Below are 56,090 nucleotides of genomic sequence, written 5' to 3'. Positions count from 1 at the left end.
ACGACAACGCGCGCCCGAGCCCGTCCAGGTCGTGACGGTGGCGTCGGCGTGCACCGACGCCGCGTAGCGCAGCAGTTGGGCGAGTGACAGGGGTCCGTCCTGCATCGTGCTCAGCATTCCTTGCTCCTTGACTGGGAGATCGCCGTGTCGGCGTGAGGGTGCACAGCAGCTGGGCCCGCCCGGCCGCGGAGGAAGAGGAAGAAGAGATCGACGCGGCTGGGGTTGACGCTGGCCCGAATCTGAGCGAATGATTTAGACAACAGATCTAGTCATGTGACTCTACTCAACTTTGCGAGGCCGTCAACGCCCTGTCGCAGGGCGGTCGGGACCCCAGGACATGTGGCGCAGTACCCGCTCGACGTGCTGAAACGCATCGTGTGATCAAGGTGGGAAGTGACGTATGGACCGAACCATCGAACGTGTCGACGTGGTGATCGTCGGTGCCGGCCTCTCGGGCATCGCGGCGGCGGTCGAGCTGAAGACGAAGCATCCCGAGCGGTCCTTCGTGATGCTGGAGGCGCGCGCGGACATCGGAGGCACGTGGGACCTGTTCCGGTACCCCGGGATCCGGTCGGACAGTGACATGTTCACGCTGGGGTACGGCTTCAAGCCGTGGACCGCCGAGAAGTCGATCGCCTCCGGCGAGGCCATCCTCGACTATCTGAACGAGGCCGTCGACGACTATGAACTGAGGCCGCACATCCGCGTCGAGCACCGCGTCATCGGCGCCGACTGGTCGCAGGGCGACCGTTGTTGGAACCTGGAGGTCGAAGGCCTCGGCGGCCGTACGTCCCTCGCCTGTTCGTATCTCTACATGGCCTCGGGCTACTACGATCACGACCAGGGGCACTTGCCGGAGTTCCCCGGCCAGGAGGCGTTCGGCGGGCGGATCGTCCATCCGCAGGAGTGGCCGGACGACCTCGACTGCGCCGGAAAGCGCGTCAGTGTCATCGGATCCGGCGCCACCGCGGTCACCCTCGTCCCGGCCCTCGCGCAGGTGGCGTCGAAGGTCACGATGGTGCAGCGGTCGCCTTCCTATGTGGCCATGGACTCCGATGTGGACGAGGAGGCCAACCGGCTGCGCGCAGAGGTGGGGAGCCGGGAGGCGTTCGAACGGGTCCGGCTGCGCAACCTCCAGGACCAGCAGGCGAGGTACCAGTTCGCGCGCGCGGACCCCGAGACCTTCAAGAAGCCCCTCTTCGACGAGATCGAGAAGATCGTCGGCCGCGACTGCCGGGAGAAGCACTTCACCCCGGCGTACGAGCCCTGGGACCAGCGTCTGTGTCTGGTGCCCAACGGGGACCTCTTCCACGCGATCCGGGACGGCAAGGCCGACATGGTGACCGGACACATCGAGACCTTCACCGAGGACGGCCTGCGCATGACCTCTGGCGAGGAGGTGCCGGCGGACATCGTCGTGACCGCGACAGGCCTGCAACTCGTCACGCTGGGGAAGATCCGGTTCAGCATCGGCGGTGCGCCGATCGACTTCTCGAAGACCTTCACGTACAAGGGGGTCGCGTTCAGCGGGGTCCCGAACCTCCTGATGGCCTTCGGCTACCTCAACTCCTCCTGGACGCTCCGCCTTGAGCTGGTCAACCGGTTCTGGAGCGCGCTGCTCGCGACGATGGACGAGCTCGGCGCCGCGGTCGTGACACCTGTTCTGCGTGACGAGGATCAGGGCATGGAGCGGGGGCCCTGGCTGAGGGACGTCTCCTCGGGCTACCTCGTGCGCCACATGGACGAGATGCCGGCCCAGGGCGACCGCGAGCCGTGGGTGAATCCCCAGGTCCATGAGCAGTTGAAGAACCTTCTGAGCGCCCCTTTCGACGACGGTGTTCTGCGCTTCTCGTAGCCCCTCGAAGAGGCCCGCATTCTGTGCGGCCATGTGGTTGACACCCACTCTTAACCAGGACTACCTTCAGGTCAAATGACTCAGTCAGTTGAGCCACAGTCATTTGGGCGTAATTCCGTGAACGGCGCCGGCCCCTCGTGCCCGGCCGTGAATGATTGAGGTGAGTGCCCATGAGTGGCGCTGTGAGTATCGAGGTCGAGGCGGACCCGACTCCGCTCGTACTCTCGCTGGCGCGGGTTTTGCGCGAGAGCGCAGAGATTCCCGAGCTTCGTGAACTGCTTTCCGGTCTGAATGGTGCCGTGGCCCTGAAGTCGGGGCTCGACTCCCAGGCCGCGACCCTGGGCTTCGCGGACGGTGACGCGCACGTGCACCACGGGGCGGACGAGGGCCTCGAAGTGATCCCCTTCGTGCCCTTCTCCGAGTACGCGCTCGCCGCGAAACCCGACCCGCTGGCCGACGCCGTCGAGCGGCTCCTGAACCCGCCGCTCCCTGAGTGGCGTGACGCCGCGTCGTCCTTCTGGGCGGTGAACGAGGGCTCTGAGGGGTTCCCCGAGGGGCTCCGCGTCGTCTGCTCGACGGAGGAGCAGGAGGTCACCTTCGGAGCGGACTCGGGCGGGGTCTACGAGGTGCACGGGCCCGCGGAGGCGCTGGCCGCGGCGTTCAGCGGCCGCGGTGATTCCTTCCTTTTCGCCATCGCGACCGGCGTCACGGTCGTCGGCGGCGTGGGGCAACTGTCGGCGATGTGTGGCGCGCACTGGAAGGTGAAATTCGGTGGCTGAAATGACCAAGGACGAGCTGGGTCGCTGGCTGGACGAGCGCGGCATCACTTCGGTCGAGATTCAGGCGACCAACCTCGACGGAATTTTCGTCGGAAAGACGCTTTCGCGCGACAAGTTCCTGAGCGGTCTGGAGCAGGGATTCGCTTTCGCGGATGTCGTGTTCGGAAACGACATGGGCAGTTTTCCGATGCTCGGAATGGCCTTTCCTTCCTGGCGCGGCGAAATGGAGGACATTTTCCTTCGCCCCGATCTCGGCACGCTCTGCGTGTGGAAGCCCGGCAAGGCGGCCGTCATCGGCGACTTCTGGACCCAGGAGGGCACCCCGGTCTCCGTGTGTCCCCGCAACCTGCTGCGCCGCGTCGACGCCGACGCCCGACAGCTCGGTTTCACGGTCAACACCGCCGTCGAGATCGAAGCGACCGTTTTCGAGGAGTCGATCCGCGAGGCCCGTGCCAAGGGCTACGAGAACCTCACCCCGCTCGGTGGCACCAGCGGCAGCGCCTATGTGCTCGCCAAGGATGCCGACTGGCGCGCGTACTTGGAGCGCGTGGAGGAGCGGCTGCGGGACATCGGCATCGAATGGGAGGCCTGGAACGACGAGGCCGCCGCGGGCCAGGTAGAGGTCAACGTCGCGATGGGCGATGTCGTCACGGTCGCGGACCGATGGGCCCGATGTCGCCAGGTGATGCGCGAGGTCGGCCACGAGCTCGGGCGCACCGTGACGTTCATGGCGAAGTGGTCGGACGCCTGGGGCCAGGCCTCGCACCTGAACATCTCCCTTCAGACAGGGGACGGGAATGCCTTCTACAGTCCCGACGGCGCCTCCGCCGTCATGAGCCGGTTCATCGGCGGACTGATGCCGGCGATGGCGGCCACGACGTCGATCGCCCTCCCCTTCATCACCTCCTATCGCCGGCTCGTCCCGGCCGAGGGACCGCCCACGACCGTCACGTGGGGAGTCGGCAACAAGACGACCGCGGTACGGGCCGTGGTCGGCCACCCGAAGCAGTCCCGCATCGAGTACCGCGTGCCCGGCTCGGACGCCAACATCTACCTGGTCAGCGCGGCCGTCCTCGGCGCCGGCCTCTTCGGGGTCCGGGGCGAACTCGAGCCGCCCGCCCCCTTCACCGGCATGGCCTGGTTCCTCCCCGACGGGGAGCAGATTCCGGCGAGCATCAGCCAGGCCACCGCCGCATTGGAGGCCGACAAGGTCCTCCCCGAGGTGCTCGGCCGGGAGTTCGTCAACTACTGGACCGGCACCCGGCGTTGGGAGTGGATGTCGTTCCACACCATGGGCGGCGGCGACCCCGACTGCGGCATCACCCCGTGGGAGCGCGGCCGATACTTCGAGCTGGCATGAGTACCCGGATCACAGCTGCCGTGCTGAACGCGGCGCCGGGCCTCCTCGACATCGAGGAACTCGTGATCGACGACCCCGGACCGGACGAGGTCCTGGTGAAGGTGGCGTACGCCGGTCTGTGCCACTCGGACCTGCACGAGATCGACGGGACCTTCGCGTCGCAACCGCCCATCGTCCTCGGCCACGAAGCGGTCGGTCGCGTCGTGGCCGTCGGACCGGGCGTCTCCGAGGTCGCACCGGGGGACACGGTCGTGACGTGCCTGTCCGTGCACTGCGGCACCTGCGAGTACTGCGTGACCGGGCGACAGACCCTGTGCGTGCATCGCTCACGGCTGCAACAGGAGCGAGCCAGGCCGCGGTTGGCCAAGTCCGACGGCCGGCCGGTGCGGCCGACCGCCGGCATCGGGGCCTTCGCCGAGATGATCCTCGTCCACAAGAACGGCCTGGTCGCCGTCCCGGATGACATCCGTCCGGAGACGGCGAGCGTGCTCGGCTGCGCCGTCACGACAGGTATGGGCGCGGTCCTGCACAGCGCGTCGGTGAAGACCGGGCAGACCGTCGCCGTGATCGGCCTCGGCGGAGTCGGCTTCGCCGCCGTCCAAGCCGCACAACTGGCCGGAGCGGCGCAGATCATCGGCGTCGACGTCGTGCCGGGCAAGTTGGACCGGGCCGTCCGGTTCGGTGCGACCCATGTCGTCGACGCGCGGGAAGAGGATCCGGTCGAAGCGGTGCGGGCGCTCACCGGCACCGGTGTGCACCACGCGTTCGAGGCGGTCGGCTCGGGCGCGACGGCGGGGCAGGCGTTCGCCATGCTCCGGCCGGGCGGCACCGCGACCGTGATGGGCATGATCCCGGACTCGCAGCCGGTGCAGGTGCGAGGGGCGGAACTGTTCCTGGAGGAGAAGCGCATCCAGGGCTCGTTCATGGGCTCCAACCACTTCAAGGTCGACGTGCCGCTGTACGCGCACTTCAACCGCCTGGGCCTGCTCCAGCTCGACGATCTCGTCACGGCCCGGTGCGAGCTGGCCACCATCAACGACGGCTTCAAGGCTCTGGCGTCCGGAGAAGAGATCCGCATCGTCGCCCGAGTCGGGGAGTGGTGACGATGAAGCCGCTGATCGGAATCACGGGCCGGCGCCTGAGCCTCGGCATGGTGAAACGGACGTCGCGCCGCTTCCAGTCACAGTTCATCAACTCGTACTTCAGCGCGTTCGGCGACAGCGTGGCGGCCGCGGGCGGGATACCCGTCAACCTGCCGTTCCACGTCGACGAAGACGGTGTCATCGAGCGGCTCGACGGACTCATCGTCACCGGAGGACAGGACATCCACCCCTCCCGGTGGGGCGGGACCGTCGAGGTCGACCCCACGGTCGACCCGCGAGAGGACTTCGACGCGCCGGACTCCGAACGGGACGAGTTCGAGGCGGCGCTGATCGAGGCAGCACTGCGGGCGAACGTCCCGATCCTTGGCATCTGCCGCGGTCACCACCTGCTCAACATCGTGCTCGGCGGCACCCTCGTCGAGCACATCGAGGAGGGCGGCCCGGTCGTTCACGTGTCCCCGAACGCCGCGCCGGACGACGGCGACGACGCACACACCGTCAGCTTCACGCCGGGAACCCTCGCTCACACGCTCTACGGGCCCCAGCGCGTCGTCAACTCCTGGCATCACCAGGCGGTCGACCGCCTCGGCCGCGGACTCAGTGTCATGGGCACCGCCGCGGACGGCGTCGTCGAAGCCATCAGGCTCGACGACAGCCCGGTGGTCGGCGTCCAGTGGCATCCCGAGTGGATGGCCTCGCCTGACCCCCTCTTCGACTGGCTCGTCGCCGTGTCCGCGACGACCGCCCCCGCTCCCGCCATGACTGCCGTCCCCGCCCTGAAAGGAGGCTCGACGTGACGAACTCCGAACGCACCGGCACCGCACGCACACGTGACGACTGGCTGGACCTCAAGAGCCGGCTGAGCCTGCCGCGCGGCATGTGGATCGACGGCGCATGGACCGCGTCGCGGACCGGCCGGACGAGCACCCTCACGAGTCCGCGTGACCAGCTGCCCCTCGCGGAGCTCCCCAGTGCGGACCACGACGACGTGGACCGCGCCGTCCAAGGCGCCAGGGAAGCGTTCTCCTCCCGAGTCTGGGTGGGCCTCGAGCCACGCGAACGCGGGGCTGTGCTGATCCGCTGGGCCGACCTCCTCGACCAGCACCGCGATGAACTGGCCCTGCTGGTCGCACTGGAGATGGGCAAGCCGGTCACGGTGGCATGGTCCGTCGAACTGCGCACCGCCATCAACACGGTTCGCTGGTACGGCGAACTCGCGGACAAGCTGATGGACGAGTCACCACGGGGCCGTAACGGTTCCGTCGCCCTGGTGACCCGGGAGCCGCTGGGAGTCGTCGGCGCGATCACGCCGTGGAACTTCCCGATGACGCTGTCGATGTTCAAGATCCCCGCCGCCCTGGTGTCGGGTAACAGCGTCGTCGTCAAGCCCGCGACACAAACGCCTCTCTCCCTCCTGCGCGCGGCGGAACTCTCCGCCGAGGCGGGCCTGCCGCCCGGCGTGCTCCAGGTGCTCACCGGCAGCGGCGCCACGGTCGGCTCGGCGTTGACGCTGCACCACGACGTCGACACGGTTACCTTCACCGGCTCGACCGAGGTCGGCAAGCAACTCCTGACCTACGCAGGGCAGTCCAACGCGAAGCCGGTCTGGCTGGAGCTGGGCGGCAAGTCCCCCAACATCGTCTTCCCCGACGCACCGGACCTCGACGAGGCCGCGCGGATGGCGGCCTGGGCGATCTCCTTCAACAGCGGGCAGATGTGCACGGCGGGTTCGCGGCTTCTCGTCCACGAGGACATCCGCGACGAGCTGATCTCCAAGGTCGTCGATCACCTCGGCCGCCACAACATCGGCGATCCGCTGGACCCCGAGACGACGATGGGGCCGATGGCGTACGAGCAGCATCGCGACGACGTGCTGGACGAGGTGCGCAAGGCGATCGCGGACGGCGCCGAGCTCGTCCACGGATCGGACCGCAAGCGCACCGACGGCCTGTACGTGGATCCGGTGGTCTTCGCGGACGTCGACCCGGACAGCCGTCTCGCTCAACACGAGATCTTCGGCCCCGTCCTGTCGGTCACGACGTTCCGCGACGACGCCGAGGCCGTCGCGATCGCCAACAACTCCGACTACGGACTCGGGGCCGCGATCTGGACCGGCGACCTCACGCGGGCCCACCGCCTGTCGCGGGAGCTTCAGGCCGGCCTGGTCTGGGTCAACTGCTTCGAGGAGGGAGACAGCTCGGTGCCGTTCGGTGGCCGCAAGCTCTCCGGACACGGGGCGGACCGGAGCCTGCACGGCCTGGAGAAGTTCACGACCTTGAAGACGACCTGGATCGAACTCACCTGATCCGTCGCGCAGTTGATAGGAGAGGATTCACATGACAGCAAAGCAGAAGGCCCAGGCCCTGACGTCCGTGGCGGCCGGCACATCCGCCGAGGAGATCCTGAAGATCGTGGCCCGCGACGGCGGCGTCATCATCAAGGACTTCTTGACGCGGGACCAGATCGACCGCTTCAACGCCGAAATCGAGCAGCCCCTGGAGGCGCTGCGCCCGGGCTCGACCCACGAGAACGAAATCGTGGCCGAGTTCCACGGCCGCAACACCAAGCGGCTCACCAACCTGGTCTCGCACAGCCCCACGTTCCGCAACGAGATCATCGACCATCCCCTGGTCCATGAGGTCAGCGACCAGGTCTTCCTCGAGGAGTCGGGCACGTACTGGATGACCACCGCACAGGTCATCGAGATCGGCCCGAAGAGCGCGGGACAGATGCTGCACCGGGACCTGGAGAACTGGTTCCCGTTCATCGGCATGGGGCCCAAGGGCCCGGAGATCACCATCAACTTCCTGGTCGCCCTGACCGACTTCACGGAGGAGAACGGCGCCACCCGTGTCATCCCCGGGAGCAACCACTGGAGCGACTTCGAGGACCGGGGGACTCCCGAGCAGACGGTTCCCGCGGTCATGAACGCCGGTGACGCCCTGTTCATCAGCGGCAAGACCGCCCACGGCGGCGGGGCGAACCAGACCAGTGACTTCTACCGCCGGGGCGTGGCCTTCACGTTCAACGCCGGTTACCTCACCGGCGAGGAGGCCTACCCGTTCCTGGTCGACATGGACGTCGCCAGGACGCTCTCGCCGCGCGTCCAGCGCGTGCTCGGCTTCCGTTCCCAGTACCCGACGGGCTCTCCCGGTCTGTGGCAGGTCGACTACGCGGATGTGGCCGACTACCTGAAGCTCTGAGAGCCGGCCGATCGGTTCACGCGACCTAGCCCTTACCCCTGCTCGTTGATCGACGGGCACCGGAGACGGTGCCCGTCGTCCCATGTGTGCCGAAGGAGGCACTCGAACATGACCGAGGCAACCGGTGTTGTCGTCGTCGGACTCGGCGCCACAGGCATCGCCATCGCCGAGTCACTGGTGAGCCGACGCGACTGCGAACTGTCGGGCGCGCTGGACATCGGGGCGGACAAGGCCGGGGTGCCCCTCGCCGACTTCGTCGCCGGTGCGCCGCGCGTCCCCGTGGTCTCGCGCAGAGCATCGGCGCCCTCGCTCGAGGGCTGGAGTAGGAGCTCGATGCGATCGAGGTCGACCCCGTCGAGCGAGATCTGATCGCGGAAACGGAACGCAAGGGGCAGCACACCGTCATCGCCGCGGGAACCGTGGCGAGCGTCCTGCACCGCGCGCGGGGACTGCTGCGGGGCAAGCCCGTCATCGAACTGGCCACCCGCTTCGGCATCTTCGACCCGGACGACGACGTCGAACGCGGCGACGGACTCCTCGTCGTCGCCCGTGAGCAGACGATCGAGGTCTCAGTGCCCGGCGGCTTCGAGAGCTTCCTGTCCACCGTGGCCATGACCTCGAACGCCGTGACCGCGGTCGCCGACGCGATGCCGGGATTCCGCACCGTCGAGGACCTGCCGGTGGGCGCCCTGGCCAGCAAGGGCGCGCGCACCGCGACCTGAGATTTTGTCGACCGAGAAGGGAGAACGTCGGATGGGCCTGGAGTCATCGCGCATCGCCTTCGAGCGAGCCGGGCGCAGCGTAGGGGGAGGGGTGGGCTCCGGCCTTCGCGCCGCGATGCGGCCACACCCGCTCTTCGTGAGCAAGGCGCAGGGCGCCCACGTCTGGGACTTGGACGGCGACCGCTACATCGACTACGTGATGGCGTGGGGCCCCCTCGTCCTCGGACATGGCGACCCCCGCGTGGTGGACGCCGTACGCGACGTGGCCGCGCGCATGCAGATCGTCGGCACCAGCCATGTCCTCGAGTACGCGGCGGCCGAGGCCGTCCTTGAGGCGGTGCCGCACGGCGAACGCCTGCTGTGGAGCAACACCGGCACCGAGGCGGTTCAGATCGCGCTGCGCCTGGCGCGGGCGGCCACGGGGCGCCGACGGATCGTGAAGTTCGCCAAGAGTTACCACGGTTGGCACGACTCGGTGTACGCGGGCCTGAGCGACACCGACGTGAGCGGGCTGGCGGCGCCGGCCAGCAGGGGCCAGAGCCCGAGTGTGCTCGACGACCTGGTGGTGGCTCGGTTCAACGACGTGGAGATGGTCGACCGGATTCTCGCGGAGGCCGTCGAACGGGACATCGCCGCGGTGCTCGTCGACCCGATCATGAGCAACGCCGGTGTCGAATCGCCCGCGCGGGACTTCCTGCAGACGTTGCGCTCCCGCTGTGACCAGCAGGGCGTGGTGCTCATCTACGACGAGGTGATCGCCGGATTCCGGATCGCTCGTGGCGGCGCGGCCGAGTTCTTCGGGGTGCGGCCCGACCTCTCCGTCTTCGGCAAGGCCATGGCGGGCGGCTTCACCCAGAGCGCCGTCGTCGGGCGGGCGGACCTGATCGACCAGGTCACGGACGGTGTGGTGCACGCCGGCACGTTCAACGGCAATCCCATCGCGTTGGCCGCCGTCCAGGCGACCATGGGCGCGCTCGCGGATCCCGCCGTCTACCGCACGCTGGAGAGCGTCTCCGCCCGGTTCGAGCTCGTGATCGGTGACCTGCTGGCTTCCGCCCCGCAAGCCGCCCGCCTCAAGCGGGTCGGTTCCCTGCTTCAGTTCGACCAGGCCGGCGATGCCACCAGCCTGCACGGGGCCGGCGGCCTGTGGCCGCGGATTCTGGAGGGGATGCTCGCAGGCGGCGTGATGTTCATGCCCTCCGGCAAGATCTTCCTCAGCACGGTGCACGGGCAGGCGGACATCGACGCCACCGCCGAAGCCCTCGACAAGGTCCTGCGACAGCTGCCGGATCCGCAGGGCTCTTCGTAGACACTCCGCCCGCGCCACCAACCTGAACGACTCTTCGACATCAGCCCATTGGAGAACGTGTGCCTATCGACCTCACCCCCGAGACACGTGTCTCGGACCTCGCGCACCGCACGGCGCGATTCATATCCGACGTCGTGCTTCCCGTCGAAGAGGAGCACCGCGGCGTCGTCCACACGGACGACGTGCGGGCACAGCTGCAGACCGCGGCCAAGGAAGCAGGTGTCTTCGCCCCGCATGTGGCACCCGAATACGGCGGCCACGGGCTGGACATGTGCGGGCGCGCGGCAGTCTTCGAGGAGGCCGGCTATTCGCTGCTCGGGCCGTTGGCGTTGAACATCGCGGCGCCGGACGAGGGCAACATGCACATGCTGGAGGCCATCGCGACGCCCGAGCAGAAGGAGCGCTACCTGCGCCCGCTCGCCACCGGGGCGGTCCGCTCGTGCTTCGCCATGACCGAGCCGGCGCCCGGGGCCGGTTCCGACCCCAGCGCGCTGTCGACCCGGGCCGAGCGGGTCCCGGGCGGGTGGCGGATCGACGGTCACAAGTGGTTCATCACCGGGGCCGACGGAGCCGGGTTCGCCATCGTCATGGCACGCACCAGCGGCGAGGTGGGGGACCGGGGCGGCGCGACCATGTTCCTGGTCGACTCCGGCAACCCGGGCGTGAAGACCGTCCGGCACATCGAGACCCTCGACGAGAGCCTGTTCGGCGGCCACATCGAGCTGCTCTTCGACGCCTGCTTCGTGCCCGACGACGCGGTGCTCGGCGCCGTCGACGAGGGCTTCGACTACGCCCAGGTCCGACTCGGCCCGGCCCGTATGACGCACTGCATGCGCTGGCTCGGCATCGCTCGCCGCGCGCAGGACATCGCCGTGGAACGAGCCGCGGACCGGCGGCTCTTCGGGTCGCGGCTTGCCGATCTCGGCATGGTCCAGCAGATGATCGCCGACAACGAGATCGACATCGCCGCCTCGCGCGGGCTGATCACGCAGGCCTGCTGGGAGCTCGACCAGGGCCGCTCGGCCGCGCAGTCCACGGCGATCGCCAAGACCTTCTGCGCCGAGGCCATCCACCGCGTGGTGGACCGGTCCCTGCAGATCTGCGGCTCCCTCGGCGTCTCCGGGGACGTGCTGCTCGGCAGGTTCCTGCGAGAGGTCCGCCCGTTCCGGATCTACGACGGCTCGTCGGAGACACACCGCTGGGCCATCGCCCGCCGTACGGTACGGCGCCACGAGCGGGCGGCCGGCCGATGAAGACGCTCGAAGGCCTTGGCCTGGGGGCGCTCACACGGTTCTTCGCCGAGCACGTCCCCGGCTTCCGCGGCGAACTGCACGCGGAGCTCGTGCAGGGCGGCCGCTCCAATCTGACCTACCGGCTGACGGACGGTCAGGGCAGCTGGATACTGCGCCGCCCGCCGCTGGGCGGCCTTACCCCCTCGGCGCACGACATGGTCCGTGAGTACCGGGTGGTCTCCGCGCTCGCCGGCAGCGGCGTTCCGGTGGCGCGCACCGTCGCGCTCGGCGACGCCCAGGTGATGGGTGAGCCGTTCGCTCTGGTCGAGTACGTGGACGGCGTCGTCATCCGCACCGAAGACCAACTGGAGTCGTGGTCCGACGAGTTGGTCACCGGCTGCGCGCACGCGCTGGTGGACGTGCTCGCCCGGCTGCATGCCGTCGAGCCCGCCTCCGTCGGCCTCGACGGCTTCGGACGGCCCGAGGGCTACCTCGCCCGCCAGGTCGCCCGCTGGTACGACCAGTGGCAGCGCGTCCGCACCCGCGATCTGCCCGACGTCGAGGCCCTGCACACGCTCCTCGCACAGGACTGCCCGGCCGAGAGCGGTGTCTCGATCGTGCACGGCGACTTCCGGATCGACAACGCCATCCTCGCCCATGACGACCCGTCACAGGTGCGCGCCCTCGTGGACTGGGAGATGGCCACACTCGGCGATCCGCTCGCCGACCTCGGCCTGCACCTGGTCTACACCGACCCGGCCTTCGCACCGGTCCTCGCGGGCGGCGCCGCATCGACCAGCCCACGCCTGCCCGCCCCCGCCGACCTCGCCGAGCGCTACGCCACCACGAGCGGCCGCGGCCTGGACAACCTCGGCTACTACATCGCCCACGGCTACTTCAAGATCGCGGTGATCGCCGAAGGCATCCACGCCCGCCACCGCCAGGGCCTGACCCTCGGCTCCGGGTTCGAGACCGTGGGCGAAGCGCCCGCACCCCTCGCCGCGGCCGGACTGCACGCACTCAGGAGGAGTCCATGACCACCACCCCCGTCCTCGACCTGTTCCGCCTGGACGGCAAGGTGGCCGTCATCACCGGCGCCAGCTCGGGACTCGGCGCAGGATTCGCCGTCGCGCTGGCCCAGGCCGGCGCCGACCTGGTGCTCGCCGCACGCCGCACCGACAAGTTGGAGGCCGTTGCCGATCAGGTACGGGCCACAGGAAGGCGCGCCGTCACCGTCGCCACCGATGTCACCGACCCCGAGCAGTGCGAGGTGATGGTCGGGGCCGGCCTTGACGAGTTCGGCAGGATCGACGTACTGATCAACAACGCGGGCGTCGGCACGGCCGTCCCCGCCCTGCGTGAGCGTCCCGAGGAGTTCCGCCAGGTCATCGAGCTCAACCTCAACGGCGCCTACTGGTCGGCCCAGGCCTGCGCGAAGGTCATGGAGCCCGGCTCCAGCATCGTCAACGTCGCCAGCACCCTGGGCCTCATCACGTCCTACGCACCCCAGGCCGCCTACTCGGCCAGCAAGGCCGGGCTGATGGGGCTGACGCGCGATCTGTCCGGCCAGTGGGCGGGCCGCCGGGGCATCCGGGTCAACGCCGTGGCGCCCGGCTACTTTGCGAGCGAGATGACAGCGGCCGTGCCCGAGGACGTGCTGACGGAGTTCATCGAGACACGCAGCCCGCTCGGCAGGCTGGGTCACCAGCACGAACTCGACGCTGCCGTGCTCTTCCTGGCATCGCCGGCGTCGTCCTACGTCACCGGCAGCACACTCGCCGTGGACGGAGGCATGTCCGGGCACTGAGCCCCTGACGCGACCGCCCGGCTCGGTGCCTGTGCACATGAGCCGGGCGGCCGGCACGGCATCACGAAGTGACAGCTCCGAGGCCGAAGGCTTCGCGGAGGGCGCCACACACGTCCGTGACGGCTTCGGCCGCCTTGGTGAAGGTGCCGATCTCGGTGAAGAAGCCGTGGAACACGCCCGGACAGCGGCGGAACCGCACGGGGACGCCCTCTGCCTCCAGCCGTCGTGCGTACGCCTCGGCGTCGTCGCGCAGGCAGTCCACCTCCGCGGTGACGACGTGGGCCGAGGCAAGCCCTGCCAGGCGCGGCGCCTGGAGAGGCGTCAGGAGCGGGCTGGGCGCCACACCTTCGTCGCCCACGTACTGACGCAGGAACCACTGCGCGTCGGCGGTGCCCAACAAGGGCGCGTCCACGAACTCGGTCCAGGACGGCCGATCGAAGGTGTTGTCCACCGCCGGGTAGACGAGGACCTGGAGCACGGGCTGCGGCAGCCCGCGCTCGCGAAGGTCCAGGCAGAGCGCCGCCGCCAGACCTCCGCCGGCTGAATCACCGGCGACCGCGATGCGGTCGCTGTCGACGCCCAGGGCAGCCGCGTTCTCGACGAGCCAGCCGTGTGCCGCCCGGGTGTCGTCGACAGCGGCGGGGAACCGGTGCTCGGGCGCCAGCCGATAGTCGACCGAGACCACGACACACCCCGCGCAGACGCTGAAGAGGCGACACACCTCGTCGACGCCGTCGAGGCTGCCGACCGTGAAGCCCCCGCCATGGAAGTAGAGCAGGCAGGGGAGAGCGGCGGACTCCGTGCCGGGTTCGTGCGGCCGATAGACGCGAACGGGCACGGAGTGAGAGACGCCGCCCGGATCGGTCCAGGTGGCGTCCTCCTCCGCCACGGAGGCGACCTGGGTGATGCGGGGCGGGGGCTGAGGGGCCGTGAACTTCCGTACGCCATCGAGTCCGAGGGTGTGCAGAGGCTTCGGGAGCACCTCGGCCAGAAAGTCGGCTGCCTGGAGCGATTCGGGGTCGAGGAGCGTGCGCCAACCGGGCGCCGGTGCTGATCGTTCGACGGGTGCAGTAGTCACGTGCTGCTCCTTGTGCGGGGTCACGATCTGACCTGGGCGATAAGACATGGTCGCAAGACTGGATCAGGTGAGCAACACCCGGGCACGCAATTTCTGGGTCGAACGTCTTGAACGGATGACCAACATGGGTCTAGCGTGCGGGCGGATCGAAGGGTGACTCGACGCCGACCCGGCGTGACCGAGCCCCGCACCAGCGTGGACCGCCGCGACGAGCGCGGACTCGCTCCCCTCCAACGAGCGCAGGACTGGTCCTCGAACTCGTCGGGCCCGCACAGCCGTGACGACTGCACCGCCATCGAAGCCGGGCTTCCCGGCCACCTCTGATCAAGAACCGGAGAATGGCATGACAGAGATCCATCAACCTGCCGGACTCGGCGACCGGGCGGCTTCTCGTCGCGCGCCGCACAAAGGGGCCCTCATCGGCCTGGGCGCGATCCTGGTCGTCCTGACCAACGCGGTCGTCTTCGTCCTGCCGCCGCTCCTGCCGATCATCCAGGCGCAGTACCACCTGGCCACCGTCGCCGAGACGACGTGGCTCTACTCGGCGCTGACCCTCGGCGGGGGAGCGGGTTTCATCCTGCTGCCGCGCCTCGCCGACGTGCACGGCGACCGGAACGCCTCCGTGGCTGCGTCCGCGTTCCTCACGGTGGGCGCGCTCGTTCCGGCCGTCGGCGACTCGTACCCGACCGTGCTGGTCGGCTGCGCCGTGATGGGATTCGGCGGCGCGGCGCAACTGCTCCCGCTCGGCTTCCTGCGCCGCAATCTCGGCGAGAGCGGCATCTCGGTGGGCGTCGCGGTCCTGGTCATCGCCACCGGAGTCGGCATCGTCGTCGGGATGATCGGCGGCGGCTTCATCGTCGAGAACCTGTCGCTGCGCAGCTTCTTCGTCATTCTCACCGCCGCGTGCGCGGTCACGACCTTCGCCACCTACGTCACGATCCCGCACACACCGCCCGCCGAGCGCACCCGCCGCATCGGCGTGCTCGGCACGGTCTGGATGATCGGCTGGGTCGCCGCCATCCTGCTCACCCTCACGCAGGGACTCGTGTGGGGCGGCGCCGCACTCCTTCCGCTGGCCGTCGGTGTCATCGGTGGCATCGCCTGGGTGCGGGTCGAGCGCAGGTCGTCCTCGGCGGTGTTCGACGTCGCCATGATGAAGGCGCCCTTGGTGACCGCCTCGTGCGTGTGCATCGGGCTGTTCGCCGCGGCGAACTCGGCGTTCCTGCTCCTGCTCAGCACCTACGCGCAGATCACTCCCTCGTCTCTTCGCGCCGCGGACGCGTACGGCCTCGGGCTCAGCGAGCTGGACACCGCCCTGCTCATGGCGCCGTTCGCGGCGGCGTTCCTGGTCCGCGGCGCCGTGCTCGACCGGGCACTGCTCAAGGGTCGAGGTGTGTCCGTCTTCGTCACCGGAGCGCTGATCTGCGCGGCGGGTCTGGTCTGGCTCGCGGTGGCGCACGACCAGGTGTGGCACTACCTCGTGGGCGCCGCCGTCATGGGGCTCGGCTGCCGGATCGGCTACTCGGCCGGCTTCACCCTGGTGCAGATGGCGGTGCCCGAGGAGAAGGCCGGCATGGCGGCGGGCGCCGCCGGCACGTTCATGGCCGTCGGCTTCACCCTCGGCGCGGCACTGGTCAGCGGAGACCTCAGTGCTTCCCTCGTTCCGATGCCAGGAACCGGCCTCGAGGTCGCCGCGAAGGGCCTGTACGGCATCGGCTACTGGCTCTCGGCGGTGCTCGCCCTGCTCATCGTGGCGACCGCGCTGATCTCGCGCGCCCGGTCCGTCCGACAGGCCGAAACCACCGCGCCCTGAACCCACCACGCCCTGCCCACCACTCCAAAGGAATCGCGTTCCCATGAAAGAACTGCTCTTCGTGCTGGCCGACCTCTGGCTGATCTTCACCGGCTTCTTCTACGGCTGGAAGTTCATCCGGAGATACGGCAACTACCTACTCGGACTGGAATGGTTCATCCTCGCCACCTCCGCCTCGAACTTCCTCGCCTGGTCTCTCCTCGGCGGCGACGAGGACAGTTTCATGTACTCGGTCGCGTACTTCTTCGACGCCTTCTCGCGATCGGTGGGTGTCTCCCTGATTCTCGTCATGGGCCTGATGGGTGCGACACACCGTTACAAGCCCACACGGGCGGTCGACATCGCGGTGTTCGTGCTGGGCATCGCCGCCGGGCTGTACCTCCGGCAGTTCCACGGCGGCGAGCTGCACGTCGGCCCGGCGGTCTTCTACGTCGTCGTCAACGCGCTCGCCACCGTGTTCCTCGCCTACTTCTCGTGGCGGCTGTGGAAGATCCGGGCCAAGGGTGTGGCCATCGGCGCCGCGCTCGCCACCGCTGCGGGCACGTACATCGCCGTCACGTACGACTTCTTCCCGCTCCCCGGCGACGACGAGTACCACACCATCTTTTACATCCTCGCTCTCTCGACCTGGGGGTTCCAGGGCTTCGCGTACTACTTCGGGTACCGCGCCCTGCACGAACGCGACGTGACGACGGCCGGGGAGCCGGCACCGGGCGGAGAGCGCGTCGCCCGGGCCTGACGTGTCACCGAAAGCCCTACGAGGCCTGCCGCATCAGGGACTTGAACGCGCCGGGGTGGCGGGCGGACGACACGGCCGTCGCGGCGAGAATGCCGACCGGGAAGGCAGCCGCGATCAGGTATCCCATGGTGTAGAGGTGCGGCTGTGGCACACCGGAGACCTCGGGAAGGTACGCGAGGGACAGGACGGACGTGGTGACGGCGGCGCCGAAAGCGGAGCCGATCATCATCGCCGTGGCGGGGATTCCGGCGGCCATCCCTGCCTGGTCCTCGTCCACCACCAGTTGCGGAATCGCGAACGAGCCGCTGTAGCCGGCGCGGCTGCCGAGCCCCACGAGGGCCGAGCCGACGAGGTACTGCCACGTCTGGTCGTGGGCGAACGCCAGCCACACCAGACCGATCCCGCACACGGCCGCGCCCGCGGCCAGCACGGCGCCGGGCCGTCCGTGCTGCACCACGCGCTCCGCCGCCTTGCCGCTGATGAACATGGTCAGCGCGAACGGAAGCATCAGGAGGCTGGTGCCGAGTGCGTCGGTGCCAGAGCCGTACCCGACCTCGGACGGGGTTTGTGTGTAGTAGGTGACCAGCAGGACGAAGGCCGCGTCGACGGCGCCGAACAGGAAGGAGGCCACGCAGGCCGTCGTGGCGTACGGCCGCTTCAGCATCTCCAGGTCGAAGACCGGGGTGGCCGACCGGCGTTGCGCCAGCACCCAGGCGACACCGGCGACGACTCCGACGGCGAACAGCGGGTAGCACACGGCGCCCCAGGCGCTGATCTGCGCCATCGCGAGCAGCAGCAGCGTCACCCACGCGATCATCCACGCCGTGCCCCACACGCCGATCCGCGCGGACGAGGCGGGACGCGAGCGCGGAACGACCGCCAGAAGAGCCGCCGTGGTCGCGGCGAACGCCGCCGCCAGGAGGTAGAAGAACGTCGACAACGACAGGTACTTCACCGTCAGGCCGCCGCCCACCATGCCCACGACGACACCGGTTCCGGTGGCCATGATCAGGACGCTGACCGCGGTGCCCACCGAGCCGCCGGAGAGGTGACGGCGCAGGAATCCGACCGGGAGTATCTGCGCCGCGCTGCCGAAGCCGAGCATGGCCGACCCGGCGAGCAGCGCCGGGTACGTGTCGGCGACGGCGGGTATCAGCGCGCCCGCCGTGAGCAGGACTCCGGACCACAGCAGCATCGTGCGGTCGTCGACGATGTCCTGCAGGCGCGGAATGAGCACGAAGCCGGCCCCGCTGCCCAGGAGCATCGTCGTGAGAACCCAGGCCGCCGCCGAGACACCAATGGCGAAGTGACTCTGCATCAAGGGAAGGAGAGGTCCCAGCATGAAGTTGACCGCGATGGTCACCGTGCACAGCAGCGCGGAGACCGCGATGAGCGGGACTCGTCTGCTCGAAGGTCGGGCCCCGACGTCCGCACCTGCGCCGAACACGGCCTCGTTCGCTCTTGCCATCGTGATGCACTCCCGTACGAGATGGGGGGCCGCCGCCACCGGCAGGACCCGGTGGGGACGGCGTATGAGGGTGGGTCTCAAGGGGTGTGACGTGATGTCACTCAGCGACGCCCTTGGTGTCGGCGAGGACCTTGCACTGCGCGGAGAACGCGAGTTGGGAGAACCCGGCGCGCTCGGCGAGCTCGAGATTCTCGACGACCGCCCCGACCACCCGGGCGCTGTACCCTGCCGTACGCATGGCAGTGAGTGTGGCGCGTGCGCCCTCGGTGAAGGTCTTCACCGTCGCCTGGTCGGTCTCGTGGGAGTCCTGCGCGATCGCCGTCGCCGTCTCCGGCGCCACCGCCTCCAGCAGGGAGATCACCTGCGTCGCCGTCGAGGCCAACGCCCGTGGGGACAGGCCCTGATCGATCGCGTACGTCACCGCCTCGACGTAGGCGCTCAACGCCGCGATGAAGAACGTGCCGACCATGCTCCCCTCCAGCACACCGGCACCGCGCACGCCGTCGGAGAGGTGCTGGGAGGCGCCCCCGAGGCTCATGAAGACATCATGGTGCCGCTCCCAGAGTGCGGCGGGGCCGGACACACCGACCATCCCGTGGGGAGCGCCGATGTCCCTGGGATAGGAGCCGATGAACCCGTCGAGATAGGCGGCGCCCCGCTCGCCCGCCCACCGCGCCATCTCCTCGGCCTCGTCGGCGGACCCGCTGCCGAGGTTGACCAACGTGGTGGTGTCCCAGTCGGCGACCGGCTCGAGCGCCGAGCGCGCGCTGTCGTAATTGTTGGTGCAGGCGATGCACAAGCTTGTCGCCGGCACGGCTTCGGCGGGGGAGTCCACGGGCGTGACGCCCGACTCGGCGAGTGCGAGCGCCCGTTGCGGGGTGCGGTTCCACGCGGCTACGGAGTAGCCCCGCCCGGCGAGAGTGCGCGCCAGTGCGGAGCCCATCAGCCCACACCCGACGACCAGGACGTCGTACTTCTTCGTGCTGCCCATGAACGTTCCTCTCGATGGCTGCCACGTCGCTCGTCACGTCCCGTCGGTGAGGCGGGTGCCTCGGGCCTGGCCGACTACGGACCACAGGCAGACCGACTGGTCGGAATGGCTCCTGCTGTCTCGACCCTGGCCGCTGGGACGGTCCTCCGGCCAGGGCACGTCAGCGCGGGTTCGAGGGGGAGGAGGTGAATTCCGCACCTTGCGGCATCCGGACGCTGCCGGGCACTGTGGCCTGTTCTCCTCCACGTCTACGATCACGGGACATGAAGATGCTGTGGCCCAGCCCGTCCGAGCGGGTGTGCGAGCTGATCCGGCAGATCGCCGAGAGCCGTCTTCCGGTGCCGGACGAGGTCGTCGACCAGGTGTGGCAGGCATCCCAACGCGCGGCACGACAGCGGGAGTACGTCGACGATCCCGTGCTGGCGGAGGCGGATCGGCGCCTGTGCAAGGCCAACATGACGCACTGGCTGGTGTCCAACATGCAGGAACCGGGCCGCCGGGTGACCCCGGCCAAGGACCGCGAGATGCTGATCATCGCCAGGGACCTCGTACTGCGCGGGATGGACCTGGACGAACTCGAGTCCTGGCGTGCCGCGCAGCGGGTCGGTTGGGGGCTGTGGGTCGACCAGTGCTTCGCCGCGACCGACGACCGTGAGGAACTGCGCGAGCTGATGGAGGTGTCCGCCAACTCCCTGACGACCTACATCGACGACTCCATCGCCGCGGTCGGCACCTACGTCGACGAGATCCGCGCGGAGATGGGCTTCGGCGCCCAGGCGCAGCGGCACACGACGGTCCAACTGCTGCTCCAGGGCGCGCGCATCAACCGCGCCCGCGCCGAGGAACAGCTCGGCCATCCGCTGGCGGGACACCATGTCGCGGCGATCCTGTGGGTCGATTCCCCGGCCGACGCACAGGAGCTGGAGCGGGCCGCCGAGCACGTCATGTGGACGTGCGGTGCGACCCGTCGCCTGACGCTGCCGCCGAGCACATCCGCACTCTGGCTGTGGCTGCCCGTGGACGAGGTTCCCCCGACGGCGGACGTGCTGCATGTCCTGGAGAAGACGCCCGGTGTACGCGTGGCACTCGGTCGCACCGGAGCGGGCCTCACGGGATTCCGGCAGAGCCACCTTGACGCCGCGGCGGCACAGCGGCTGCTCGCCCGCGTCGGATCATCGCGCATGGTCGTCCGCTACGAGGATGTGCACCTGGTCGACCTGCTCACCGCGGATCCGAGCCAGGCCTCGGAGTTCGTGTCCCGCACTCTCGGCGACCTGGCCACCGCGGACCCGGTCCTCCAGTGCACGGTGCGCACGTACGTAGCCGAGGGCTACAGCGTCTCCAGAACCGCCGACCGTCTGTTCGCCCACCGCAACACCATCGACCGGCGCCTCGCAAAGGCCAGAACTCTGCTGCCCAGGCCCCTCGACCACGATCCGACGAGCGTTTCGGCCGCCCTCATGCTGGTGGAACTCCAACAGGACCGGAGGATCGGTTGTTGACCGGTCATCGGTGACTGCCGAGGGGCAGCCCGCAGGCTTCGGCTCGTGTCAGACCACCTGTAAACGGTATGCCTTGCGGGCCTTCGCGGCACCTGTAAGAGGCTGCGCCGGCCCGTCCAGGCCGTCGCAGAGACGGTGGGCGATGGCCTGGAGCAACGTCGACTCCACCAGAGGGCTGTGGCGGATGGTGTCCTCGACGGGACGTCATCCGGCAGGCGACGGAGGGCGTAGCGTGGAGGCGCGTCAAGGCTGGTTGAGTGCGGCGGATGCTGCGGTGAGACAGCAGCCGCCGCGTACTCGGGCGACGTGCTCCCCTTCACCGTCGCCTGAGCGGGTGTCCTCTGCCGGGCGGAGTGCGGGAGTTCCCCCTGCCATGCAGGAGGAGGACAGTGGCTGGAGCCGCGGTGACGGAGTTTCGGCTCCAGCGGGCTGTACCTGCAACTTCCGCTTGGTCGTGGACACCTGATCCGGCGGCAGCAGCTGGGCGATCCGAAACGCCTCAGGTCCGGGACGGCGGGACCGTAGCCGCCGTCTCCCGCCGCAGAAGGTGTTCCACCAGGGACCGGGCTCCCCGCGATGCCAGGGCGACCGAGGTCAGGGTCGGGTTGCAGGCGGTGGCTGTCGGGATGACGTTGTTGCCCGCCACCCACAGGCCGACCGTGTTCCATACCCGGCTGAAAGTGTCGCAGACGCTGGTGTCGCCGTCGGTGGGTCCCATGCGGGTGGTGCCCTGGTAGTGGAGTGAGCTGCCGGCCGGGAGGAGGAACGGCGCTGGGTCGAGGGGGGCGCCGAGGGCGGTGCCTGCCTCGGTGACTGCCCTCTTGGCGGCCTCGATGGTGGCGAGATCACGGTCGGTGTAGCGGTAGTGGATCGTGGCCGTCGGCATGCCGAACGCGTCGTTCGTGTCGTCGGCGAACGTGATCCGGTCCTCGGAGGTGACGTCCTTGGCGCAGAACCAGCCCAGGCCGACGATGCTGCCGGGCTGGACGGGTGTGGTGTCCGCGAGCGGGACCGGCGAGGCGTCGAGCTGCATCACCTGTCCGTGGAACGGCTGGTCGTCGGTGTAGGGCACCCAACTGACGCCGCTCTGCGGGACGATGCCGCCGTCTTCGTCGCGGGTGCGGTCGGTCACGGCGTCGTGCGTGGCCACGACGTCGTCGGGAAGACGGACGGCGAAGACGACCTGCGGCTGGTCGTTGAGGTAGCGGCCGAGCGCGGCGGGGCGGATGCCCGAGGCGTGCAGCAGTTGCGGGGTGCGCAGGGCGTCGGCGGCGACGACCACGGCGGACGCGGCGATCTCGGTCTCCTGACCGGCGCCGCCGTCGGAGAGGTCGCGTACGACGACGCCGGTGACCACCCCGCCCTCGTACCGCACCCGCAGGCACAGGCACCGGTCGGCGAGCTCGACACGCGAGTCCCGGGCGGCGGAGCCGAGGACGACATCCGTGCCGCTCCATGTGCGGCTCCCGTCGGGACGCGTGGTGACGGCCAGTGGCATCGGGGCGACGCGGCGGGAGGCGGGGCGGCCGTCGTCGAAGTGGCGGGCCAGGCGGTGGCGCACCTCGTCGGCGAAGGGGGCGTCGTCGAAGGCGTCGGCGCTGACGTGGAGGAGCTGCTCGGCGCGGGCGAGGTGCTGGTCCATCTCGGCGGCGGGGATGAAGGGGATGCGTTCGCCGTCACCGGGCCGGGGGCAGGCCGCGGTCCAGTGCGCACCCATGCCGCCGACGTTGGTGGAGACGGCGGCGGCGGGCATGTCCGGGGCGGCGAGCAGGCGGGTTCCGGGCCGTCCGGGCGAGGCGGGGCTCGGCCCTTCCGAGGCGCGCTGGGCCTGGGCGCGCCGTTCGTCGTCGGCGATGTTCTTCACGTGGCCGCCGGGCGGATCGCTGATCCTCGGACCGGCCTCGACGACCAGGATCCGGGCGCCGGGGTGCTGCTCGAAGACCTCGCGGACGTATGTGCTGCCGGTGGGGCCGCTGCCGACGACGACGAGATCGTAGGCGGGGGAGAGGGGAAGGGACACGGGTGGGACTCCTGGGGTCGGGTCAGCCGGTGACGAGCGGGCGCAAGGTCCGGTGCGCGATGGTCAGGCCCTGGCACACCTTCGCGGGGGTGCCGCCCCACAGGGGGGGCCTCGTGCTCGACGGAGACGGTGCCGGTGAACCCGGCTTCGTAGAGGCGGTCGACGACGCGAAGCCAGTCGACCTGTCGGCGGCCGGCGATGAGGTAGCGCGGTAGAAGAGGTGGACGCACGGCACCGTCGCCACCAGACCCGCCCGGTCGGCCGAAGAGCCGGCGACCAGGCGCACCTGACCCGAGGCGGCTGCGACGGCCCGTGCGTGCACGGTTCCCATGAACCCGGTGCCGACGATGGCTGCGCTGACCGGCTGTGGCATGTGGCGAAGTCCTTGTCTCGGCGAGTGAGTAGAGCGCCACTATTGCACGTGAAATGCAAAAGTAGTCAAGGGTGCGCTGTCCGGCGGCAGAAGTGCGCGATGATGCCTGGCATGACACGCCGACCGCCTACCGCCGTAGATCACTTCGATGCTCTGTCCGCCGTCGTGGACCTGGTCCGCTCGGGCCGTGCCCGCACCAGGCCCGAACTGGGTGCGGTCTCGATGCTGGGGCGCACCGTGATCTCCCAACGGGTCGACCAGGCCATCGACCTGGGGCTCCTGGAGGACGCCGAGACCGGCCCGTCCAGCGGTGGCCGCCCGTCGCGGCAGCTGCGGTTCAACGCCGGGTGCGGCCTCGTCCTCACCGCCGTCCTCGGGGCGGCCGCACTGGATGTGGCGGTGACGGACCTGGACGCCCGTGTCCAGGAGCACCGGCACGTGGAGTGGTCCATCGCCCGCGGGCCCGAGGAGACCCTCGCGGCGCTGGACGGGCACTTCGCCGAGCTGCTCGCCGGGCGGTCGGACGTCCCGCTGTGGGCGGTGACGGTCGGGGTGCCGGGGCCGGTGGAGTTCTCGACGGGGCGGCCCTCCCAGCCGCCGATCATGCCGGGTTGGGACGGCTTCGACATCCGCGGGCGGCTCCAGCAGCGCTACCGGGTGCCGGTGTGGGTCGACAACGACGCCAACTTGCTGGCGTTGGGCGAGGCCCGCGCCGCCGGAGCCGCGGACGAGGACATGATCTTCGTGAAGGTCGGCACCGGCATCGGCGCCGGAATCGTCAACGAGGGTCGCATCCGGCGCGGCAGCAAGGGCGCCGCCGGCGACATCGGCCACGCCCGCGTGCTGGAGGACAACCAGGTGATGTGCCGCTGCGGGCGCACCGGTTGCCTGGAGGCCCTCGCCGGCGGGTGGGCGTTGGCCCGCGACGCGGTGACCGCCGTCCACGAGGGGCGTAGCCGCTACCTCGCCGACGTCCACCGTGAGCACGGCGAGATCACCCCCGCTGACATCGGCCGCGGCGTCACGTTGGGCGACGCGTGGTGCATGACCGCGGTAGCGCGCTCCGCCGAGCGGATCGGCAGCGTGATGGCGACACTGGTCAACTTCTACAACCCCGCCTGCCTCGTCTTCGGTGGTGGCGCCCTGACGGTCGGCGAGCCCTTCCTGCGCGTGATCGAACATGCCGTTCGCAGCCGGTCGTTGCCCCTTGCCGCGTCCGGCCTGGTGATCCGCGGGTCCGGGCTCGGAGAGCTGGGTGGTGTCGTCGGCGGGGCGCACCTGGCCGTCGAGGCGCTGCTGTCCGCCGACGCGATGGCGGCATGGACGCCGCAGGGAAGCCCCGCGGGCGTCGAGCCGGGTCGCCTTCTGGTGGGTGTGTGAGGCGATGTGTGGGGGTGCGTCAGGCGATTCCGGTGCTCCGGTGCTCCGGTGCTCCGGCGCACCGGTATCGCTCGCGGTGCGCCCATCAACCGGTCGAACCCATTGACTTAAGCTCACCGCAAACTTAAGTTCCCTCGGTAAGAGCAGACGAGTGCCGGAAGAGCCTCGCCTGCCGTCAACGGCAGCCGCCACCCCTGCGCCTCATGTCTCAGGCGGCGTGCCCCTCTGCCACCGAAGGGACTCGACGATGAGTGCCGCATCCTCTCCAGTCGCAGGCACGTCCACCGGCATGCGTCCCTCCACGGCCCGGCCCGTCGGCCGCGCCGCTCAACTCGGCTACGGCCTGGGGGACTTGGCGTCCAACCTGACCTGGACCACCCTCACGGCCTTCCTGCTCTTCTTCTACACCGACGTCGCAGGCCTCGCCGCCGCCACCGCGGGCACCATCTTGCTGCTCGGCCGGGTCGCCGACGCCGTCGTGGACCCGGTGGTCGGCCTGGCCGTCGACCACACGCGCAGTAGGTTCGGCCGGGCCCGCCCCTATGTGATCTTCGCGGCGCCGCTCCTGGCCGTCGCCTTCGTCCTGGCCTTCACGCCCGTGGGCACCGGCACCACCGCGGCCCTCTGGGCCGGCTTCACCTTCGTACTCGTCGGCATCAGCCACTCCCTCGTCAACGTGCCCTACGGCGCGATGCTCCCGATGCTGACCTCCGACAACGACACCCGCCTCAAGATGAGCGGCTACCGCTTCGTGGGCGCCTCCCTCGGGCTCATCGCGGTCTCCCTCGCGGTCATGCCCCTGGTCACGACGCTGGGCGGCGGCAACCTCGCCCACGGCTTCCCCGGCATGGCGATCGTCTTCGGCGTCGTGGGCACCCTCCTGTACTGGGTGGTCGCCGCGCTGTGCAAGGAGCAGGTCGCGCCCCTGGAAGCACAGCCAAAGGCCGCCGTCGGCCAGGCCCTGAAGGCGCTGTTCCACAACCGGCATTGGCTCGGCGTCTGCCTCGCCTCGGTGCTGGCCTTCGTCCGCCTCGGCGTCATCACCGCCGGAGCCGTCTACTACGCCCGCGACGTCCTGGACAACTCCTGGGCCACCAGCTACATCCTGCTGTCCTTCTCGCTCTCGGCCCTGGTGGGCTCGCTGCTCACCCCGTGGATCCTGCGCCGCACCGGCAAGCGACGCGGCATCGTCATCGGCCTGATCGCCACCGCCGCCCTCTACCTCGCGCTATTTCCTCTGCACGACGACCCCGTGGCCTTTCTCGCGCTGTTCCTCGTTGCCAACCTCCTCGGCGGGTTCGGTCTGGTCGCCGCGCCCGCCCTGGTCTCCGACGCCATCGACCACCACGAGGGCGTCACCGGACGCCGCGACGAAGGCCTGCTGTACGCGGGCTACAGCTTCGCCACCAAGGTGGGTACCGCCCTGGGCAGCGCCCTGTTCGCCTGGGCGCTGGCCTGGGGCGGCTACCGGGCCCATCACGTCACCGCGCAGGCCTCGCACTCCATCGAGTGGGCCTTCGTCGGCATCCCGCTGGTCCTGTGTCTCGTCCAGGCTGCCGTCATGGGCCTCTACAAGCTCGATTCCTCCACCCCCGCACCGGCCGCCTGAGCGCCGTCGGCGCAGGGCAGTTCACGAGAAAGGACGAGCCGCATCGTGCTCGAACGCACCATCATCCAGCAGCGCGGCTTCCGCAACGTCGTCGGCAACGGCGCCGTCACCGGATTCCAGCTCCGTCTGCGCAACCCCAACTACCGCGGCATCGCCGCAAGCCTGGTCGACGGCGTCGAGATCGTCATCGACGGCGAGAAGCACGCGCCCGAACAGTCCCGCTGGACCCTCCAGGGCCGCACCTTCACCCTCGACGCCCTGCGCGCCTCCACCGACGTCCGCTGGCAACTCGACGAGGACGCCGTCGTCACGGTCGACCACCCCGGCGGCCTGGGCGCGGGCGTGCACCGCATCGAGGTGGCCATCCACCTGCGTCGCCCCTACATCCCCGAGATCGCGGGCCCCTCCGTCTTCCGCGCCACGGCGACCGGCACCATCGTCCCCGCCACCGGAGGTACTCAGGGCCTCAACTACGGTGTCTCGCTCTACAGTTACTCCGGCGACCTCTACACCTCGATGTCCCTCGAGGACTCCATGGCCGACATCGCCGACCTCGGAGCCACCGGCATCGAGATCCTCGGCGAAGGCAACATCCCCGGCTACCCGCGACCCGACGCCGGGTGGATCGACACCTGGCACCGCCTCCTGGACCGGTACGGCCTGACCGCGACCAACTACGGCGCCTGGGTCGACACCGCGATGTGGCGCGAGCGCGACCTCACCGCCGAGGAAGGGCGCGCACAACTGGAGACCGACCTGCGGCTGGCCAAGGCGCTCGGATTCACCTCGATCCGCCCGAAGTTCGGCGTCGTCTCACCGGACCTTGAACCCCACCCGATCTGGCAGCCCGCCGTGGAGAGGGTCCTGGACCTCGCCGCCGACCTCGACATCGTCATCTGCCCCGAGATCCACAGCCCCACCCCGATCAAGCACCCGGTGACGCAGGGATATCTCGACTTCATCGAGCGCACCGGCAGCGACCACTTCAAGCTCCTCATCGACACGGGCATCTTCCAGACCGCTCCTGTCGACGACGGCCACGAGGGATTCGAGGGCAAGAAGCGTCCCGCGTTCCTGGAACCGCTGGCCGTCCCGATGGCAGACCTGGTCGAAGTGCTGCCCCAGGTCCACTTCATCCAGGCGAAGTTCTTCGAGATCGACGACGAACTGCACGACCTGCACATCCCCTGGGCGGACCTCGTCACCACCCTGCACGACGCCGGCTGGAACGGCTGGCTGTCCAGCGAGTACGAAGGCCGCCGCGAACCGTACTGGGGACGCGACCAGGTACGGCGTCAGCACGCGCTGCTGCGCGGGCTGCGGGCCTGAGTGGAGGGACGAGGGCCCGGACGGGGAATCTGCTGGTGCGCGTCCCCGCCGGAACGCGCACCCATTCGTTGTCAGAGCGCGGCGAGCACCTTCTCCACCACCCGGTCGGCCGCGAGGCCGTACCGGTCGTGGAGGGTGGGCAGCGCGCCGGCGTCGATGAACTCGTCCGGCAGGGCGATCGGGAGGACCTGCTTGCCCAGTCCCGTCCGGACGGCGGCCGAGGCCACGGTCTCGAAGAGGCCACCGACGACAGTGTGGTTTTCCAGTGTGACGGCGAGGCGGTCACCGGCGAGCTCGCGGAGCACGGTCTCCTCGTCGAACGGCTTGAGCGTCGGGGTGTGCATGACGGCCACGTCGACGTTGTGCGCGGCGAGCTTCTCCGCGGCCTGCAGCGCCCGCATTGTCATCAGACCGCTGGACACGAACACGACGTCACGGCCGCCCCGTACGACCTTGGCCTTGCCCAGCTCGAAGGTGTAGTCGTACTCGTCGAGCACGAGCGGCACCTTGCCGCGCAGCAGCCGCAGGTACGTCGGTCCCTCGTGGGCGGCGAGTTGGGGGACGGCCTGCTCGATGTCGAGGGCGTCGCAGGGGTCGACGATGGTGAGGTTCGGCATGCCGCGGAAGATCGCGACGTCCTCGGTCGCCTGGTGGCTCGGGCCGTAACCGGTGGTCAGGCCGGGCAGCCCGCCGACGACGTTGACGTTCAGGTTCGGCTCGGCGATGTCCAGGCAGATGAAGTCGTACGCGCGCCGGGCGGCGAACACCGAGTACGTGGACGCGAACGGCACGAGGCCCGTCTCCGCCATGCCGGCCGCGGCGCCGAAGAGGAGCTGCTCGGCCATGCCCATCTGGAAGAACCGGTCCGGGTGCGCCTGGGCGAAGACGTGCATGTCGGTGTACTTGCCGAGGTCGGCGGTGAGGCCGACGATCCGCTGGTCCCCTTCGGCGGCTGCGGCCAGCGCCTTGCCGAAGGGGGCGGGGGAGGTGCGCTGGCCGGGATCGGCGAAGGACGCGATCATCGCGGACGTGGTGAGGCGCTTGGCCGGGGTGGGGGTGGTGGTGCTCATCGTGCCGCTTCCGTTTCCTTGTCGTCGCCCGCCGGGGAGCCGGCCTGGTGTCCCGCCGTCAACTGCTCGCGGCACACCGCCCATTCGTCCTCGTCGATCCGCATGAAGTGCGCCTTCTCGCGCGCCTCCAGGAGCGGGACGCCGCGCCCGATGCGGGTGTCGCAGAGGATCACCGACGGGCGGCCCTCGGTGGCAGAGGCCTCGCTCGCCGCGTCCAGGGCGCGCAGCAGCGCCTCGATGTCGTTGCCGTCGACGCGCTGCGTGAACCAGCCGCAGGCCTGCCACTTCTCCTCGGCCGGCTCGATGGACAGGACGGTGTCGGTGGCGCCGTCCGCCTGCAGCGCGTTCATGTCGACGAGCGCGGTGATGTGTCCCAGGCGGTGGTGGTGGGCGCCCATCGCGGCCTCCCACGTCGAGCCCTCGTCGAGCTCGCCGTCGGAGAGGAAGTTGAAGATCCGGGCGCCGTTGCCCTGGTGGCGAAGGCCGAGCGCCATGCCGACGGCGACGGTCAGGCCGTGGCCGAGCGAGCCGCCGGAGATCTCCATGCCGGGCGTGTAGGAGGCCATGCCGGACATCGGCAGGCGTGAGCCGTCGGTGCCGTACGTGGAGAGTTCCTCGACGGGGACGGTGCCGGCCTCGGCGAGCGCGGCGTACAGGCCGATCGCGTAGTGACCGGTGGAGAGCAGGAAGCGGTCGCGGTCCGCCCACTCGGGGTCTTCGGCGCGCAGCCGCAGCTGGTCGGCGTAGACGGCGGCGAGCATGTCGGCGACGCCGAGGGCCTGGCCGACGTACCCCTGGCCCTGCCCTTCGCCCATCGTCAGGACGTGATGGCGCATGCGGTACGCGGCTTCGCGGACGCGGCTGACACGCTCGGGGAATGCGGCCTGTGCGGGGGCCTCGGTCACGGATATCGCTGTCATGAGACTTTCTCGGTGGTGAGGTGTGTGGAAGAGGAGGCGTCGCGTTCCTGCGCGGCGACCTTGGCCGGGGCCGTCTCCGGAGTGACGAGCGCCGCGGCGACGGAGGCGATGCCCAGCAGGCAGAACAGGACGGCGGGGCCGGTCCAGCCGATCCAGCCGTACAGGGCGGTTGCCGCGAAGGGCAGCAGGCCTGCGACGAGGGACGCCAGGTTGTAGCCGAGCGAGATGCCGGAGGAGCGGACCTCGCGGGGGAACTGCTCGGAGAACCAGGAGGATTCGACGGCGAAGATCGGGTCGTGGCTGAGTACCAGGCCGAGCACGACGGCGATCACGATGAACAGGGTGGTTCCGGTGTTGACCAGCAGGAACATCGGGAAGCCGAAGACGATGGTGAAGACGGCGCCGATGAGGAACACCGGCTTGCGGCCGATCCGGTCGGACAGCGCACCGAAGAACAGGTGACTGCCGAGACCGATCACCGAGCCGACGATCGTGCCCAGGAGTACGTCGTTGCTGGTGCCCAGGTCGGCAAGGCCCACGTATGACAGCACGAAGCTGGTCGTGACGTAGTAGCCGCCGGTCTCGGCGAGCCGCAGCATCGTGATCTTGAGGATGATGCGCCAGTCGCTGCGCAGCACGTCGAGGGCGGGCGCCTTGCGGATCTGGCCCTGCTCCTTCATCTGCGTGAACTCGGGCGACTCCTTGATCCGCAGCCGGATGAACAGGCCGACGGCGACCATCACGATGGAGAACAGGAACGGCGCCCGCCACACCCAACTGCCGCTCAGCGCATGCTCACTTAGGAGGAAGGTGCCGTTGGCCAGGAGCAGTCCTGCGGGGATGCCGATCTGCGGGACGGCCCCGTAGCGGCCGCGCCGGTGCGGCGGGGCGTGCTCGACACTCATGAGGACGGCGCCGCCCCACTCGGCCCCGAACCCGATGCCCTGAAGGATGCGCAACAGGATCAGGAGCAGCGGCGCGATCACGCCGACCTGCTGGAACGTGGGCAGTACGCCGACGAGGACGGTCGCGATGCCCATCAGCATCAGGGAGGCGTTCAGGACGGTCTTGCGCCCGAGGCGGTCCCCGAAGTGCCCGGCGAGGTACCCGCCGAGCGGGCGGAAGAGAAAGCCGACGGCGAGGGTGGCGAAGGATGCGAGGACGCCGACGAGCTGGTTGTCGGTGTGGAAGAACTCAGTTCCGAAGTACGCGGCGGACGCGGTGCCGTAGATGAAGAAGTCGTAGCTCTCCACGGCCGATCCGACCATGGAGGCGAACGAGACCTTGGCGGGGTTGTCGCGGCGGGGCGCGTCGGCGGCTCTGCTGACGGCGCTCATGGGCGGCTCCTTGGTGGGCCGTGCGAAGGAGCGCGATCGGCGCCGTACTCCTCCGCACGAATTCAGGGGGTCTGGTACGTCTCGATGACGCGGGAGTCGTCGCGTGCCGCGAGACCGCTGTCCGCGGCGGCCAGGTAGCGGTCGCGGGCGAGATCGAGCAGGGGAGTGGGGGCGTCGGCGGCGCGCGCCGCGTCGGCGACCAGGCCGCTGTCCTTGACGAAGATGGAGACGGCGCTGGTGACTTCGACGTCGGTGCCGCCCAGCATGCGCGGCCCGCGGTCGGAGAGCATGAACGAACCGGCGGCGCCGCCCTCGACCAGGCCGAGGACCTGGGCGGGGTCGAGATCCAGGGACGCGGCGAGATTCAGCGCCTCGGCGGCGGCCACGATATGGACCGAGCACAGGTGCTGGTTGACCACCTTGATGGCCTGCCCGTCACCGGGCCGCTCACCGACGGGGCGGACCGTGCCGCAGGCGCTCAGGGCGGGGGTGACGGCGGCCACGTCGTCGGCGGCACCGGCCGCGAAAATCGTCAGCTCGCCGGTACGGGCGCGTGCCACGCCACCGGTCACCGGGGCGTCGACCACGCGGGCGCCGGCCGCGGCGAGCCGCCCGCCCTGGGCGCGCACCGCGTCCGGGCCGACCGTGCTCATGATGACCCAGTACCGGCCGCTCTGGTCGGGGCGGGCGTCGAGCGCGTCGGTGACCAGGGCCGCGAGCTGGTCGGGGGTGGCCACCATGACGAGGGTGGTGGGGGTGTCGGGCGCGTCGCGGACCGTGGTCACGGCGCCGGTGAGTCCGGCTTCCTTGGCGCGGATGGCGGCGGCGGGGGCCGGGTCGACACCGGTGACGTCGTGTCCCGCGGCGGCGATCCGGGCGGCCATGGGCAGACCGATGGCGCCGATGCCGACGAAGACGAGGGGTGAAGCGTTCATCTGGGGTTCCTTGGTGCGGAGTTCCTTGGTGCGGGGGCCCGTGGCGCGGAGTTCCTTCGTGCGAGGTTCCTCGGCGCGGGGTCAGCGGCCGGCGGCGCGATCGCCGTCGTCTGGAGCCGAGGTGGCGGGGTGCGCGGCGTGATGGGCCGTGGCGTCGGTGAACGAGGACCAGACCTCGAAGTGGCGGCGCATGGCCGCGCGGGCACCCTCGGCGTCGCGTCCGTCGATGGCCTCGACGATGCCGTAGTGCACGGTGTCGATGACCAGGCTGCGGCCGGGCGGCAGGGGAACCTCGGTGGCGCTCGCGCGCCGGTCGACCATCTCGCTGCGCAGCGTGTGGCTGAGCGCGTCGTGCATGAGGTCGAACACCGGGTTGCCGACGATCTCGCACAGCCGCCGGTGGAAGTCCAGGTCTGCTTCCAGGGCGGCGGCGGCCTCTCCCGCAGCGGTCGCGCGCACCATCTCGTCGACGAGGCCGCGCAATTCGTCGACGTCATCTGCGGTGGCCCGGCGGGCGGCGGCCTCGGCGAGCGCGGTCTCCAGGATCTCGCGGGCGGAGCGGAACTGCGGCTGCGTCAGATGCCCCAGATGCCCGGCCAGATCGAAGTACAGCTGGAGGAAGGTGGCATCGGGCGCGGTGAGGAACGAGCCGCGGCCCTGCGTGCGATCGAGGAACCCCAGGTGTTCAAGGATCGACAACTGTTCACGCAAAGAGCCCCGGCTGATCTCGAGGCGGGACACCAACTCCCGCTCGGTGGGCAGCCGTAGCCGCCCGCCCTCCGCGTCCGGCACGCTCTGCTCCGAGAGCGAGCGGACCAACTGCGCCAGGTCCAGCGCCACGGCAGCCTCCCATCCCAGGTATGAGGTCGTGTCCACCGGCCAAACCGATTTGGTTTGACCAATGTGGTGAGACTAGATCCTGCTGGAATCGGAGGTCAATGCTTTGATTGGACCAATGTCGAGTACCGATGCCGACCGGGCAGGCGTGGGCCACAGTGCCGGTAGGTGAAGCCCACGGCACCGGCCCGCCCGGCGTGCGCCGTGACAAACGGGATGAGCCTGACCGGGAAGCTCCCCTGTGAGGGGCCTCGCGGCTGGCGCGGAAGGGTCTCGCCCTTCCTGGACCGCCGACGCCGCAGACAGGCCGCGCTCGGCCGGCTGACTCCCGTCGAATACGAAACCGTCATGACCACGCTGGCCACTCAGGCCGCTTAACCGAACCTGTCACCCAACCCTGCAGCAGCCCCCTGGCGCTGCTGCTGCGCAACGACCGCCAGATGGTCACCCGGATCGAGGCTGCTCGGCGCATAGGAGTGCCCGTCCTCGTGTCGGCCCTGACGGTGGTCGAGGCCGTCCACGGCAAGACGGATACCGCCAGGCTGCACTGGATGCTCTCCCGCCTCCAGGTCCAGGACGTCACCCAGGCGGACAGCCTCACCGCCGTGCAACTGCTGAGCGATGCCGGTGGCCTGCACGGCCACAAATGCGCCATCGACGCCCTCGTCGCCGCGATGGCGCTCCGCTGCCCAGCGCCCGTCCTCGTACTGACCTCGGACCGCGACGACTGGTCGGGACTGTGCGACAACCGCGTCCAGCTCAAGGGCATCTGAGCTGCCCAGCCAGCGGTTGGCCAACCGGATGATCACGCAGACTCGCGCACGGCCGCATGCCGATGGCGGCCCGGTACTTCCCGATCACGCAGACCTGATGACACGTCAAGCCCCGCAGAGCGTGGCCGTCGTGGCGCCCGTTGCGTTGCGCCGGCAAGGCATCGCTGCCGGCGCAACGGCAGCAGACAACGCCCGCCCGTCGCGCACGGGGCGTGACGGGCGGGCATCCGTCACGGGCGCGACGGGCCGCCGTCGATCACGGCAGGACGGGTTCGGCCTCGGCCCCCTCGGGCCCGACCTGCGCCTGTGGCGGCATGGCGGGGATGAGCAGGGAAGCGAGCAGGCCCAGCACGACGAACCCTGCTGCGATGTAGCCGCCGATGGTGACACCGTCGGACATCGCCGAGCGGGCCGCATCGGCGACCGAGGCGGTCTGCGGGTTTCCGGCCAGCGGGCCGATCGCGGCGCCCGCACTGTCGGTGACGGCGTGGCTGAACTTGTCGGCGGCGGCCCCGGACAGGCCGGAAGAGACCAGGCTGTGGTGCAGCTTGGAACTGAGGGTGGTGAAGAACACGGTGGTGAGCACGGCAATGCCGAGGGCGGAGCCGAGCTGACGGAATGCGCTCTGAATACCGGAGCCCTGACCACTGCTGTCGTCGGGGATGTCGGCGAGGACGACGTTGGTGACCTGGGCGGTGGCGAAGCCGACGCCCATGCCGTACAGGATGAGCATCGCCGAGAGGGCCCACCAAGAGGTGTCGGGAGCGGCTACGAGGGCGACGCCTGCCAGGCCGACGACTTCGAGTGCGAGGCCGATGCGCAGCTGGATCAGAGGCGAGACCTTGGCGGCCATCCCGAAACTGGCACCGCTGGCGACGAAGCTGCCGATAGCCACCGGTACCAGGGCGAGCCCGGCCTGCAGCGCGCTGTAGCCGAGGGTGAACTGCAGCCACAGCGGGAGCACCGCGACGATGCCGAACTCCCCGACACCGATGATCAGGGTCGCGATGTTGCCGCCCCGGAACGAGGCGATGGAGAACAGCCGCACGTCCATCATCGCCCTGGAGGCGTCGCTGCCACGCGTCAACTTCGCCTGGCGGCGCACGAACAGACCCAGCGCGAGGGCGGCGAGGATCAGCGCGACCAGGACGGGCGAGGGCCCGCTGTCCCAGGTGAAGCCAAGAAAGTTGAGCGGGTGGATGGTGGCCACCCATCCGTAGATGCGACCCTCGACGAGCCCGAAGGCGAGCAGACCGAGCCCGATGACGGACAGCACGGCGCCGAGTACGTCGATGCTTCCCCTGGTCCGGGGCGAGCGGGCCATGTAGCGCACCACACCGAACGCGACCAGCACGGACAGCGGCACGTTGATGCCGAACGCCCATCGCCACGAGACGTGCTCGGACAGCCAGCCGCCGAGCAGCGGTCCGAGCGCGGCGGCCGCTCCGATGGTCGAGCCCCAGACCGCGAACGCCTGACCGCGGGCCTTGCCCGTGAAGTTGGCCTTCAGCAAGGCCAGCGAGGTCGGCAGGATCATCGCCGCACCCACGCCCTGCAGGAAGCGGGCCAGGATCAGCAGGCCGCCGTTGGGCGCCAGACCGGCGAGCACGCTGGTGGCGCCGAAGACCACGACACCCCAGGTGAAGACCTGGCGGGCCCCGAGCATGTCGGACAGTCGGCCGGTGAGCAGCAACAGCGCGGCGAAGACGATCGCGTACGACTCCTGGATCCACTGCGCCTGCGAGGAGTTGACGCCCAGGTCCTCGACGACCGATGGCGTGATCACGTTGACGATCGTCGTGTCCACGACGATCAGCGCCACGCCCAGGGCGATGGCGATCAGTCCGAGCCACCGCCTGGTGGCCGTAGAGTCCCGCATTTCAATACCTCCATGGTGAAGTGATTCCACCGCGAAGGTAGATTGGGGTGGGTAGATTGTCAAAGGCGATCTGCGGGTGCAGGTCCGGCGATGCTCATGCAGAGGAAGGACGGCCGCTGGTGATGGAGAAATCGGCGCTCAACGGCGCGACGGCGCGGCGCGAGCTGCTGGTGGAAGCTCTGAGGGTCTACGGCGGGCGCTACGCCGAGCTCAGCCGCAGCTTCGCCGCTCATCTCGGCCTGTACGCCACGGACGCGACCGCTCTGCTGGAGATCATCGCGGCCGAGGAGCGGGGCGCCCCGATCTCCCCGGCCCGCCTCAGCAAGCGCATCCTGCTCTCGTCGGGCGCCACGACCTCGCTGCTCAACCGGCTCGAAGACGCCGGGCACATCGTCCGCAGCCGCGAGCACAGCGACCGACGTGTGGTCACCCTGCGCAGCAGCCCTCACATCCAAGAGCGGGCCGATGAGTTCTTCCGCCCGCTGGCGGCGCCCATGGACACCATCGTCGGCCGTTACCCGCCCGAACTCCTCGACCAGTTCAGGGCCCTGCTGGGAGAGATGTGCGCCGCAATGGACACCCACCTCGCACAGGTGAACCAGGACGCCTAGCGGACACCTGCTCGCGGCCCGGCACGATGGCGGTAATCCGCAGCATCTCCGGATCGAAGTCGCGCACGCGCCGGATCGACGCAACAATCAACGCCTGCGGAAGACTTGAAGCAGCTGCTCTCCATTCGATGCCATTTGATCAGGTGGAGGGCCGCATGAGTGCGGGCCTTGGCCCGGGGCATTCCGCACCGCGTCCGGTCACTCCGGGGTACCGACGGCGAAGACGTGCATGAGCTGTGCGAGGGTCCGGTAGTAGCCGACGAGCGTGGTGAGTTCGAGGAGCTGTTCGGGGCCCAGAACGTCGGCGGCCCGTGCGTACTCCTCGTCGCTCCACGTAGGTCCGGCCGAGGCAAGAAGTCTCCTGCACACATCGTGGGCCGTCTGCTCACGCAGGACGGTGGACGTGAAGCTGCCGTCGCGCAGCGCGGCCAGCTCGGTGTCCGACAATCCAGCGGCGCGGTCGATGCGTTCGTGGGCGTACGTCTCGAATGCACTGGCTGTCTCGGCCGCCACGGTGAGGATCGCAATCTCGCGGGCGCGGGCGTCCAGGGTGGTGCGGTAGCGAAGCGCCGCACCGAGATCCTGGAGGGGAGCGCCGATGCCAGGGGTGTGCAGCATGAGACTGAACGGACCGTTGAGTGCGCCTTTGGCGTCCTGGAGTGGAAAGTGTTGAGGCCCGTTCGAGCGGGGGCCGGACGTGATGTCCTCGAACAGGGCGCGTTGTGCGGTGGTGAGCTCGGGTTCGGCGAGTCGGGGGAGCCGGGGACTCGCGGTGAGATGGGCTTTGAAGAAGTCGGCAATGTCCGCGATGACGCGGTGGCTGTCGAATGCGGGATCTTCGTGGTTGGCTCCGGCCACCAGCCGCACGTGGGCCTCGGCGCCTTCTGCCCGCAGCGCCTCGGCCATCCAGCGACTCTGCTGGGGTGAGGTGATCGCATCCGCAGTGCCGTGCAGGAACAGTGCCGGCGGTGCGGCCGGGTGAGCATGGGTGACGGGGCTCAGCACACGGAGGTGGTGTTCGGCGAGGTCGGCCTCGGTGACGCCTGCGAGGAGCGCCTGGCGCAGCCGCGTGCTGGGCGGTTGGGGCAGGTGCGCGGGCCAGGAGGTCGCCGCGACCTCCGCCGGTATGGGCAGGTCGGGGTCGGGGCGTACGGAGTCCGCGCGCGAGGTGAGGTCGTACGCGCCGAAGCAGCCCACCAACGCCTGCACGGAATCTGCGGGTTGGGCTTCCGAAAGGGCCAGCAGCGCCGCCAGATGTGCCCCCGCTGATGCCCCCCAGACCCCGATGCGGTCTGCGGCGAGTCCGTGCGCGGTCGCTTCGCGGCGTAGCCAGCGGATCGCCGCGCGGGCGTCGTCGAGCTGGGCCGGGTAGGGGGCTACGTGAGCCAGGCGGTAGTCGGCGCTCGCCACGGCGATGCCGTAGGACGCCAAGCGGGTGAGGCGCTCGGTGTGGTCCGTGCGACTGCCCGTCAGCCAGCCGCCGCCGTGCAGGTACAGGACGACGGGGATGCGGGCCGCGTCGGGAGTGACGGGTACATGGAGGTCGAGGCGCAGGCCGTCCGCATACTCGAGCCCCTCGCGGGCGCGGACTTCGTGGGTGGGGCGTGGCATGGGCGGGGGCTCCAAGGAGGTGTGAGCGGGGAGCGGCCGGCGTCGGCGACATCAGGGCGGCTGTCCCGACGGCGCCGACCGCTGTCTGCATCGGGACCATGCTCAGCGGGACCATGCTCAGCGGGACCGTGCGATCGCGGCCAGCACGCGGTCCTGTGAGCGCTGGGCCAGCGCCAGGGCGCGTTGCGGATCGGAGACGAGCAGCTTTCCGTCGCGCTTCACGATGCGGCCGGCGACGAGGACGGTGTCTACGTTGCCGGGGTGCGCGGCGAGCACGAGAGCACCTGCGGGGTCCGACACGGGTGCCAGGTTGAGGTCGTCGGACCGGACCAGGATCACGTCGGCCTGTTTGCCCGGGGTGAGTGAGCCCGTACGGTCGCCGAGCCCGGCGGCCCGCGCCCCGGCCAGCGTGGCGAACTCCAGGACGTCCCGGGTGGTGAGGTTCGCGGGAGCGTTCGGGACCCGGGAGTGTCCGCCACCCGTCCACGACCGGTGATAGGCGAGCAGCGTCCGCATCTGCGTGAACATGTCGCCGGAGCACTTGGTCTCCGTGTCGCCGCTCAGGCTCGGCCGGACCCCTACGGCGAGGAGCCGGTCCAGCGGAATGTCGCCCATGCCGGGCGAGTTGGCCTCGCACTGCACGCCCAGCGATACAGAGGCGCCCGCGTCGGCGATCATCGCGAACTCGTCGTCCGCGCTGCGGCAGCAGTGCACGAAGGTGATGTCCTCGCCCAGCACCCCCGCGTCCCGCAGCTGCGTGACGGCCCGGTGCGGTGCGTTGTGTGCGTACGCGCCCACGTGCACGGTCGTGCGGATCCCCAACTCCCTTGCCAGGCGCAGGTCGTGCAGCCAGACGTCGCGCCGCGCCATTTCCGGGCCGCGCGCCGCCATGGCCAGGGTGAGGAGCTGGTCGTCGGAGGCGAAGTACCGGTCGCGCAGGCGGCGGATGTCCTCCGGGTGGCCGAGCCCGCTGTCGCGGGTCCACTCGGGGGCGAGCGGCCAGCCGTGCGCGAAGACCGCGCGGATGCCCGATTCCTCCAGGGCCTGGATCGCGGCGTCGGAGTGGCTGGGGGTGTTCTGTACGTGCGACCAGTCGACCAGTGTCGTGATGCCCGAGTCGAGCGCGGACAGTGCGCCGAGGAGATTGCCCGCGTACACGTCGTCGGGGCGGTAGGCGGCGCCGACCGGGCCGAGCATCTCCGCGAAGTACTGCAGCGGGTCGGTGTCGGCGTAGTAGTGCCGCACCGCCGTCTGCCAGGTGTGCCGGTGGGTGTCGACGAATCCGGGGGCCACGATGCGGTCGGTGGCGTCGATCACCTCGGCGTCGGGGTGATCGATGCGCGACGCGACCGAACGGACCACGCCGTCCTCGATCAGCACGTCACCGGATGTGAATTCACCGACGGCGGGGTCCATGGTCAGGACGTGGCCGCCACGGATGAGGATCGTCTCGTTCATCGCCGTGCTCCGATCCAGTGCTTGACGTGCTCCGCGGCGGTCTGCGGGTCGGGGGTCTCCTCGCCGACCCAAGCGACATAGGCGTCCGGCCGAATCAACAGACTGCGCACACCTCGCAGTTCGGGACCCGTCACCACGGGCACGCCGGTCACCGTGCGCAACGGCATCGCTTCCGTATCGAGTCCCTCGTACGCACCGTCTCCGGTGCAGTCGATGAGCAAGAAGCGCTGCTCACGCAGGAGTTCACCGACGCGCCGGATTCCGTCGGGAGTGACGAGTTCGAGGTCGGGGGTGCGCTGCCCGGTCAGTGGATGACTGCCGGGGATGCGCGGGTAGGGGCTGGTCAGGCCGTTGAGTTCGAGCGCGATACGGCGATTGACGTCGGGCAGCGGCAGCAGATGTTTCTGGAACATTCGCTTGAACGCGACGCCTTCCGGGGTGAAGTTGAACTGGACGGCGCACTGCGCCTCCACGCTGCGCAGCAACTCCTCGGCCACCGGCCTGCGTTCGGTCTCGTAGGTGTCGAGGAGCGCGTCGTCGGCGTGCCCGTTGAGCACAGCCGCCAGCTTCCAGCCCAGGTTGAAGGCGTCCTGGATGCAGAAGTTCATGCCGACGCCGCTTGCCGGGTAGTGGATGCGGGCCGATTCGCCGACCAGGAAGACGCGGCGGTCCCGGAAGGCGGTGGCGATGCGCAGCGCGTCGGTGAAGCGCGAGGCCCAGCGCAGCCCGTCGAAGCGCACCTCCTGCTCCAGTACGTCGCTGAGGCAGCGTCGCACCTCGTCGGCGGTCACCGGCTCGGACTGCTCGGCGTGCCGCCGCTCGGCGTGCACGATGTTGAAGCGTGTGACCGGCGTGCCGTCCGTGTCCTCGCCGAACGGGAACGAGGTCACCCAGCCGTGCTCGTTGTCCGTCATGGCGCGGCCGTCGTCCGTCAGTGGCCGGGTGCGTACGTCGGCGACGATGCCGGTGAAGGTGGCGCCGTGTCCCTCGAATCCGATCCCGGCCTGCCGGCGCACCACGCTGCGGCCGCCGTCCGCCCCCACCACGTAACGGGACGTCAGCTCAAGGCGGTTGCCGGCGTGCGTCGCGGATACGGTCACCCCGTCGGCGTCCTGCCGCACCTTCTCGACCGTCGCCCCCTGGCGGACGTCGACGCCGACTTCGCGCGCGTGCTCGAGGAGGAGTTCCTCCGTCATGTTCTGCGGCATGATCAGCCGGAACCCGAACCGCGAGTTCAGGTGGTGCCAGTGCACCGGCTTCATCCCCGCCCAGATGTGTACCGGGATGAGGGGGTTGCTCTTGATGGAGCGGGCCCGCTCGAAGAAGCGGTCCGCGAGACCGCGTGCGTCGAAGAGTTCCAGTACGCGCGGCAGGACGGTTCCGGCGCGGGACTGTACGGGCTCCGTGCGCCGCTCCAGAACGGTCACCCGCACACCGGCCAGGGCGAGTTCACTCGCGACGGTGAGCCCGGAGGGTCCACCCCCGACGACGAGGACGTCGGTGTCGGCAGCGATGTCGGTCATGGTTCAGGCTCCTGTCTGGCCCAGCGGCCGCGGCACGATGCCGCGCCGCCCGGTGCGGGCGGTACGGGTGGTGGGATCGGAGGCGAGTTGTTCGCGGTCGCGGCGTGGGTTGATGAAGAACGCGGCGCACAGGCCGCCGGCGATCACGATCAGTCCGGTCACGGTGAACCCGTTCGCGTAGCCGGTCGTCTGGTCGGCGGACGCGTCGAGAATCAGGCCCATCGAGTACGGGCCCGCGATGCTGCCCAGGGAGTAGAGGCCATTGAGGGTGCCCATGACGGCGCCGCGCCGGTTGGCCGGGCAGATCCGGCCCACCGCGTTGTACGCCGACGTCATGGCGACGAGCGGCATCCCCGCGGCCAGCGTCACTCCGCATACCAGCAGGGCGCCGGTGCCGAGGTGCGGGACGAGGACCGCGAAGGCGCCGCCGACCGCGACCGTCGCTCCGGTGATGATGCCGAGCGGGACGCGGTCGCAGACACCCCGGTTCATCAGGCGTCCCGCGTAGGCGCCGATGGCGAGGATCGCGAGGATGCTCAGCACGTTCGGCGGGATGATCATGTTGCCCGCGGCGGAGGCACTGAAGCCGGCGACGTGCACGAAGAACGGCACGAGCCACGAAGTGACGACGGCCAGGCTCCAGGAAGCGGCGAATGCCATGGTGACGGCGCCGATGAACGTGCGGCTGAGCAGGATGCGGCGGTAGGGGGCAAACCCTTCCTCCGGCTCGTCGGCAACCGCCTCCGTGGCCGCGGGCGCCCTCTGCGGCGTGGGTGCCTCCGCGGGACGGTCCTTGCCGAACACCGCATACGCCGAAGCCCACAGCGCGCTGAGTACGGCGGTGGTGAAGAACCCCCAGCGCCAGCCGTACTCAATGATGATCCACGTGAGGATCGGCGCGGAAGTGAGGGCGCCGATGCCCGAGGCGATCTGGGTGAGCGAGGTCGGCAGGCTACGCCGGTCCGGCGGGAACCAGCTGTGCACCGTGTGCACGGTCAGGGGATTGGCGGGGCCTTCGGCGGCACCGATCAGGACGCGGCTCACGAACAACGCCGCGACCGTCGACGTTGCCAGCAACGAGCCCTGAGCCACGGCCCACAACAGCGCGAGGACGACGAACACCCATTTGCTGCGCACCTTGTCCACGAGGAGACCGACCAGAATCGCGGCTACCGTGAACAGGAGATAGAAGCTGCTGCTGGCGAGACCGTACATCGAGTTGCTGAGGTGCAGTTCCTTCATGATGGGCACTGCGGCCAGGCCGAGAACTGCCTTGTCCCAGAAGGTGAGTGCCATCGCGACCATCAACAGGACGGTCATCGTCCAGGCACGTCTCACGTCATGCGACGGCTTCTCCATCGTGTCCTCCGGGGAGCTGGGGCGTGGGTACGCGCAGCCGCGCGGCCGTGGCGGTGACGACCTCTTTGGTGCTGACGCCGGGGGCGGTCTCGACAAGGGCGAGACCTTCTTCGATGACGGCGAGGTCGGTGATGATGCGGTGGACGCAGGCGCGCCCGGTGAGGGGCAGCGTGCAGTCCTGCACGATCTTGGGAGTGCCGTCCTTGGCGGTGTGGTCCATGAGGACCACGACGCGGCGGGCGCCGTGGACGAGGTTCATGGCGCCGCCCATGCCCTTGACCATCTTGCCGGGGATCATCCAATTGGCGAGGTCTCCGCCGGCGGAGACCTGCATGGCGCCCAGGATCGCGGCGTCGATGTGGCCGCCGCGGATCATGCCGAAGGACAGCGCGGAGTCGAAGTAGGAGGCGCCCGGCCGGACGGTGACGGTCTCCTTACCGGCGTTGATCAGGTCCGGGTCGACGTCGGTCTCGTGCGGGAAGGGGCTGACGCCGAGGATGCCGTTCTCGGACTGCAGGACAACATGAATGCCGTCGGGTACATGGTTGGGCACCAGAGTCGGCAGGCCGATGCCGAGGTTGACGTAGTCGCCGTCGCGCAGTTCGGCGGTGGCGCGGGCGGCCATTTCGTCTCGGGTCCAGCTCATACGCACACCGTCCGCTTCTCGATCTGCTTGTCCGCTGCCTGGCCGGGCGTGAGGTGTACGACCCGCTGCACGAATACCCCCGGCAAATGCACCTCGGCGGGATCGAGTTCACCGGGATCGACGAGCGTCTCGACCTCGGCGACGGTCACGCGGCCCGCCATGGCGATCAGCGGGTTGAAGTTGCGGGCGGACTTGGCGAACACGAGGTTGCCGTGCCGGTCACCGCGCACCGCCCGTACGAGGGCGAAGTCGGTGGTGATGCCGCGTTCCAGGACGTAGGACGAGCCGTTGAACCCGCGGACCTCCTTGGCCGGTGAGGCCAGAGCGACGCTCCCGTCCGCTGCGTACCGCCAGGGCAGCCCGCCCTCCGCGATCTGTGTGCCGACGCCGGCCGGGGTGTAGAAGGCGGGGATCCCACAGCCGCCGGCGCGCAGGCGTTCCGCGAGGGTGCCCTGCGGGGTGAGTTCGACTTCCAGTTCGCCGCTGAGGTACTGGCGGGCGAATTCCTTGTTCTCACCGACGTAGGAGCCCGTGACACGGGCGATGCGTCCGGCTGCGAGCAGGATGCCGAGACCGCGGCCATCGACGCCGCAGTTGTTGGAGACGACCTTCAGCGAGCGGGCACCCTTCGCGTGCAGCGCCCGTATCAGTGTCGCGGGCACGCCACAGAGACCGAACCCCCCTACGGCCAGGGACGCTTCGTGGCCGATATCGGCCACGGCTTCCTCGGCGGAGGCCACTGTCTTGTTCATACACATCTTCCTTGTACGTGATCCAGAGCGAGGGCGCGTACCGGCCGGGGTAGCCGGGACGGGAGCCGGTCGGCGGGCACAGGGTCACCGCTCCGCGCTGTGCGTACCGGTCATCAGCGCGCCGAGGTCCTCGGGGCGCAGGAAGGACGGAGGCGGCGGCGGGCCCCAGTTGAACAACCCTTTGGCGCCGTCGAGGACTTCGGGCGTCCACAGGTGGTCGTCGACCACGCAGTCCATGTCGGAGTAGTACTCGGAGAAGTTCCCTGCGGGGTCCTTCAGGTACCAGAAGAAGTTGGAGCCCGCGTGATGGCGGCCGAGTCCCCACACGTGGCGCTCGGGGTTCCCCTCCAGCATGGCGGTGGCACCGCGGCCGACGTCGTCGATGTCGTCGACCTGCCACGAGGTGTGGTGCAGGAAGGCGACGGGTGCGTTGAGCACGAGGATGTTGTGGTGATCGGTGGAGCAGCGCAGGAACGCGCCCTCGCCCTTGATGTAGTCACTGGCCTTGAAGCCCAGGCCGTCGCGGAAGAATGCGGTGGTCGCCTCGAAGTCAGGGGTGCCGACGACGGCGTGCCCGAGCTTGCGGGGTTGCACGGGAGCGGCGCGCAGGATGCCGGGGGCGCGGGAGCCGGGGCGCTCGATGCGGCCGGGGCCGTTGTAGGGCGTGGCGGGAAGGATGGGCTGGGTGAGCCTGGGAACGACTTCGAGGACTGCGCGGACCGAGGTGGCCTTGTCGTACGCGGTCAGGGCAGTGCCCTGCCGTTCGCCGACGATACCGATACGTGCCAGGCGGAAGGCCGCGGCAGCCAGGTCGTCGGGGTCGTCGACGCCGATGCGTACCTCGATGAGGCGACGGGTGGGGGCGTGCACGATGCTCAGCTGACGGCCCCCGTCGCGGGTGGCGAACCAGCCGTCGCTCTCGGGCGTCAGGCCGAAGTCGGCGTAGTAGGCGGCGGTTTCGGCGACGTTGGGGACCCCCATGGTGATGGAGGTCAGGCGGTGCAGTGCCATGACGGGGCTCCTTTGTCCGGGTGCATGGTCCGCTTTCTCGACCGCGGGCGGGTCAGCCGGTGAAGGTCTGGCGGAGCGTGCCGATGCTCTCGATGGAAGAGACCAATACGTCACCGGGGGCCAGCCAGCGTTGCGGGTCGCGGCCCAGGCCGACGCCGGCCGGGGTGCCGGTGAAGATCACGTCGCCGGGTAGGAGCGGCAGCACGGCGGACAGCTTCGCGATCAGCGTGGGAATACTGAAGATCAGGTCGCGGGTGCGGCCCTTCTGGACCTCTTCGCCGTTGATGGAACAGGTGAGTTCGAGGTCGTCCGGGTTACTGAACTCGTCGGGGGTGACCAGCCACGGCCCGATCGGCGTGAATCCGGGGAAGGACTTGCCGAGGCTGAACTGCGGGACGGGGCCCGCCAGCTGGGAGACGCGCTCGGAGATGTCCTGGCCGACCGTGAGCCCTGCGACGTGCGACCAGGCATTCGCCTCTGCGACGCGCTCGGCGCGGGCGCCGATCACCGCGACCAGCTCGACCTCCCAGTCGGAGTGCCCCCGGGCCGGCAGTGAGACCTCGGTGACCGGGCCGGAGATGCTGGCGGCGAACTTCGTGAACACCGGCGGCAGGCCCTCGGGTGCCTCGAAACCGGACTCGGACGCATGATCCCGGTAGTTGAGTCCGATGGCGAACAGCTGGCGGGGGGCAGGGACGGGCGAGCCGAGGTCGGCGGCCTCGAAGGGCTGCCCGGCCGGGAGTTCGGCCGTGTCGGCCCACGCGCGAAACTCCGCCCAGCGTTCGTAGACGGCCTGCGGGTCGGCCCCGAAACGTCCACCGCTGGCCTCTTCGACGTCGACGGCCCGCTCCTGGTCGTCGGTGATCAGGGCCAGTCGGCCGGTCAGATTGGCGATCCGCATGGGGCACTCCTCGTCGATGTCATGGCGATCACCTTGCTGGCGCGTAATTAACCATGATGATTATCGAGATGTTGCATCCAGCGTTCACCTGACGTCAAGAGTGGACCGAGGTAACCTTCATAATGAATCAACTGAAACCTCGAAGGAGAGCCTTGAGCACCGCACGCGATACCGCACGCACAGGCGCGTCCAGCCGGGCCGAGCAGGCGGCGCAGCGCATGGCCGTGCTCGCCGAGGCCGCACAGCCCGGGGCCAGGCTCGGCACCAAGGAGTCGTTGCGTACCCAGTGCGCGGTCTCGGTCGGGACCTTCAATGAGTCGCTGCGGCTGCTGCAGTCGCGGGGACTGGTCACCGTACGCCCGGGTCCCGGAGGCGGGATCTTCGTCGCCGAGCAGTCCCCGATGGTGCGACTCGGCAACTCCGTCCTCGCTCTGGACGCCCAGGAGACGGATGTCGCGGATGCCGTGCGTATTCGCGACGCTCTCGACCCGCTGCTGATCGAGGACGCGCTGTGGCACGCCTCGCCTGCCGACATCGCGGATCTGCGGGAGCAGATCGAGGCCATGGCGGAGGCGGTCACGGCGGCCGACCCCGTCGCCTTCGTCCACGCCAACTGGAAGCTGCACGCCCGTATCGCCGCGATCAGCCCGAACCCTCTGCTGCGGTCCCTCTACAAAAACCTGCTCGACCTGATCGAGGCGCACACCCTCGCCGTGCTACCCGCGAGCGACCAGCCACTCACCGAGTACATCGCCGAGCGGCACGAACTCCACCGCGACCTCGTCGACGCCCTTGACGCGCGTGACCGCGAGGCGGCGCTGCGGCTCATCCACCAGCACAACACGAGCCTCGCAGACGAAGGCTGACCGAGCGCCCGGCCTCGCACCGGTGCGCGCGGGACCGAGGGTGTGACGACCGTTCCCCTCGGCATGACGATCAGCGGGTCGCGATACCGGACGGCTACGGCGAATCGGCCGAATCCTGGACCGGCCTACTGAGCGAAGCCGCCCGTCACGGGGTGCGCTCCTGGTCATCGGCGACCGCGCGCTCGGCTCCTGGAAGGCCCTCGCGGAGCTCTTCCCCAGCCCGGCACCTGGCAGCGCATCCGAAATCCAGCGCGGGCGCTCTCATCCCGTCCCAGCACGGGAGCCGCGACAAAGTACAAGAAGATCCGGGGGCGCCAAGACTATGAGCCTGCGACGCGGGCTGCATAGCACCCAGGTGACGTGATAGTTCACGGCATCAACTCACCATGGACGGTCTGGCCGAGATCGTGGCCGCCTACGAAGCCGAGCACGAGCCGCTGAACTCGGCCGAAAACCAGGCCGCACAGACGGAATTGTTCGGTGACGCACCGGCGCACACGTCCAACGACAGCACCACATGAGGAAACCCGCGGCCAGGTCCCTGGTGCTCGGCTCCCAGGCGTCTTCGCTACTGAGCGATTCTGTCGGGGATCTCGGTGGGCGGGTCATTTTCCTTGCCGCCACCACAGTGCGCGATGGAGGCCGTGGGATTCGAGGTACTCCTGGAATGCTGTCGGTCGCCGAGGGCGGTAGGTGGTGCCCCAGGGGACTTGCTCGGTGAGACGTTCGATGTTCACGGCGATGGCGGTCAGGACATGCTGGACGTGGGTCTTGGGCAGTCCGTGGTAGCGGCAGCGGCGTGCCTGGTGCCCCAGGGCCAGTTCGGCGACGGTCCCTTCGGCCCCGGAGCGAAGGGCGTAGAGCTTGCGCCAGGCCGGATCCTGCTGGTCCGCACGGTTGCGTGCCTGGAGTTCGTGCAGGTGCTGGGGGAGGAAGTAGACCGATCGGGCCGCGCGTCCGCGGGTGCACGAGGCACGTACCGGGCACGGGTCGCACTGTCGCGGACGGAAGTGGGAGGCAATGTAGGGGGCCATGGCGGGGGTCTGGACCCAGCTGGTGGTCGACTGGCCGCGGGGCAGGTGACCTGACGGTTCGCGAAGTCGATGGTGAAGTCGTCGCGGGCGAAGCCGGTCCGTTCCCTGTGTTGCCACTGTCCGCTGGCCTTGACCGGTCCGACCAGGGCGATCTTGTACTCGCGCTCGGACTGGTCCAGCAGAGCCACCGAAAGGTAACCGCCGTCCATCAGATGGTCGGTGGGCAGCAGGTGCCGCCGCTTGAGGCGGGCGTGGACGTCGCCGTGCGGGTCGCCCGGCCATAGGTCGGCCGTGGCCGTGCCCGCGCGCCGGTCCACTGCGACGGTGCGCTCACGGAAGTCGACCATTGGAATGTGGCTCTGTACGGGAGAGCAGGCAGCGTTTGTTCACCGGTTTGGACAGCACCTGAGGTGAGCGGACAATCGAACAGTTCATGACGGTCGACAGCAGTTGGGACGCCTGGGGTTGTGCTCGGTCGCTGCCGTTCGCGGAGGCTCGGCGTGTCGAGCGAAATCACACTTCTCGGGTGATAGGCATTTATTCGTCCTATCTATCCCCAAGAAAGAGCGGCCATGACTTATCTGCGTGACGCCATGCTGACGGGTGACGAGACGATCGAGACACCCTTCGGCGTCCTCCGCCTGGAGCACTCTTTCCCGACCGAGGAGTCGTCCGCTCTGCTCTTCGATCAGCTGGACGCGCAGCGTGCCGCGCAGGCGTACCTGTGGTCGCTGCCGCTGGTGGGGTTCGTGACCTGGCGTGAGCGTGCGGCCGAGACCTTCGGTGCGACCGGGTTCGGGGACTTCGTGGTGTACGACTCGCTGCGCGAGAAGCGCGGCATCGTCACCGCGAACCTGACGACGCCTTACATCATCAACTTCACCAGCCTCGCCGACGGCCCGGTCCTGATCGACTACCCGGCCGGGCCGACGGCCGGCGGCGTCCTGGACTTCTGGCAGCGTCCGATCGTGGACCTCGGGCAGACGGGCCCCGACCAGGGCAACGGCGGCGGCTACGTCGTCCTGGGCCCGGACCACGACGACGCGCCGTTCAAGGACTCCGGCCGGTACGTGGTGCGCTCGGAGACCGTGAACGTTTTCATCGCCTTCCGGGTGCTGACCCAGAACCCGCAGCTCATGGCGGCGGCGAAGGCCGGCCTCAAGCTCGGCCGGGCCGGCTCCGATCCGGCTCCGGTGCGGTTCATCGAGGGCGTGGACCGCGAGTGGAGCGCAACGCCCGCCCGCGGTCTGCAGTACTGGCAGGACCTGGCCACCGTGCTGCAGGAGGAGCCCGTCCGTGAGGTCGACAAGGCCCTGATGGCGATGCTCGAACCCCTGGGCATCGCCAGTGGCAGCACATTCGCCCCCGACGAGCGGCAGCGCCGCATCCTGCAGGAAGGTGCCGCGCTCGGCGAACTGCTCGTGCGCAACCTCCAGGTCAACCCCCGCTACACCGCCCCCTATTGGGCCGGCACGAACTGGTACAAGAGCTTCGACTTCCAGGTTGACCAGGAGACCGACACCGCCTTGCAGCTGGACCAGCGCGCCACCTGGTTCTACGAGGCCGTCACCAGCACCCAGGGCATGGTCAACCCCACCCCCGGGACCGGCCAGGTCTACATGACCTCCAAGCGCGACAGCCAGGGCCGTCTGGTGCGGGCCGACCGCACCTACAGGCTCCACATCCCGCGGGACGTCCCCGTCGCACAGTTCTGGTCGCTCACCCTCTACAGCGAGGACACCCGCCGCCCCTACGACAACGGCGGCACCGAAACCCGCAGCGTCAGCCTCGACAGCCGCGACCAGCAACTGACGTTCAACGACGACGGCAGCATCGACCTCTACATCGGCCCCACCACCCCCACCGGGACCGAGGGCAACTGGATGAAGACCGTCGCCCCGGACGGCTGGTTCGTCTACTTCCGCCTCTACGCCCCCACCGAGCCGTTCTTCGACAAGACGTGGACCCTCCCCGACTTCGAAGCCCTGTGAGAGCCCACCCGGCCTGACAAGGCGTCCCTGCTTCCACAGCAGCGACACCCCCCATCGAGCGCTGTCGCCTGTCGTGAACATCGAACAAGGCATCAACAGGGCGCTGCCGGACGTCATGAACAAGTGCTGTCGGGGCTCGTGAACAAAACCACTGGTCGGCTACCGCAGTCTGCTCAAGAACCACCTCATCCCCGCCTGGGGAGCCGTCCACCTCAACGACCTTGCCCCCTCTGCCATCACCGTCTGGCTCAAGAACCTCCAGCCCGCCTACAGTCCCCGCACCGTCTCCGCCATCGGCAAGCTCCTCAGCCTCATCCTCGCCGCAGCCGTCTTCGAACGCCGCCTCACCACCAACCCCGTCAAGATCCCCCGCCAGCGCGACCACACCCACCGCGACCACGGCACCTGGGCCGAGGAACACGAACTCCTCACCATCGCCCGCCGTGCCGCCCACCTCTCCACCCTCAACCATTCCCTCCTCGTCATCACCGCCGCATACACCGGCATGCGCTGGGGAGAACTCTCCGGACTCCGCCGCCCCACCTCGACCTGACCACCGGCGTTATCCACATCCACGAAGAACACGGCAGCCTCCCCGAAGTCGACGGCCACCACACCTACGGGCCCCCGAAAACCGCTGCCTCCGTCCGGGACGTCACCCTCCCCCCGTTCCTCGTCGGCCTCATGCGCCAACACCTGGCAAACCGCAGCCAGTTCAACCACGTCTTCACCAGCACCCAGGGCAAACTCCTGTGCCGCTCCATCTTCCAGCGCTGCGTCTGGTCACCGGCCGTCCACGGCCACACCTTCTCCGACGGCACCACCTGGAAGCCCGTCAAACCCGGACTCACCTTCCACGGCCTGCGCCACTCCCACAAAACCTGGCTCATCGAGGACGACATCCCCGACGTGGTCCAGGACCGCCGCCTCGACCACACCCTCGACGACCACATCAACGACATCTACTCCCACGTCGCCGACACCCTCAACACCCGCATCCTCACCGCCCTCGAACAACGCTGGCAGCACTCCATCGCGGCGGCCGACGCCGCGTGGACACCGGCGAACGCTTCCATGGTCGCGCTCCTCGTCCTCCCGTTCGAGGCACTGGCCATCTCGCTGCTGCTGATGGAGCTGGGCTGGCTGGACACCTGTCAGTGGATACGTCAACCGCCTTGCACGCTGAGACAGCATCGACGCACCCAAGCCAAACTATTCGGTTTGACGAGATGAAGCGACCCGCGTTCGGTCAATACCGAACGGTTTGGTTTAGGTCTTTGAGGTGAGTCGGGCACCACGAAGAATCCCGAAGGGGTGCCGCGACTGCCGTCGGTCCGCCTCGAGCGGATTGCGAAGTTTTCTCAGGCTCCGCAGGCAGCAATCGCTGCGCCGACCGAACGATGCACACAGCAAGGCGAAGACCGTGAGCGATGCTGTGTGCGCCATTAGGGCCATACAGAGGTGACCGAGTTCATCGAGCTCATGATGGCCGGAAACCTGACCCAGAAGTTTCGCGACACGTTCCTCGGTGGCGGGGGGAGCCGGCTTCAAGCCCTTCCGCAACGTCAGCCGTTGGCAACCGGGGACGCCGTCCCGCACCACGAACCCGCCGCATTTCCCGGTCCTGGCAGGGTCGTCTGTGGCGGGTCGGCGCTGTTTCCCGCAGCCCCGCTGCCCCAGAGTGACTATCTGTCAAACCGAACGGTTCGGACGCGTATGGTTGTTTCCATGCCTCGTTCCACCGCCTCCAGTAAGTCCCCGGACGCCACTGCCGTCGGCACGCCCGCCGACACCCGGCAGCGGATCATCGCCGCGGCCAAGGAGGAGTTCGCCCGGTACGGGATCGCCGGCGCCCGCGTGGACCGCCTCGCCAAGCAGGCCCGGACCAGTAAGGAACGGGTCTACGCCTACTTCAGCAGCAAAGAGGCCCTCTATCGGCACGTCGCCGAGCGGGAACTGACCGCGCTCGTCGAGGCCACCCGGCTCGACACCGCCGACCTGCCCGGTTACGCCGGTATCCTCTTCGACCATTTCACGGCCCATCCGGAGCACTACCGCCTGATCACCTGGGGCCGCCTGGAGCTGGCCGACTCCGATGCCGACGCCAACCCCCTGCAGGCCACCATCGTCCGCAAGATCGACCAGCTCCGCGACGCACAGCGCACCGGGCTGCTCGATCCGAGCTGGGATCCGGTCGACGTCCTCGCGCTGATCAATCAGATCGCCGCTACCTGGTCGGGCCAGCCGGAGATCGCCGCCGCAGCGGCCGAGTGCGCCACGAACACCTCCGCCGGCGCACGCCGCGCAGCCCTGGTGACCGCCGTCGAGCGCCTGTTCCCCCGTACGGGCTGAACCCGTCAGCCCAGCGGAACCGGGCCGATCGCTTCTTTCGGGGCATCTCGTCGCCATGCGGATCGCGGCCACCTGTGCGGCGTGACTGTCGGGGATGCCCCGACGTGCTCCGCCCGGGCCGCGGTCCGCGATGATCCGGAGAGGCAAGCGCGCAGACGGGATCCGGCTACTCATCCGGGGCGGGAGGCCCGCAAAAGCTGCGGACTGCGAGGAAGAGGCGCACTGAAGTGTCACCTGCTGACCATGGGGTGACCGCTGTCCGCCGGGAGATGTGTCGGACTCCAGGGAACGATGGGAGAGCGTCACCGCAGCAATCAGCTGTCGATACACCGCGCGAAGCATCTGAACCGCGCCGGAAGGACATGTCATGACCGCCACCGCTCCCAAGGCCCCGACAGCACCAGGGGTGCGGTCCTGGTGGGGAATTCCGTACGCCACCGCCGAGCGGTACCGCCGCCCCGTGGTCGCGGACTTCGACCCGGACCTCCCGTACGACCGCAAGGGTGTCGTCTCCGTCCAGCCCGACAGCGGTGACTGGCTCGAGGCGGACAGCGGGATGGGCGAGGACTGCCTGAACCTGAACGTGTGGGCCCCCGAGCGGTCGGCCGGCAAGGCGCTCCCGGTGGCCGTGTACATCCACGGCGGCGGATTCGAGTTCGGCGCGAACACCCAGATCACCTCGAACGCCTCCGGTCTCGCCGCGACGGGGCGCGTGGTGGGCGTGTCGGTCAACTACCGGCTCGGCGCCCTTGGCGCGGTCTCGCTCTCGCAGTACGGCGGGAAGCTCGCCGAGGCCAGCAACCTCTTCCTCCAGGACATCATCGCCGCGCTCACCTGGGTCCAGCGCAACATCGCCCACTTCGGCGGCGACGCGGACAACGTCACCGTCTACGGCCACAGCGGCGGCGCCTACTCCTCCCTCGGACTGCTCGGCGCCTCTTCCGCCGACGGCCTGTACCGGCGCCTGGCCGGGTTCTCCGGCGGGCCCGCCCGCTCCATCCCGGCCTGGTGGGCGGAGGAACTCGCCCACTTGTTCGTCACCGAACTCGGCGTCGCGGACAACCCGGAGACGCTGCTGGACCTCGACCCGCTCTCCCTGCGGGACGCCCTGCGCAAGGTCGCCCCGACGGACCTCGGGGAACGGGGCGGGGTGGACAACAAGGCCACCGGCGTCGTCCTGGACATCGGGCAGCCCGGCGCGGTGGTGCACGGGCACCCCATGGACGTCCTGGCCTCGGGCGCGCACCGTGACGTCGACATCCTGCTGAGCATGGCCAGCGACGACATGGGCTGGTGGGTGGCGAACGACCTCGACCGGTTCGACCCGGGCACCGTCGACCGCATCGTCGACGAGGTCGCGGGGTGGCGCATCTCCCGCTCCCGCGCGCAGAAGATCGTCGAAACCTACGACCAGGGCGGCCTTACCCCGGCCGAGGTCCGCGCCGCGGTCATGGCGGACTACCTCTTCGCGATCCCCGCCGCCCGCGGCGCCCTGGCCCACGCCGCCGCCGGCGGCAACGCCCACCTCCTCCTGATCGGTCCCGCCGAGGGCGCGCCCGCCGTGCACGGCACCGAGATGTACGCCCTGGTCGGCCAGGAACAGCCGGGCCGCAGCGCGGAGCAGGCCGAGCGTGACACCCGTCTCCGCGACATCGTGCTCGACTTCGCGACCGGCGAGCACTCCCGTCTGTGGCCCGCGGTCACGGACAAGCCCACCTCGGAAACCGTCGGCAACTCTCCCTTCGAGGCCACCGCCCACTACCAGCAGGTCCTCGACCTGTGGGAAGGCATCGACCGCCCCTGACGGAAACAACACACAAAGAGGGGGCGAACAGAGTGAGGAACTCGGCATGAGCCAACCGACAGCAGCCGCCGGCACCGCACCGGCGACGATGAGGGCCGTCGTCGTCACCCGCCCCGGCGGCCTGGAGGCACTGGAGATCAAGGACGTGCCGGTGCCCGTCCGTAAGCCCGGCTGGGTGCGGATCAAGGTCAAGGCGTTCGGCGTCAACGAATCCGAGGTCACCACCCGCAAGGGAGAGTCGGACCCGGAGGTCACCTACCCGCGCGTGCCCGGTATCGAGGGCGTCGGCGTGGTCGACGAGGCCAGCGGGCTGCGGCCGGGGCAGCAGGTGGCGACCATGATGGGCAACATGGGCTGCAGTTACGACGGCGCATACGCCCAGTACGTCACCGTCCCCGCGACGCAGGTCATCCCGTTCGAGACCAGCCTGCCGTGGGACCTGGTCGGCGCGCTGCCGGAGATGTTCCAGACCGCCTACGGATCCCTCACCCGTGGCCTGGACCTCAAGGCCGGACAGACGCTGCTGATCCGCGGCGGCACCTCCACGGTCGGGCTGAGCGCGGCGGGGATCGCGAAGGACCTCGGAGCGACCGTGCTGTCCACCACCCGCAGCGAGGCGAGGGCCCGGGAACTGCGGGCCGCGGGCGTCGACCACCCCCTCGTCGACAACGGCACCGTCGCCGACCAGGTGCGCGAGCTGATGCCGGACGGCGTCGACGCCGCACTGGAACTGGTGGGCTGCTCGGTCCTCCCCGACACCCTTCACACTGTCCGCCGCCACGGCACGGTCTGCTTCACCGGGGCCCTGGCGGGCCAGTGGACCATCCCCGACTTCAGCCCGTTCATGATTCCGGGCGGGGTGCGGCTGACGTCCTACGGCGGTGAGGCCGCCGACCTCCCGGCCGACGTCTTCGCCCACCAGCTGCAGGCCATCGCCGCCGGGCGTCTCAACGTGCCGGTCGCGAAGGTCTACCACGGCCTGGAACAGGTCCGCGACGCCCAGGCCGACCTCGAATCCGGCGCCACGCCGGGCAAGCACGTCGTCGTCCTGGACGACTGAGACCTGATCGCGGGACGCGACAAGGTCATCGCACACATTCGTGCGCAGTGGGTGCCTCAGGCCGGCGGTGAGCGTCGGTGGTGCCCGTTGTTTCCGAAGGTGAGCACAGATGGCGGACCAGACAGCAGCAGGCATTTTCGGTGCCACGACTATCCGGCCTCCGTTGGACCCGGAGCTCGCGCCCGTCGAGGAGGCGCGGGGCGCTGTCTTTCCGGCCCTGACGGACGAGGCCCTGCGGGAGATCTCCGACGGCAGATCGCCGCGGATGCCCCCGCGTTGGACGCGCAGGCTCTGACGGCGGGCGGCAGGGGGCGGGTGAAGGAGCGCCAGGTACCCGGGCCGGAAGGCGCGCCGGTCTTCCGCTTCCAGGAGGGGAAGACGCGGTCTGGCCGGAGTCGCGGGACTGGGGCATGGTCCCAGGATTGAACGCCAAACCGTTTGGTTTGGCGTTTGGGTGGTCGGCACGTAGGATCAAACAGAACAGTTCGGTTTGACCCCTGCGGGTGAAGCCGGCGAACTACTCAGGGAGTGAACTCATGCAGCACCGCAATCTGGGCTCTCAGGGTCTGCGCGTCTCGGCGCTCGGCCTGGGGACCATGGGCATGTCCATGGCCTACGGGGCCTCGAACGACGACGAGGGCATCGCGACCATCCGCCGCGCCCACGAACTCGGGATCGACTTCTTCGACACCGCAGAGCTGTACGGCGCCGGTACCGGCAGCAACGAGATACTCCTGGGCGAGGCGGTCAAGGACTTCCGCGACGAGGTGGTCCTTGCCACCAAGTTCGGCTTCGACATGACCGCCCCGGCGCTCAGCCCCGGCTTCAACAGCCGCCCGGAAAACATCCGCAAGGTCGCCGAGAACAGCCTGCGCTACCTGCAGAGCGACCACATCGACCTCTTCTACCAGCACATCTCCGACCCGGATGTTCCGGTCGAGGAGGTCGCCGGAGTGGTCGGCGAACTGATCGCCGAAGGCAAGGTGAAGTACTTCGGTCTGAGCAACGTCGGCCCCCAGTACATCCGACGCGCCCACGCCGTCACCCCGGTCTCCGTGCTCCAGTACGAGTACTCGCTCTTCGAGCGGGAGGTCGAGGAGAAGATCCTGCCCGTCCTGCGGGAACTCGGCATCGGCCTGGTGCCCTACTCCCCGCTCGGCCGCGGCTTTCTCACCGGCCAGGTCAAGCCCGCCAGCGAATACCCCGCGGACGACATGCGCAGCTGGGACGAGCGCTGGCAGGGCGACAACTACACGTACAACCTGCACGCCACCGAACAGCTCAAGAATCTGGCCGACACCAAGGGCATCACCACCGCCCAGCTCGCGCTGGCCTGGCTGCTCGCCCAGGGCGAGGACATCGCACCCATTCCCGGCACCCGCAGCACCAAGCGCATCGAGGAGAACGCCGGCGCCGCCGACGTCCAGCTCTCCGCCGCCGATCTGGCCCGCATCGCCGAGATCCTTCCCCACGGTTCGGCAGGCAGCCGCTACCCGGCTGCGCTGCTGTCCAGCTTCACCACAGACTGACCGCACCGACACACGCGCGACGAGGCTGGGCCCGTCGGCCAAAGGCGGCACGCGGGGGGGGGGGGGGGGGGGGGGGCCGGCGCCCCCCGGCGGGGGGGGGGGGGGGGGGGGGGGGGGGGGCCGAGGGGGGGCGGGGGGGGGGGGGGGGGGGGGGTGTGG

52 protein-coding genes (1 of these 52 only partly in view) are annotated in these 56,090 nt (G+C 69.4%); 31 read left to right on the top strand and 21 right to left on the bottom strand.

Annotated features, from left to right (window positions below; genetic code table 11):
- Positions 1 to 117: the 5' end (the start) of a long-chain fatty acid--CoA ligase gene (locus ACIRHA_RS39145; protein ID WP_403855909.1), read on the bottom strand. 1,521 nt of this gene lie to the left of the window's left edge; 117 of the gene's 1,638 nt are visible here — the first part of the coding sequence; the start codon lies at positions 115 to 117; the stop codon falls past the left edge of the window.
- A gap of 283 nt (positions 118 to 400) precedes the next feature.
- Here ACIRHA_RS39145 and ACIRHA_RS39140 point away from each other — a divergent pair, with 283 nt between their 5' ends.
- From ACIRHA_RS39140 to ACIRHA_RS39080, 13 genes are all read left to right on the top strand, one after another.
- Positions 401 to 1,855: a flavin-containing monooxygenase gene (locus ACIRHA_RS39140; RefSeq protein ID WP_403855907.1), complete on the top strand. Its 1,455-nt coding sequence runs from the start codon at positions 401 to 403 to the stop codon at positions 1,853 to 1,855.
- Between the two features lie 170 nt (positions 1,856 to 2,025).
- Positions 2,026 to 2,634, top strand: coding sequence for a hypothetical protein (locus ACIRHA_RS39135; RefSeq protein ID WP_403855905.1), 609 nt, complete (start codon positions 2,026 to 2,028; stop codon positions 2,632 to 2,634).
- Between the two features lies 1 nt (position 2,635).
- Positions 2,636 to 3,994, top strand: a complete 1,359-nt coding sequence (locus ACIRHA_RS39130) for a glutamine synthetase family protein (protein ID WP_403855933.1) — start codon at positions 2,636 to 2,638, stop codon at positions 3,992 to 3,994.
- Positions 3,991 to 5,097: a Zn-dependent alcohol dehydrogenase gene (locus tag ACIRHA_RS39125; RefSeq protein WP_403855903.1), complete on the top strand. Its 1,107-nt coding sequence runs from the start codon at positions 3,991 to 3,993 to the stop codon at positions 5,095 to 5,097. The genes ACIRHA_RS39130 and ACIRHA_RS39125 overlap by 4 nt, the downstream gene beginning before the upstream one ends.
- A 2-nt stretch (positions 5,098 to 5,099) precedes the next feature.
- Positions 5,100 to 5,894 (top strand): gamma-glutamyl-gamma-aminobutyrate hydrolase family protein, encoded by a 795-nt coding sequence (locus tag ACIRHA_RS39120; RefSeq protein ID WP_403855901.1) that lies wholly within the window; start codon positions 5,100 to 5,102, stop codon positions 5,892 to 5,894.
- Between the two features lie 80 nt (positions 5,895 to 5,974).
- On the top strand, positions 5,975 to 7,402 hold the full coding sequence (locus ACIRHA_RS39115) for an aldehyde dehydrogenase family protein (RefSeq protein WP_403855931.1): 1,428 nt from the start codon (positions 5,975 to 5,977) through the stop codon (positions 7,400 to 7,402).
- 31 nt (positions 7,403 to 7,433) lie between these two features.
- A complete protein-coding gene (locus ACIRHA_RS39110) occupies positions 7,434 to 8,300 on the top strand; it encodes a phytanoyl-CoA dioxygenase family protein (RefSeq protein ID WP_403855899.1) in 867 nt (288 codons plus the stop codon).
- A gap of 108 nt (positions 8,301 to 8,408) precedes the next feature.
- On the top strand, positions 8,409 to 8,669 hold the full coding sequence (locus ACIRHA_RS39105) for a hypothetical protein (protein ID WP_403855897.1): 261 nt from the start codon (positions 8,409 to 8,411) through the stop codon (positions 8,667 to 8,669).
- Positions 8,639 to 9,022, top strand: a complete 384-nt coding sequence (locus tag ACIRHA_RS39100; protein ID WP_403855929.1) for a hypothetical protein — start codon at positions 8,639 to 8,641, stop codon at positions 9,020 to 9,022. The genes ACIRHA_RS39105 and ACIRHA_RS39100 overlap by 31 nt, the downstream gene beginning before the upstream one ends.
- 31 nt (positions 9,023 to 9,053) lie before the next feature.
- Positions 9,054 to 10,331: an aspartate aminotransferase family protein gene (locus ACIRHA_RS39095; protein ID WP_403855895.1), complete on the top strand. Its 1,278-nt coding sequence runs from the start codon at positions 9,054 to 9,056 to the stop codon at positions 10,329 to 10,331.
- Between the two features lie 59 nt (positions 10,332 to 10,390).
- A complete protein-coding gene (locus ACIRHA_RS39090) occupies positions 10,391 to 11,584 on the top strand; it encodes an acyl-CoA dehydrogenase family protein (protein WP_403855893.1) in 1,194 nt (397 codons plus the stop codon).
- Positions 11,581 to 12,600 carry a phosphotransferase family protein gene (locus tag ACIRHA_RS39085; RefSeq protein WP_403855891.1) on the top strand — a complete coding sequence of 340 codons (1,020 nt, stop codon included), beginning with the start codon at positions 11,581 to 11,583 and terminating at the stop codon, positions 12,598 to 12,600. Before ACIRHA_RS39090 ends, ACIRHA_RS39085 begins: the two co-directional genes overlap by 4 nt.
- Positions 12,597 to 13,370, top strand: coding sequence for an SDR family NAD(P)-dependent oxidoreductase (locus ACIRHA_RS39080; RefSeq protein WP_403855889.1), 774 nt, complete (start codon positions 12,597 to 12,599; stop codon positions 13,368 to 13,370). Before ACIRHA_RS39085 ends, ACIRHA_RS39080 begins: the two co-directional genes overlap by 4 nt.
- A gap of 61 nt (positions 13,371 to 13,431) precedes the next feature.
- Here the strand turns inward: ACIRHA_RS39080 and ACIRHA_RS39075 are convergent, their stop codons facing one another.
- A complete protein-coding gene (locus tag ACIRHA_RS39075) occupies positions 13,432 to 14,448 on the bottom strand; it encodes an alpha/beta hydrolase (protein ID WP_403855887.1) in 1,017 nt (338 codons plus the stop codon).
- A gap of 174 nt (positions 14,449 to 14,622) precedes the next feature.
- Between ACIRHA_RS39075 and ACIRHA_RS39070 the strand changes: the two genes are divergently transcribed.
- The 3 genes from ACIRHA_RS39070 to ACIRHA_RS39060 are packed head-to-tail and all read left to right on the top strand — an operon-like array spanning position 14,623 to position 17,000.
- Positions 14,623 to 14,772, top strand: a complete 150-nt coding sequence (locus ACIRHA_RS39070; protein ID WP_403855885.1) for a hypothetical protein — start codon at positions 14,623 to 14,625, stop codon at positions 14,770 to 14,772.
- 19 nt (positions 14,773 to 14,791) lie between these two features.
- Complete coding sequence (locus ACIRHA_RS39065; RefSeq protein ID WP_403855883.1) at positions 14,792 to 16,261, top strand: MFS transporter; 1,470 nt, start codon at positions 14,792 to 14,794, stop codon at positions 16,259 to 16,261.
- A 43-nt stretch (positions 16,262 to 16,304) separates the two neighbouring features.
- Positions 16,305 to 17,000, top strand: a complete 696-nt coding sequence (locus ACIRHA_RS39060) for a transporter (protein ID WP_403855881.1) — start codon at positions 16,305 to 16,307, stop codon at positions 16,998 to 17,000.
- A gap of 16 nt (positions 17,001 to 17,016) precedes the next feature.
- Here the strand turns inward: ACIRHA_RS39060 and ACIRHA_RS39055 are convergent, their stop codons facing one another.
- Together ACIRHA_RS39055 and ACIRHA_RS39050 are read right to left on the bottom strand one after the other, a co-directional pair.
- Positions 17,017 to 18,468 (bottom strand): MFS transporter, encoded by a 1,452-nt coding sequence (locus ACIRHA_RS39055; protein ID WP_403855879.1) that lies wholly within the window; start codon positions 18,466 to 18,468, stop codon positions 17,017 to 17,019.
- A gap of 97 nt (positions 18,469 to 18,565) precedes the next feature.
- A complete protein-coding gene (locus ACIRHA_RS39050) occupies positions 18,566 to 19,459 on the bottom strand; it encodes an NAD(P)-binding domain-containing protein (RefSeq protein ID WP_403855877.1) in 894 nt (297 codons plus the stop codon).
- A 263-nt stretch (positions 19,460 to 19,722) separates the two neighbouring features.
- On the opposite strand from ACIRHA_RS39050, the gene ACIRHA_RS39045 reads away from it, so the two are divergent.
- Positions 19,723 to 20,961, top strand: a complete 1,239-nt coding sequence (locus ACIRHA_RS39045) for a PucR family transcriptional regulator (protein WP_403855875.1) — start codon at positions 19,723 to 19,725, stop codon at positions 20,959 to 20,961.
- Between the two features lie 499 nt (positions 20,962 to 21,460).
- Here the strand turns inward: ACIRHA_RS39045 and ACIRHA_RS39040 are convergent, their stop codons facing one another.
- Together ACIRHA_RS39040 and ACIRHA_RS39035 are read right to left on the bottom strand one after the other, a co-directional pair.
- Positions 21,461 to 22,981: a GMC oxidoreductase gene (locus ACIRHA_RS39040; protein ID WP_403855873.1), complete on the bottom strand. Its 1,521-nt coding sequence runs from the start codon at positions 22,979 to 22,981 to the stop codon at positions 21,461 to 21,463.
- A 22-nt stretch (positions 22,982 to 23,003) separates the two neighbouring features.
- Positions 23,004 to 23,354 (bottom strand): hypothetical protein, encoded by a 351-nt coding sequence (locus ACIRHA_RS39035; RefSeq protein WP_403855871.1) that lies wholly within the window; start codon positions 23,352 to 23,354, stop codon positions 23,004 to 23,006.
- Positions 23,355 to 23,465: 111 nt separating this feature from the next.
- Here ACIRHA_RS39035 and ACIRHA_RS39030 point away from each other — a divergent pair, with 111 nt between their 5' ends.
- The 3 genes from ACIRHA_RS39030 to ACIRHA_RS39020 all read left to right on the top strand — a co-directional run bounded on the left by ACIRHA_RS39030 (position 23,466) and on the right by ACIRHA_RS39020 (position 27,672).
- Positions 23,466 to 24,734 (top strand): ROK family protein, encoded by a 1,269-nt coding sequence (locus ACIRHA_RS39030; RefSeq protein WP_403855869.1) that lies wholly within the window; start codon positions 23,466 to 23,468, stop codon positions 24,732 to 24,734.
- Between the two features lie 247 nt (positions 24,735 to 24,981).
- On the top strand, positions 24,982 to 26,343 hold the full coding sequence (locus tag ACIRHA_RS39025; RefSeq protein ID WP_403855867.1) for an MFS transporter: 1,362 nt from the start codon (positions 24,982 to 24,984) through the stop codon (positions 26,341 to 26,343).
- Positions 26,344 to 26,388: 45 nt separating this feature from the next.
- A complete protein-coding gene (locus tag ACIRHA_RS39020) occupies positions 26,389 to 27,672 on the top strand; it encodes a DUF6379 domain-containing protein (RefSeq protein WP_403855865.1) in 1,284 nt (427 codons plus the stop codon).
- Between the two features lie 71 nt (positions 27,673 to 27,743).
- On the opposite strand, the gene ACIRHA_RS39015 is transcribed toward ACIRHA_RS39020, so the two are convergent.
- From ACIRHA_RS39015 to ACIRHA_RS38995, 5 genes are all read right to left on the bottom strand, one after another.
- Complete coding sequence (locus tag ACIRHA_RS39015) at positions 27,744 to 28,742, bottom strand: transketolase family protein (RefSeq protein WP_403855863.1); 999 nt, start codon at positions 28,740 to 28,742, stop codon at positions 27,744 to 27,746.
- Entirely contained in the window at positions 28,739 to 29,662 is a 924-nt protein-coding gene (locus tag ACIRHA_RS39010; RefSeq protein ID WP_403855861.1) for a transketolase, read from the bottom strand. Before ACIRHA_RS39010 ends, ACIRHA_RS39015 begins: the two co-directional genes overlap by 4 nt.
- Entirely contained in the window at positions 29,659 to 30,999 is a 1,341-nt protein-coding gene (locus ACIRHA_RS39005; RefSeq protein ID WP_403855859.1) for an MFS transporter, read from the bottom strand. Before ACIRHA_RS39005 ends, ACIRHA_RS39010 begins: the two co-directional genes overlap by 4 nt.
- A 62-nt stretch (positions 31,000 to 31,061) precedes the next feature.
- The gene (locus tag ACIRHA_RS39000; RefSeq protein ID WP_403855857.1) at positions 31,062 to 31,934 is read right to left on the bottom strand and encodes an NAD(P)-dependent oxidoreductase; all 873 of its coding nucleotides are present in this window, start codon (positions 31,932 to 31,934) and stop codon (positions 31,062 to 31,064) included.
- A gap of 81 nt (positions 31,935 to 32,015) precedes the next feature.
- Positions 32,016 to 32,774: a FadR/GntR family transcriptional regulator gene (locus ACIRHA_RS38995; RefSeq protein ID WP_403855855.1), complete on the bottom strand. Its 759-nt coding sequence runs from the start codon at positions 32,772 to 32,774 to the stop codon at positions 32,016 to 32,018.
- A 437-nt stretch (positions 32,775 to 33,211) separates the two neighbouring features.
- On the opposite strand from ACIRHA_RS38995, the gene ACIRHA_RS38990 reads away from it, so the two are divergent.
- Complete coding sequence (locus ACIRHA_RS38990) at positions 33,212 to 33,544, top strand: DNA-binding protein (RefSeq protein ID WP_403855853.1); 333 nt, start codon at positions 33,212 to 33,214, stop codon at positions 33,542 to 33,544.
- Positions 33,545 to 33,800: 256 nt separating this feature from the next.
- On the opposite strand, the gene ACIRHA_RS38985 is transcribed toward ACIRHA_RS38990, so the two are convergent.
- On the bottom strand, positions 33,801 to 35,423 hold the full coding sequence (locus ACIRHA_RS38985; RefSeq protein ID WP_403855851.1) for a DHA2 family efflux MFS transporter permease subunit: 1,623 nt from the start codon (positions 35,421 to 35,423) through the stop codon (positions 33,801 to 33,803).
- Between the two features lie 122 nt (positions 35,424 to 35,545).
- Between ACIRHA_RS38985 and ACIRHA_RS38980 the strand changes: the two genes are divergently transcribed.
- Positions 35,546 to 36,034, top strand: a complete 489-nt coding sequence (locus ACIRHA_RS38980; protein WP_403855927.1) for a MarR family winged helix-turn-helix transcriptional regulator — start codon at positions 35,546 to 35,548, stop codon at positions 36,032 to 36,034.
- Between the two features lie 198 nt (positions 36,035 to 36,232).
- Here ACIRHA_RS38980 and ACIRHA_RS38975 read toward each other — a convergent pair whose 3' ends face one another.
- The 8 genes from ACIRHA_RS38975 to ACIRHA_RS38940 all read right to left on the bottom strand — a co-directional run bounded on the left by ACIRHA_RS38975 (position 36,233) and on the right by ACIRHA_RS38940 (position 45,295).
- Complete coding sequence (locus ACIRHA_RS38975; protein ID WP_403855849.1) at positions 36,233 to 37,645, bottom strand: alpha/beta hydrolase fold domain-containing protein; 1,413 nt, start codon at positions 37,643 to 37,645, stop codon at positions 36,233 to 36,235.
- 117 nt (positions 37,646 to 37,762) lie between these two features.
- Entirely contained in the window at positions 37,763 to 39,103 is a 1,341-nt protein-coding gene (locus ACIRHA_RS38970; RefSeq protein ID WP_403855847.1) for an amidohydrolase family protein, read from the bottom strand.
- Positions 39,100 to 40,626, bottom strand: coding sequence for an FAD-dependent oxidoreductase (locus tag ACIRHA_RS38965; RefSeq protein ID WP_403855845.1), 1,527 nt, complete (start codon positions 40,624 to 40,626; stop codon positions 39,100 to 39,102). The genes ACIRHA_RS38970 and ACIRHA_RS38965 overlap by 4 nt, the downstream gene beginning before the upstream one ends.
- Before the next feature lie 3 nt (positions 40,627 to 40,629).
- The gene (locus ACIRHA_RS38960; protein ID WP_403855843.1) at positions 40,630 to 41,964 is read right to left on the bottom strand and encodes an MFS transporter; all 1,335 of its coding nucleotides are present in this window, start codon (positions 41,962 to 41,964) and stop codon (positions 40,630 to 40,632) included.
- A 1-nt stretch (position 41,965) separates the two neighbouring features.
- Complete coding sequence (locus ACIRHA_RS38955; RefSeq protein ID WP_403855841.1) at positions 41,966 to 42,631, bottom strand: CoA transferase subunit B; 666 nt, start codon at positions 42,629 to 42,631, stop codon at positions 41,966 to 41,968.
- A complete protein-coding gene (locus ACIRHA_RS38950) occupies positions 42,628 to 43,383 on the bottom strand; it encodes a CoA transferase subunit A (RefSeq protein ID WP_403855839.1) in 756 nt (251 codons plus the stop codon). Before ACIRHA_RS38950 ends, ACIRHA_RS38955 begins: the two co-directional genes overlap by 4 nt.
- 84 nt (positions 43,384 to 43,467) lie before the next feature.
- Complete coding sequence (locus ACIRHA_RS38945) at positions 43,468 to 44,394, bottom strand: VOC family protein (RefSeq protein ID WP_403855837.1); 927 nt, start codon at positions 44,392 to 44,394, stop codon at positions 43,468 to 43,470.
- 52 nt (positions 44,395 to 44,446) lie between these two features.
- A complete protein-coding gene (locus ACIRHA_RS38940; RefSeq protein WP_403855835.1) occupies positions 44,447 to 45,295 on the bottom strand; it encodes a fumarylacetoacetate hydrolase family protein in 849 nt (282 codons plus the stop codon).
- A gap of 152 nt (positions 45,296 to 45,447) precedes the next feature.
- Between ACIRHA_RS38940 and ACIRHA_RS38935 the strand changes: the two genes are divergently transcribed.
- Both ACIRHA_RS38935 and ACIRHA_RS38930 read left to right on the top strand, forming a co-directional pair.
- The gene (locus ACIRHA_RS38935) at positions 45,448 to 46,161 is read left to right on the top strand and encodes a FadR/GntR family transcriptional regulator (protein ID WP_403855833.1); all 714 of its coding nucleotides are present in this window, start codon (positions 45,448 to 45,450) and stop codon (positions 46,159 to 46,161) included.
- A gap of 386 nt (positions 46,162 to 46,547) precedes the next feature.
- Positions 46,548 to 46,682, top strand: coding sequence for a hypothetical protein (locus tag ACIRHA_RS38930; protein WP_403855831.1), 135 nt, complete (start codon positions 46,548 to 46,550; stop codon positions 46,680 to 46,682).
- Between the two features lie 84 nt (positions 46,683 to 46,766).
- Here ACIRHA_RS38930 and ACIRHA_RS38925 read toward each other — a convergent pair whose 3' ends face one another.
- Positions 46,767 to 47,477: a transposase gene (locus tag ACIRHA_RS38925; RefSeq protein ID WP_403855829.1), complete on the bottom strand. Its 711-nt coding sequence runs from the start codon at positions 47,475 to 47,477 to the stop codon at positions 46,767 to 46,769.
- 290 nt (positions 47,478 to 47,767) lie between these two features.
- Between ACIRHA_RS38925 and ACIRHA_RS38920 the strand changes: the two genes are divergently transcribed.
- From ACIRHA_RS38920 to ACIRHA_RS38890, 7 genes are all read left to right on the top strand, one after another.
- On the top strand, positions 47,768 to 49,186 hold the full coding sequence (locus ACIRHA_RS38920) for a DUF1254 domain-containing protein (protein ID WP_403855827.1): 1,419 nt from the start codon (positions 47,768 to 47,770) through the stop codon (positions 49,184 to 49,186).
- A 684-nt stretch (positions 49,187 to 49,870) separates the two neighbouring features.
- Positions 49,871 to 50,419, top strand: coding sequence for a hypothetical protein (locus tag ACIRHA_RS38915; RefSeq protein ID WP_403855826.1), 549 nt, complete (start codon positions 49,871 to 49,873; stop codon positions 50,417 to 50,419).
- Between the two features lie 495 nt (positions 50,420 to 50,914).
- A complete protein-coding gene (locus ACIRHA_RS38910; protein ID WP_403855824.1) occupies positions 50,915 to 51,538 on the top strand; it encodes a TetR family transcriptional regulator in 624 nt (207 codons plus the stop codon).
- A 367-nt stretch (positions 51,539 to 51,905) separates the two neighbouring features.
- Positions 51,906 to 53,342, top strand: a complete 1,437-nt coding sequence (locus ACIRHA_RS38905) for a carboxylesterase family protein (RefSeq protein ID WP_403855822.1) — start codon at positions 51,906 to 51,908, stop codon at positions 53,340 to 53,342.
- 46 nt (positions 53,343 to 53,388) lie between these two features.
- The gene (locus ACIRHA_RS38900) at positions 53,389 to 54,402 is read left to right on the top strand and encodes an alcohol dehydrogenase catalytic domain-containing protein (RefSeq protein ID WP_403855820.1); all 1,014 of its coding nucleotides are present in this window, start codon (positions 53,389 to 53,391) and stop codon (positions 54,400 to 54,402) included.
- Between the two features lie 109 nt (positions 54,403 to 54,511).
- Positions 54,512 to 54,697 carry a hypothetical protein gene (locus tag ACIRHA_RS38895; protein ID WP_403855818.1) on the top strand — a complete coding sequence of 62 codons (186 nt, stop codon included), beginning with the start codon at positions 54,512 to 54,514 and terminating at the stop codon, positions 54,695 to 54,697.
- Between the two features lie 241 nt (positions 54,698 to 54,938).
- Positions 54,939 to 55,931, top strand: coding sequence for an aldo/keto reductase (locus ACIRHA_RS38890; protein WP_403855816.1), 993 nt, complete (start codon positions 54,939 to 54,941; stop codon positions 55,929 to 55,931).
- Positions 55,932 to 56,090: the final 159 nt, after the last annotated feature.

This window comes from Streptomyces sp. NPDC102360 (genome assembly GCF_044766085.1).
Taxonomy (GTDB): domain Bacteria; phylum Actinomycetota; class Actinomycetes; order Streptomycetales; family Streptomycetaceae; genus Streptomyces.
This window is presented reverse-complemented; position numbering and strand designations above follow the sequence as displayed.

Bases quoted from the DNA above. Each gene is read 5' to 3' on its own strand.
- ACIRHA_RS39140 (WP_403855907.1), top strand. From the start codon at position 401: ATGGACCGAACCATCGAACGTGTCGACGTGGTGATCGTCGGTGCCGGC.
- ACIRHA_RS39135 (WP_403855905.1), top strand. From the start codon at position 2,026: ATGAGTGGCGCTGTGAGTATCGAGGTCGAGGCGGACCCGACTCCGCTC.
- ACIRHA_RS39130 (WP_403855933.1), top strand. From the start codon at position 2,636: ATGACCAAGGACGAGCTGGGTCGCTGGCTGGACGAGCGCGGCATCACT.
- ACIRHA_RS39125 (WP_403855903.1), top strand. From the start codon at position 3,991: ATGAGTACCCGGATCACAGCTGCCGTGCTGAACGCGGCGCCGGGCCTC.
- ACIRHA_RS39120 (WP_403855901.1), top strand. From the start codon at position 5,100: ATGAAGCCGCTGATCGGAATCACGGGCCGGCGCCTGAGCCTCGGCATG.
- ACIRHA_RS39115 (WP_403855931.1), top strand. From the start codon at position 5,975: ATGTGGATCGACGGCGCATGGACCGCGTCGCGGACCGGCCGGACGAGC.
- ACIRHA_RS39110 (WP_403855899.1), top strand. From the start codon at position 7,434: ATGACAGCAAAGCAGAAGGCCCAGGCCCTGACGTCCGTGGCGGCCGGC.
- ACIRHA_RS39105 (WP_403855897.1), top strand. From the start codon at position 8,409: ATGACCGAGGCAACCGGTGTTGTCGTCGTCGGACTCGGCGCCACAGGC.
- ACIRHA_RS39095 (WP_403855895.1), top strand. From the start codon at position 9,054: ATGGGCCTGGAGTCATCGCGCATCGCCTTCGAGCGAGCCGGGCGCAGC.
- ACIRHA_RS39085 (WP_403855891.1), top strand. From the start codon at position 11,581: ATGAAGACGCTCGAAGGCCTTGGCCTGGGGGCGCTCACACGGTTCTTC.
- ACIRHA_RS39080 (WP_403855889.1), top strand. From the start codon at position 12,597: ATGACCACCACCCCCGTCCTCGACCTGTTCCGCCTGGACGGCAAGGTG.
- ACIRHA_RS39065 (WP_403855883.1), top strand. From the start codon at position 14,792: ATGACAGAGATCCATCAACCTGCCGGACTCGGCGACCGGGCGGCTTCT.
- ACIRHA_RS39060 (WP_403855881.1), top strand. From the start codon at position 16,305: ATGAAAGAACTGCTCTTCGTGCTGGCCGACCTCTGGCTGATCTTCACC.
- ACIRHA_RS39055 (WP_403855879.1), bottom strand. From the start codon at position 18,468: ATGGCAAGAGCGAACGAGGCCGTGTTCGGCGCAGGTGCGGACGTCGGG.
- ACIRHA_RS39050 (WP_403855877.1), bottom strand. From the start codon at position 19,459: ATGGGCAGCACGAAGAAGTACGACGTCCTGGTCGTCGGGTGTGGGCTG.
- ACIRHA_RS39045 (WP_403855875.1), top strand. From the start codon at position 19,723: ATGAAGATGCTGTGGCCCAGCCCGTCCGAGCGGGTGTGCGAGCTGATC.
- ACIRHA_RS39035 (WP_403855871.1), bottom strand. From the start codon at position 23,354: ATGCCACAGCCGGTCAGCGCAGCCATCGTCGGCACCGGGTTCATGGGA.
- ACIRHA_RS39030 (WP_403855869.1), top strand. From the start codon at position 23,466: ATGACACGCCGACCGCCTACCGCCGTAGATCACTTCGATGCTCTGTCC.
- ACIRHA_RS39025 (WP_403855867.1), top strand. From the start codon at position 24,982: ATGAGTGCCGCATCCTCTCCAGTCGCAGGCACGTCCACCGGCATGCGT.
- ACIRHA_RS39015 (WP_403855863.1), bottom strand. From the start codon at position 28,742: ATGAGCACCACCACCCCCACCCCGGCCAAGCGCCTCACCACGTCCGCG.
- ACIRHA_RS39010 (WP_403855861.1), bottom strand. From the start codon at position 29,662: ATGACAGCGATATCCGTGACCGAGGCCCCCGCACAGGCCGCATTCCCC.
- ACIRHA_RS39005 (WP_403855859.1), bottom strand. From the start codon at position 30,999: ATGAGCGCCGTCAGCAGAGCCGCCGACGCGCCCCGCCGCGACAACCCC.
- ACIRHA_RS39000 (WP_403855857.1), bottom strand. From the start codon at position 31,934: ATGAACGCTTCACCCCTCGTCTTCGTCGGCATCGGCGCCATCGGTCTG.
- ACIRHA_RS38990 (WP_403855853.1), top strand. From the start codon at position 33,212: ATGGTCACCCGGATCGAGGCTGCTCGGCGCATAGGAGTGCCCGTCCTC.
- ACIRHA_RS38985 (WP_403855851.1), bottom strand. From the start codon at position 35,423: ATGCGGGACTCTACGGCCACCAGGCGGTGGCTCGGACTGATCGCCATC.
- ACIRHA_RS38980 (WP_403855927.1), top strand. From the start codon at position 35,546: ATGGAGAAATCGGCGCTCAACGGCGCGACGGCGCGGCGCGAGCTGCTG.
- ACIRHA_RS38975 (WP_403855849.1), bottom strand. From the start codon at position 37,645: ATGCCACGCCCCACCCACGAAGTCCGCGCCCGCGAGGGGCTCGAGTAT.
- ACIRHA_RS38970 (WP_403855847.1), bottom strand. From the start codon at position 39,103: ATGAACGAGACGATCCTCATCCGTGGCGGCCACGTCCTGACCATGGAC.
- ACIRHA_RS38965 (WP_403855845.1), bottom strand. From the start codon at position 40,626: ATGACCGACATCGCTGCCGACACCGACGTCCTCGTCGTCGGGGGTGGA.
- ACIRHA_RS38955 (WP_403855841.1), bottom strand. From the start codon at position 42,631: ATGAGCTGGACCCGAGACGAAATGGCCGCCCGCGCCACCGCCGAACTG.
- ACIRHA_RS38950 (WP_403855839.1), bottom strand. From the start codon at position 43,383: ATGAACAAGACAGTGGCCTCCGCCGAGGAAGCCGTGGCCGATATCGGC.
- ACIRHA_RS38945 (WP_403855837.1), bottom strand. From the start codon at position 44,394: ATGGCACTGCACCGCCTGACCTCCATCACCATGGGGGTCCCCAACGTC.
- ACIRHA_RS38940 (WP_403855835.1), bottom strand. From the start codon at position 45,295: ATGCGGATCGCCAATCTGACCGGCCGACTGGCCCTGATCACCGACGAC.
- ACIRHA_RS38930 (WP_403855831.1), top strand. From the start codon at position 46,548: ATGGACGGTCTGGCCGAGATCGTGGCCGCCTACGAAGCCGAGCACGAG.
- ACIRHA_RS38925 (WP_403855829.1), bottom strand. From the start codon at position 47,477: ATGGCCGGGCGACCCGCACGGCGACGTCCACGCCCGCCTCAAGCGGCG.
- ACIRHA_RS38920 (WP_403855827.1), top strand. From the start codon at position 47,768: ATGACTTATCTGCGTGACGCCATGCTGACGGGTGACGAGACGATCGAG.
- ACIRHA_RS38915 (WP_403855826.1), top strand. From the start codon at position 49,871: ATGCGCCAACACCTGGCAAACCGCAGCCAGTTCAACCACGTCTTCACC.
- ACIRHA_RS38910 (WP_403855824.1), top strand. From the start codon at position 50,915: ATGCCTCGTTCCACCGCCTCCAGTAAGTCCCCGGACGCCACTGCCGTC.
- ACIRHA_RS38905 (WP_403855822.1), top strand. From the start codon at position 51,906: ATGACCGCCACCGCTCCCAAGGCCCCGACAGCACCAGGGGTGCGGTCC.
- ACIRHA_RS38900 (WP_403855820.1), top strand. From the start codon at position 53,389: ATGAGCCAACCGACAGCAGCCGCCGGCACCGCACCGGCGACGATGAGG.
- ACIRHA_RS38895 (WP_403855818.1), top strand. From the start codon at position 54,512: ATGGCGGACCAGACAGCAGCAGGCATTTTCGGTGCCACGACTATCCGG.
- ACIRHA_RS38890 (WP_403855816.1), top strand. From the start codon at position 54,939: ATGCAGCACCGCAATCTGGGCTCTCAGGGTCTGCGCGTCTCGGCGCTC.